The organism is Streptomyces sp. NPDC087420 (assembly GCF_044744165.1).
Lineage (GTDB): Bacteria > Actinomycetota > Actinomycetes > Streptomycetales > Streptomycetaceae > Streptomyces.
Genome location: NZ_JBIUXU010000005.1, coordinates 458,189 through 514,662, shown reverse-complemented (window position 1 = coordinate 514,662; position 56,474 = coordinate 458,189). Strand labels below are relative to the sequence as shown.

The following is a 56,474-nucleotide window of genomic DNA, read 5'->3' as shown; positions in this document are numbered from 1 at the left end:
GAGCCCGTACCGCGCGACGGCCGCCGCGCTCGCCACCACCAGCGCGGCGGCGCCGTCGGAGAGCGGCGAGGAGGAGCCCGCGGTGACGATGCCGTCCGCGCGGAAGATGGTGCGCAGGGCGCCGAGCTTCTCCAGCGTGGTGGTGGGGCGCGGCCCCTCGTCCTGGGTGACCTCGCCGTCCTTCACGGGGACCGGCACGATCTCACGGTCGAAGTGTCCCGCCGCCTGGGCCGCGAGGGCCCGCTGATGGCTGCGCAGGGCGAACGTGTCGGACTCGGCGCGGGTGATGCCGTCGAGGGCGGCGACCTCCTCGGCGGTCTCCCCCATCGACAGGGTCACCTTCGCCGTCCGCGGATCGGCGCCGGCGGGCACGGCCCGGTCGGCGGCGGCGAACCGCGGATTGGTGAAGCGCCAGCCGAGGGACGTGTCGTACACCTGGCCCGGCTTGGCCCACGGCGTGCCGGGCTTCTCCATCACCCAGGGGGCCCGGGTCATCGACTCCACCCCGCCGGCGACGACCAGGTCGGCCTCGCCGGCACGGATCGCCTGGGCGGCGGAGGCGACGGCCGTCAGGCCCGAGGCGCAGAGCCGGTTGACGGTGTAGCCGGGCACGGTGTGGGGCAGTCCGGCCAGCAGGACGGCCATGCGTGCCACGTCCCGGTTGTCCTCACCGGCCTGGTTCGCGGCGCCCAGGATCACCTCGTCCACGGCGTCGGCCGGGATCGCGGCGCGGCGTACGGCCTCGCCGACCACGAGGGCGGCCAGGTCGTCGGGGCGCACGGAGGCGAGGGCGCCGCCGTAGCGGCCCTGCGGGGTGCGGGCTCCGTCGATCAGGTAGACGTCGTCAGACATGGGCGGGCTCCTCGGCGGTGACGGGGCGGCGGGACCGGCGCGGTTCGTGGCTGGGTAACGTAACCCTTCCGCACGCTAACCGAATGGTCGGTCGGGACACAAGGCGGAGGGCACGGTGGCGCGAGCCACCCCGCCGGAGCCGGACCCCGTCGTGCCGATGGACTGACGACCGCCGCCAGGCCTTCCGTACCACCGGGCACCTTCCGTACCGCGGCCACCGCACGCAAGGCAGCAAACCGACACCGACAGAGCCCTCCGGTGGGCAGGTTGAGCCTCGCCCCGCCAACTCCCCCGCCCTAGAGTCGCGTTGTTCCCACAGGGGCGAACACGTCAGGAGGCGCCGGGACATGCCCGGCGATGTACTCCGCCTGAATCCGTTTCCCCTCACCGGGATCGCACGACATCAACAGGCCTTCCGGGGGAAGGCCGGATCACCCGCCGCGTAGCACGCCGTAAGGGGTCGCTCTGTGCTGCCTCGGCGTCATTCCGGTGTGCCGGAAACGTGTCCGCGGGTCCGCTCCCGCACTTCCTCCTGGGCCGCGTCGACGCCTTTCCACCGGCGTCCGGAAGACAGGGGGAACGAGTGCGAAGATCAACGGCATCGCGAAGAGGCAGCGGTAGGGGCGCCTCGAAGAGGGGCGTCGCGGGTACGGCCCTGGTCGCGGCAGCGGCCGTACTGGCCGGGTTGGTGTACGCGGTTCCGGCCCAGGCCGACGAACCGGGTGACAATCCCACGGATCCGTGGCTGCGGACCACCCGGATCAGCCTGGGGGCCGCGGCCCGGGGCGACCGCTGCGAGGTGGCCCGCTATGTCTCCTTCGGCGGCGCCGAGATGAAGGCGACGGCGGGGAAGGCGCTCGCCGGTACGGACGCCGACCTGGTGACCGCGCTGAGGACCAGCGTGGACGGATGGGCGCCCGTCATCCAGGCGACGGACCGTGACAAGGCCGCGGACGGCACCTACGCGCAGCAGTACGAGACCCGGCACACCAACCTGGACAAGGCCAACAAGCCCTACGCCCCGGAGAACAGCGAGGAGGGACGGGACTACTTCGCGCCGGACTTCGGCGCGGACATCCTGGACTTCACGTTCGGCAAACAGCGTGAGATCTACAACCGGGCGTCGGACAGCCCCACTCCGAAGGCCGGCAGCGCGGCGTTCGCCAAGGCCAAGCAGGTGTTCGCCACCGAGACGGGCGAACCCCTCCCCACCTTCGAGGAGAACTACAAGAGCTTCGCCGGGATCGAGTTGCTCGGGTATTCCGGGGACACCGTGGCGCCGGGGTCGGCGAACGACATCGCGTCCTTCCTCCGGTTCGGCGGCTTTCCGAGGACGGCGCCGGAACCGGACTCGCTGGAGTTCCGGTCCGAGGTCGAGTCGCTGAAGATCGCCTGGGCGAGCTGTGACAGCGACAACCCGATCGACTACAACCGTGTGCTGACCGGTGTGGTCACCCAGGCGTACACGGAGTGGGAGAGCGAGTACGCGGCGCAGTCCAAGCCGCGTGCCGACATCGTCGCCGCCGAGATCACGGCGTCGAAGGAAGTCCGTACGGCCACCGCCGCGATGATCGAGGCGGTCAGCCAGGCGTGGCTGGCGGACCAGATCCTCTTCTGGCAGAAGTACTGGGCCGCCAGGCCCGGTGACCTTCTCTATCCCAAGGCCGCCGAGTTCACCAAGGCCACCGCGGACCTCGCCGCCGCCCGCAAGGCGGCCGCGGCGCAGGTGACGATCGCCGACAAGGCCGCCGCCGCCGCGAAGGTCGCGTCGGACAAGGCGGCGGTGGCGCAGAGCGCCGGGTACGCCGTCGCCGACGCCGCCGGAACTCCGCGCGGGCGCGGGCTGTTGTACGCGCAGCAGGCGGTCCAGGTGGCCAAGGCCTCCACCGCCGCCGCCACGGCCGCGTCGAAGGCGACCCTCACCGCGTCGAACGCCGCGAAGGCGACCGCCGCCGGCAGTGGCGCCCTGTACGCGCTGAGCCAGACGCAGTCCCACGCCGTGAACACCGAGTTCCGCAAGGCAGCCGCGCTGGAGGCCGCGGCTCAGGCCAGGGCCGCCGCGACTGCGGCCGAGACCCAGGCCAAGGAAGCCGCGGCGAACGCCACCAGGGCGAAGAACGCCCAGGGCACCGCCGAGCGGGCGGAGCAGACCGCCAGAACCGCGGCGGCCACGGCGAAATCGGAGCGGGCCAAGGCCGAGGCGGAGAAGGCCAACGCGACCCGGGAACGCACGACCGCCGAGAGCGAGCGGAACAAGGCGGCGGCAGCCGAGCAACGGGCCGTGAACGAACGGGAGGCCGCGGGCCGGGCGTCGGGCTCGGCACAGACGGCCGGGAGCACCGCGGCCGCGGAACTGGAGAAGGCCGAGAACGCCGAGTTCAGGGCCGCCTCGCTCCGTGACGACGCGGTCGCCGCCGAAAGGGACAAGAACGCGACCGCGTCGCGCGCCGCCGCCCTCGAAGCGGCGGCGGCGGCTGCGGAGGGCACCGCTTCCGCCGGCGCGGCACGGCAGGCCGCGACCGAGGCCCGTACAGCGGCCAACGAAGCCTCGGGCGCAGCCACCCGAGCGCGTACGGCGGCCAATGACGCCACCTCGGCGGCCGTGAACGCGCGCGCGGCGGCGACCCGGGCCGGAGGGGCCGCCTCGCGCGCCCGTGCCTCGTCGGACCGGGCATGGTCGGCGTATCAGACCAGCTACGCCGCCGCGCAGACCTCGCACGCGGCCGCGGCGGAGGCCATCGACGCCTCCGACGCGGCGGCCAGGAACGCGAAGGCGGCCGAGGCCGAGAGCAAGAAGGCCCAGGCCGCCTCCGCCGAGGCCCATCGGCAAGCCCTCGCGGCGAAGGACGAGGCGGCCCAGACCTCCTCGTGGGCGGCGAAGACCGCCGGATTCGCCTATGCCGCCGGTCAGTCGGCCGCGGCCGCCGGCGCCGCCGCCACCGAAGTGGTCAAGCCCGCCAACGAGGCCATCTCCATCGGCAGCCCGTACAAGGAGACGGACGCCGCCGCGGCCTTCGCCGTCCTGGTCGGGCAGACGTCGCTGACCATGGCGCAGCAGCAGGCCGCCGCGGCCCAGGCCAAGTCCGAGGAGGCGGCCAGGGCCGCCGCCACGGCGAAGGCTCTCGCCGACAAGGCGAACGCGGACGCCAAGGCAGCGGCCAACGCGGCGGCAGCGGCGGCGGCCGACGCCGCCAAGGCTCTCGCGTCCGTCGCCGCCGCCAAGGCCTCCGCCGCGGAAGCGGCCAAGGCCGCCGCGGCGGCCAAGAAGGCGGACGTCAACACCACGGCGTACAACGCGCAGGCGGGAGAGGACGCCCTCTTCGCCGCCTCCGCGGCCAACGGCGCGGAGAGCGAGGCGTCGGCCGCCGGCGCGGCGGCCACCGAGGCCGAGAAGGACGCGGCCGGCGCCCGCGGCGCGGCGACGGCCGCGGAGGCCGACGCGTCCACGGCGCGCGCCACCGCCACCCGGGCCGAGACCGATGCCACGGCCGCCGAGACCGCCGCGACCAACGCCGACCAGTCGGCCAGGGAGGCCGACACCGCCGCGGACCGGGCGGAGGAAGAGGCGCGCAAGGCGCTCGAAGAGGACCGCAAGGCCGCCATGGCCCAGGGCGGCACCGGGGTCAGCGGGGGCAGTGGGCCCGGTCTGGGCGGAGACGACGAGGCCGTGCTGCGCGCCGGCTGCGGACAGGCGTGCGTCGATCAGTACCGTGCGGCGATGGGGGCGTCGAACGCCGATGTCGTCGACTGGCTGAAGGCCAACAGCGGTGAGGTTCTGCTGGAGTTGATCGGTATCGCCGACCTCAGGCGCTGCTTCGGGCAGGGTGACATCGAGAGCTGCCTGTGGACGCTCGTCAACGCCGTCAGCGTGGTTGTCCTGATCGGCAAGATCCCGGCCGTCACGAAGGCGGTGGTCACGGTCACTCGCGGGATCGGGGCATTCTTCGAGGCCGCCGAGACCGGCAAGAAGCTCGTGGCGCAGTACAAGTTCCTCGTCAAGTGGATCCGGAAGGCCCCGGACTGCGTCACGGACCAGGTCCGCTCCGCGTCCGGGCCCCGCGCCGTCGCACCGTCGGGAACGGCGGCCCGCCCGGCCGCCTCTGCGGCGCTCGGACCGCGCTGTGAGTTCATCTCCGGACCGATCCCCGAGTCCTTCGAGATCGACCGTGGCAGCCTGGTGAAGATCAGCGACAGTCAGCTCAAGAAGGCGTTGGCGACCATCGGCGAGGACGCACACTCGTTCAAGCAGGAAATCGGCGGCAGCGTCGCGCACTGGGACAACTTCCGCGAGAAGGCGACCGGGCGCATCATCTTCGTACGCAAGGGGGGCAAGGTCTTGATCCCGACCGCTGTCAGGTTCATCCCGTGAGCGTCGGTCCGTTCAGGATGTACGTCCGGGTCGTCAGCACCACGCTCCTGCCCGGCGACATCGACGAGCGGCTCGGCGTCCGGGCGGACGAGGCGTGGGCGATCGGCGGCCGCCGACGGCCCGGGTCCCGGCCCCGCGAACACACCGACTGGACGCGGCGTGCGGAGGCGCCGGAGCCCGGAGCCCGGCCGGAGGACCTGGAGAGGATCGTTCTCGGTTGGGGTCTCCCGTTCGCCCGCGCTCTCGGTGCCCTCGCGCGGAGCGGTGACGCGAGGATCTCGTTGGTGATCGTCCAGCAGATCGAGGACCTGGACGACGAGATGGCGAAGGGGATCGTCCTCGGTGCCGAGCTGGTCGCGTGGCTGGCGGTCGCACAGGCTTCCGTCGACATCGATCAGTTCTTCCTCCACGAGTGCGGAGAAGCAGGAAAAGTGACCGCCGGACGCTGACCCGGTGTCCGCGGACGGACGGATTGTCCCGATGGGCTCCGTCCGTCCGCGGACGCGTGTGGCGAAGACGTCCTGCCACAAGCATTGATCATGTCTATGTCATCCGGTTTCCTTGCCTTGTTCAGGCATCCGCCCCTCGGTGCCGGAACAGTCGCGAAGTGTGTGGTGCGTCGGCGTGGAGAACCGCGCGGATGTCGGATCGCTCCCCCCGTGCCGGCCTGATGTCGCGTCATGGGTCTTGAGTCCTGCGAGGAGAGTCAAGAATGAGAAGTTTTCTGCGCCAAGCGCCGGTGGCCGAGGCGGGGGTGAGGACGTCGGAGAGGTCGGCCGTACCGGTCGGCGCGCCTTCCCGGCCCTCCCTCCTCAAGCGCGGGGCAGCCCGGTTCGCGACCGTACTCGGTGCCACGGTCCTGGCGGTTGTCATCCCCGCCTCGATGGCGCACGCCGATCCGCCGCGCAACCTGCCGCAGAACGCCGGAGGTTACGAGTCGTCGTTCTCCCCGGCCTACGACTACGACACCGACGGCTGCTACGCCACCCCCGCGATCGGTCCTGACGGAACTCTCGCTCCCGGGCTGAACACGACCGGCGCGGTCAACGGCAGCTGCCGGGACCAGTCCGATCTCGACAACTCCCAGACGTACGCCCGCTCGAAGTGCAATAACGGCTGGTGCGCGATCGTGTACGCCAGCTACTTCGAGAAGGACCAGGCTGTCGCGGGCAGCGGCCTCGGAGGCCACCGCCACGACTGGGAGCACGTCATCTCCTGGGTCAACCAGTCCACCAACCAGGTGGAGTACGTGACGACCACACAGCACAGCAGCCAGGTGACCTACCCCCGCTCCCAGGTGCGCTTCGAGGGGTCGCACCCCAAGGTCGTCTTCCACAAGGACGGGCTGTCCACGCACTTCTTCCGGCTCGCCAACAGCGGTGACGAGCCGCCGGAGAACCACTACCACAACTGGCGCCAGCCTCCCCTCGTGGACTGGAACGGCTGGCCCAGCACGGGGCTGCGGGACAAGCTGATGAACGCCGACTTCGGTTCGGCGACCATCAAGATCAACGACGGCAGGTTCGTGGGCCTCCTCACCAACTCCAAGCCGTCCGGGATCGCCTTCGACCCCCAGGGCTGACAGCTGTTCCCCGGCACCGGCGGCAGCGCTGTGGCGTTGCCGCCGGTGCCGGCGCATGTGGTCACGCCTCGTCGTGTGCGGTCGTGTGCGGTCGTCCGGCCCGCTCAGTCGCGGGGCCAGGGACGGCCGTCGAGGCGTTCGATGTCCCGGTTCAGGCGCGCCAGGCTGTCGGCCAGTTGGGCCGCTTCCCCGGGAGTCCAGGCGTCGAGCAGTCTGGCCAGGCCGTTCACGTTCTCGGCCCGGTCGCTGTCCAGGCGGTGTTCGCCCTCGGGCGTGATGGCGAACCGGCGGGCGATACCCCCCTCGGGGTCGGGGATCCGCTCGACGACCCCGGCTCGCAGCATGGCGGCGGTCTGCCGGTTGAGGGTGGACGCGTCCAGGCCGAAGGCGTCGCTCAGCCCGCCGATGGACATCGGCCCCTCGGCCCGGATGCGGCTGAGCAGGGTGTAGGCACTGCGGTCGAGCCGCCCGCCGCCCCGGGAGGCGAGCAGGTGCAGGTACCGGCCGAGAAGCATGGTCTCGAACTCGATCCGCTCCAGGGGCTTGCCGGGGTTCTCGCGGATCTCCGGGCTCTCCGGCTTCTCGGGGCTCTCCGGCTTTTCGGGGCTTGCGGTGTTTTCGGGCTTGTCCAAGGGATGGTCCACGCGGGTTCTCTTCGGCTTCGGATCCTGCCCGTCCTCTCTATCACGGCTTAGATGCATCACGCACATCGCGTGCATCTAGCACGTCTCATGCATGGCACACGCCTCATGTATGGTGCACATCGAGCGCACCCATGGTGGCGCTCCGCCATGACCTGGAAGACCAACAGGGAGACACCCGTGGACAGTTCCCAGCCCGCAGCCCGCCCCGGCGGTGTTGTCGGCATCCTCGCCTTCGCCGGCATCGTGGCCGCGATCACCCAGACCCTGGTGGTGCCGCTGATCGCGGAACTGCCGAAGCTGCTCGACACCTCCGCGTCGAACGCCTCGTGGGTCATCACCGCCACCCTGCTCGCGGCGGCCGTCGCCACGCCCGTCGCCGGACGGCTCGGCGACATGTACGGCAAGCGCCGCATGCTGCTGGTCTCCCTGGTCCCGCTGGTCGCGGGCTCGGTGGTCTGCGCCGTGTCCTCCTCCGTCGTCCCGATGATCGTCGGCCGTGGTTTGCAGGGCATAGGCATGGGCGTGGTCCCCCTCGGCATCAGCCTTCTGCGCGACGTGGTGCCGGCCGAGAAGCTCGGCTCCTCGATCGCGATCATGAGCGCGTCCATGGGGGTGGGCGGCGCGCTCGGTCTCCCCTTCGCCGCCGCGATCGCCGAGAACACCAGCTGGCGGGTGCTGTTCTGGGTGGTCGCCGCCCTGGCCCTGGCCGTCGGAGCGCTCATCTGGATCTCCGTACCCGCGGGGGGCGGGACGACCGGCTCGAAGGGCTTCGACGTGCTCGGCGCCATCGGCCTCGGCACCGGCCTGGTCTGCCTGCTGCTCGCCGTCTCCAAGGGCGCCGACTGGGGCTGGGGCAGCGGCACCACCCTCGGTCTGTTCGCCGCCGCGGTGGTGGTGCTGCTGGTGTGGGGGCTGTGGGAGCTGCGCATCAGTGACCCGCTGGTCGACCTGCGGGTGACCGCCCGCCCCCAGGTCCTCATGACCAACGCGGCCTCGATCCTGGTCGGGTTCGCGATGTACGCCCAGTCCCTGGTCGTACCCCAGCTGCTCCAGCTGCCCGAGGCCACCGGTTACGGACTGGGCCAGTCGATGCTCGCCATGGGTCTGTGGATGGCACCCGCCGGCCTCATGATGATGATCATGTCGCCGCTCGGCGCGAAGCTGTCCGCCGTCAAGGGCCCCAAGGTCACCCTGGCCGTGGGCAGCCTGGTCATCGGCGTGGGCTACGGCATCTCGCTGCCGCTCATCGGCTCCGGTTCCCCTTGGAGCCTGCTGGTGGTCACGATCGTCTGCAACACGGGCGTCGGCTTCGCGTACGGTGCGATGCCGGCCCTCATCATGGGCGCCGTCCCGCTGTCCGAGACGGCCTCCGCCAACAGCTTCAACACACTGATGCGGTCGATCGGCAGCTCGGTCTCCGCCGCCGTGATCGGTGTGGTCCTGGCCCAGATGACCACCGACTTCGGTGGTTACGCGCTGCCGTCCGAGGACGGCTTCCGTATCGCCATGCTCATCGGCTGCGGTGTGGGACTCGCGGCCGCGGTGCTCGCTTCCCTCATCCCCGTACGGAAGACCGCGCAGCCCGGTTCCGCCCTCTCCCCGACCCCCGTGCCGGAGGCCGCTGCCAAGGCCTGACCGTACGCCCGTACGCGAGGCTGCCGGCGCTCATCGAGGGCGCCGGCAGCAAGTCCCCTGTTCCGCTAACGGGTTTCGGCGAGTTCGGTGCGGGAGCGCAGTCGCAGGGCCTGCTGGTGCATCGTGCGCTTGAAGCGGGGGCCGAACGGCTTTTCCACCAAGCGGTGGATGAGCCAGGCCAGTACGAGCATCAGGGCGACGGTGGCGAGAAGGGTCGGGCGCGGGTCGATCCCGAACTTCCGGTGCAGGACGGCGATCGCGAACCAACCGAGGTGTTCGTGGACCAGGTAGAAGGGATACGTGAGGGCGCCGGCGAAGCTGAGCCAGCGCCAGTTCGCCCACCGGAACCAGCCCAGGGCCACGGCCGCCACCGACGCGAACGCGAAGGTGACGATGAGCAGGATGACGTGCGGGGAACGCTGCTGGAAGACCTGGGTGGCGTCCGGGCTCCACAGGGCGACGGTCGCGTAGTGCTGGCCCAGCAGCCAACTCGTGGCCACGATGCCCCAGAGCAGCAGGTCGCCGCCGTACCGGTGGATCAGGTACAGCGCGAGGCCGCCGACGAAGAACGGCGCGTACTCCTGCATCACGATCTCGTTCAGGAGCGGGTCGCCGGCGACCTGGGCGAGGGCGGTGGCCACGATCCAGAGGCAGCAGAAGATCACAACACGCCGGTAGTTGACGCCCTTCCACACCACGAAGAGCGCGAACAGCAGGTAGAAGCGCGCCTCCACCCAGAGGGTCCAGCACACGCCCAGGACTCGGTCCACGCCCGTCGGCTGCTGGAGCATGGTGAAGTTCACCAACACCTCGTTGAGGCGCAGCGGTTCACTGACGGAAGGAAGCACGAAACACGCGGCGGTGACCAGGACTATGGCCGCCCAGTAGGCCGGGTAGAGGCGGGAGACCCGTGAGCGGAAGAAGTCACCGAGGGTACGGCCCCAGCTGCTCATGCAGATCACGAATCCGCTGATGGCGAAGAAGATCTGGACGCCGAGGCATCCGTAGACCGCGACCGCGGAGAGATCGGGGAACAGGTGCTTCGGGGACTGTCCCCAGACCCGGGTGATCTCGCCGCCGCGCCCCGCGTAGTGGTAGAGACAGACCATCAGCGCGGCCAGCAGACGCAGCCCGTCGAGGGCGCGCAACCTGCTCTGCTTCTTGGGCTGTTCCGCCGGGGGCGCCGCGGCGCCCTCCGGCCGGGGCGCCGGATCCGGCACCCGTACCAGGGTCGCGTGAGTCATTCCGTCTTTGTCCGTTCGTTCCGGGGCGGGAGAGGACCGGGAGGTTCCGCGGCAAGGTCCGACAGGGACGGCCCAGGGCGGCACAACGGTCCGTCGGAGAAATCTAGGCGGCGTTCGATGAACCGTGCGATATCGCACGGGTGAACAGGTCCCGACGCGCGGCGACCACCGCGTGAACTCCGGGCGCCGGTGTCCGGGTCCTTTCCGCCGACGCGTCAAGAAAGCCGCCGGCCGGCCGAGTCATCACGATCGCGCTGGGTATACGAGCTGTTACGGAGCGAGTTCGAGCCGTGTCACAGAAGTGGCACTCCGTCCGGCTTCGCCCCTGACACACCACCGGTGACCGCTCTCGCGGGACGTCCGGGCCCCGGCCCGGTCACCACCGGTCGCCGTTCCATGGAAGTGCTGATGCGCCCCACTCGCAAGCTCCTGACCCTCACCGGATCCGCCCTGCTGTTGACCGGCAGCGTGTTCCTCCTCCCCACCACCGCCCTGGCCGGCGTGACCGCGGCCGTCCCGTGCACGGAAGCGGCACTCGTCTCCGCGGTGAACGCGGCCAACGCGGCCGGCGGCGGTACGATCACGCTGACGGCCCGCTGCACGTACACGCTCACCTCCGCCCACGGCGACGACGGCGTCAACGGCCCCGCCGGATTACCGGTCATCACCACCCCGATCAGCTTCTCCGGCAACGCCAACGTCGTCGCGAGGTCCGCTTCGGCGGCCCCGTTCCGCATCGCCCAGGTCAGCTCGGCCGGCGGCCTGACGCTCAACGCCGTCACCCTCACGGGCGGCAAGGCCACTACGGTCGGCCACAACAACGGGGGCGGTGTCCTGAACTTCGGGGCGGTGACACTCACCGGCAGCGCGCTCAGCGGCAACAACGCGGTCGGACTCGGCGGCGGCATCCACAGCAGCGGCACGGCCGCGGCGGCCACGTTCACCAGCAGTACGGTCCGGAGCAACACGGCCGGCCAGGGAGCCGGGATCGCGAGCGCCGGCGCGACCCTGACGCTGACCAGCTCGACGGTCACGCTCAACGCGGCGACGACCCAGCCCGGCGGGATCTATTCCTCGGGCACGTCCACCCTCAACACCACAACCGTGACGGCCAACACGCCGACCAACTGCGTCGGCAGCCCCAACCCGGTCGGCGGCTGCGTCGGCTGACCCGGCCCGACCTGATCTGACCTGACCTGACCCGACCTGACCGTATCCGAACCGATCGGGCCGTCCGCAGCCGTGGACGGCCCGATCGGTGGGACGGCCCGATCAGCGAGCGCGGCGCCCTTCGCTCTCTTCAGCAGACAGTCACGCCACGTTTCGCCGCCGTTCGCCGGAGCGTTCGCCCTGACCAGGTTTGATGACGCGCCGGCGGCCCCACCCGGCCGTCATCCGAACTCGCCCGCGCCCCACCGCGCCTGGGAGCGTCCGTGCCCGTGCCCTCTCCGCTCACGCGCGGAACCGTACTCCTGGGGCTGGCGGCCCTCCTGTGCGGTTGCCTCAACCCCACCCGCGCGGCTCAGCGTTCGGAGGACGGGGCCGCCCGCTGCGAGTCGTCCGTGGTCTTCCGGTCCGGGACCGGCGGCTACCACACGTTCCGCATACCGGCCGTGGTCGCCACACCCCGCACCCCTGACGCCCCCGGCACGCTCGTCGCCTTCGCCGAAGCCCGCCGGGACTCCAAGGCCGACGCCGGCGACGTGGACGTCGTCTCCCGTCGTTCGACCGACGGCGGTTGTACGTGGTCTCCCGTACGGGTCGTGGCGGACGCGGGCACGGACACGGTGGGCAACCCCGTCCCCGTCGTCGTACCCCGAACCGGCCGTCTGGTGCTCGTGACGTGCCGCAACGCGGCGACCGCCACCGAGAGGTCCATCCTGGAGGGGAAGCAGCCCACCGCCCCGGCGGGGCGGCGGGTCTACGTCCAGCACAGTGACACCGCCGGACGCACCTGGTCCCCGCCCACCGAGATCACCGACCGGGCCACGAGGCCGGACTGGCGCTGGTACGCCACAGGCCCCGGCCACGGGCTCGCACTGACCCACGGCCCGCACACCGGACGGCTCGTCGTCCCGGCCGACCACTCCACCGCACCACCCGCCGACAGCCCCGACACCGGCGCGGAGCCGCGGTACTACGGCGGACACGCCCTGCTCAGCGACGACGGCGGCGCGACCTGGCGCATCGGCTTCGTCGACCACACACCCGACGGCCACATCAACACCAACGAAACCACCGCCGCCCAACTCCCCGACGGCCGGGTCTACTTCAACACCCGCGACCAGCGCGGCACCGCCCCGGCCTCCCGCGCCGACGCCTACAGCGGCGACGGCGGAGAAACCCTGGACGCGCCCTTCGCCCCCACCGAGGACGTGACCGCGCCCCTCTCCGAAGGAAGCGTGCTCCAGACACAACGCGGCGGACACAGCGGCCCGCTCCTGCTGTCCGCACCCGGCGACCCCAAAGCCCGTACCCACATGACCGTGCGCTCCAGCGACGACGGAGGCGTCACCTGGAGCACCGGGCTGCGGCTGACCACGGATCCCGCCGCCTACTCGGACCTGGTCCAGGTCGACCCCGGCACCGTGGGCGTCCTGTACGAGACCGGCCGCCGCACCCCGTACGACACCATCACCTTCACCCGGCTCCCCCTCGACCGGCTCCGCGCCGCGAATTGATTGGTTCATCAGTTCTGGAATGCCCTAGGCTGGGGTGCATGCAGCAGCCGACTCCCCCACCCGCCAACCGCTTCGAACGCCGCAGGGCGCACTCCCGGCAGGCCCTGATCTCGGCGGCGCGCCGGATCCTGGCCGAGACCGGGGACACGGCGGTGAGCATCCAGCAGATCTCCGAGCGGGCGGACGTCGGCTTCGGCACCTTCTACAACCACTTCGACACCAAGACCGCCCTGTTCGACGCGGCGGTCGCCGACGCGCTGGAGGAGTACGGGCAGCTCCTCGACAAGGTGACAGAGGGCATCGACGATCCGGCGGAGGTGTTCGCCACCAGCGTGCGCCTCACCCTCCAACTGTCCGCCACACACCCGGAGATCACCCAGATCATCCGCTTCCGCGGGCTGTCGCACGTGCACACCGACACCGGCCTCGGCCCCCGCGCGCTGCGCGACCTGGAGATCGGCAAAGCCTCCGGCCGGTTCACCATCGACGACCCCAAGGTCGCGCTCAGCGCGATCGGGGGCGCCCTCATCGGCCTGCTCCAGCTCAACACCGTCAGCGAGATCGGGCCGGGGGCCGGCGAGCAGATGGCCGAACTGCTCCTGCGCATGCTCGGCCTGCCGGCCGACGAGGCGTCGGACCTGGCCACCCGCCCGCTGCCCCTGTTGAGCTGAGGGCCCTCCCCCGCTCACGCCTGGGCGAAGCCGCCCGGATGGTGGGTCGCCGCGGCGGCGGTACGGCGGCGGGCGAGAACCCCGGAGATCCAGTAGCCGCCGAGCATCACGGCGATGACAGCGAGAGTCTCCGCCGTGCCCCATTCCCAGGTGGACAGGCCGACTTCCTTGTCGGGGAGCTTCGGCAGGTCGTCCAGCCCGACCGCGGCGTGTTTGGCCGCGTCGGCCTGGAACGCCTGGTTGCGGGCCGAGCCGTGCAGGAACGGGGCGACGAACAGCAGCGCCGCCCCGAGCAGCGCCTCGGCGGTGACCACAAGGGGGAACTCCCGTACGAGGAGCGTACGCAGCGGGCGTTCGTCACCGGCGGCGCGCAGCGCGTCGACCCGCGGGTGCAGCCAGAACTGATTGAAGACGCCGAACAGCAGCAGCGTGCCGAAGATGAGGATCTTCACGCCCAGCACACGGCCGTACATGGTGGAGAGCAGTTGGGACGGGCCGTCGACGTGCTCCCAGTAGAGGAACAGGCCCGACAGCGCGACAGCGGCGACGCAGCTCATCGCGGCGGCGGAGAAGCGGCGGATCACCGGGGACCAGAACGCGCCTCGATCGGCCGGCGCGACCACTCGGGAGAAAGCGAGCAGCGCCAGCCCCGCCAGACCGCCGAGCCAGACCGCGCCGCCGAGCAGATGCAGCATCCACATGACGGTTTCGAAGCTGGTACGGCCCCGGTCGGCGGGCACCTCGTCGGGGAACTTGGTGGTGCCGAGGGCGATCGCCCCCGCGCCCAGTCCGAGCGACAGCAGCCACGGCCGGGCCGGACTCGTGGCCACGCGGCGCACGGCCAGGGGGGCGACCAGCTCGGCGCCGGCCAGGACCAGAGTCACTTCCAGCCCGTACAGGCGGCCGGCGTTGGTGCCGTCGAAGAGCGAGTTCCACGCGGCGCCGTAGTCGTAACCGGCCTGTCCTGACGCCCCTGCCCGGTCCGCCGCCGCCTCATGGGCGAGGCTGGTGAGCACCGCCGGGACGGCGAGGACGCCCAGCACAACCGCCGCGCGGGAGAGCCGTACCGTCACCGCGGCGAGCGTGTCCGACCCGATCCGCCGGGCGACCGGTCCGGCCGCCACCAGCGCCATGGCGACGACGCCGACAAATCCCATGAGGGTCACCCAGGTTGCCCAGGTCACCGCGGTGTCCTCGAACGGGCCGAGGGGGGTGGACGGGGCGGCCGCGGCGAGCGGCGACGCGAGGTGCGATGGGCTGGGCAGGGGCATGGGTGGCCGTCCTCGTGCGCGAACTCCGAACATCGGGCGCATTAGGTCAGGCATGCCTAAGTTATCTGGTCAATGCGCGAAATGACGCGCCGGCCGGCGGCTGCCCCTCTCGATCGCTGGACGTGTGGCCGCTCGGTCACTTGACGTGTGCCGCGATGACCCGCGCACAGTCCAGGGACTCCGCGTGGGTGGTGTCGACCTCCAGGTCGTAGACCACACCCCGGTGGACCACCTCCGCCTGCGACGCGGCCATGCCCGGTGCCCGGTCCCCACGCGCGACCCCGCGGGCCTCGGCGACCGCGGTCTCGCACCTGACGCCGACCCACAGCACGTCCAGTCCGCCCAGCGCCTTGCGCCACCGCTCCTGGGACTCCGGTCCGCCGAGAAACACGTCGTCGACGACGACCCCGGCACCCGCGCGCGCCATCGCGGCGACCCCCTCCATCCAGGCTGCTTCCAGCCTCAGGAACTCCGCTCCGACGTGCACACCGCCGTCCGCGGCGAACTCGATGCCTCCGTCGGCGGACCGGAGGGAGGCGGGCATGGCGTCGACCAGCGAGTCGATCGCGGCGGCGAGCCACGAGTCCGGCAATACCGCCTGAAGACACCGTACGATCCCGGACTTGCCGGAGCTGGACCCACCGTTCAACACGATCACCTGAGTTGTCACCAGGTCACGGTAGAGGCAACCACCACGGCACCCGAAGCGATTTTCATCGAGACCGCGCCGGTCCCGCGTACCCGCGAGGCTGTCGCGTCGATGCGAAGCCGTGGTGTGATGGCTCCGTGAGCCGGGCCGCAGAAGAGACCAACCGACGCATGCTCCGGGCACGGGACGCGATGGACCACGCGTACGCGCGACCGCTGGACGTGCCGACCCTCGCCCGGATCGCTCTGGTGTCGGAGGCGCACTTCACCCGTACCTTCCGGGCCACCTTCGGCGAGACGCCGCACCGCTACCTCCAGCGGCGCCGGGTCGAGCGGGCGATGTTCCTGCTGCGGGACACCGACCGCAGTGTGACGGACATCTGCTTCCAAGTCGGCTTCGGCAGCCCGGGAACCTTCAGCCGGACGTTCCGCGACATCGTGGGCCGGCCACCGAGGACGTACCGCAAGGAAGCCAGGGGCGCGACGGCGGGCCCGGGCGTACCCACGTGTTTCACGATGGCGTGGACCCGGCCGAGTGCCTGACCGTCCCCACCGCCTGTGGCATCCGCACCGCCCGTGGCATCTGTCGAACGAGCAGTTTTGGATAAGTTTCCGTCCGTTCCGGCCGGTAGCGTGACGCACATGTTCAACGCCATCACACACTCACAGATTTACGTCCTCGACCAGGACGAAGCCCTCGGCTTCTACGTCGGCAAGCTCGGCCTGGAGGTCAACGCCGACATCGACATGGGCTTCATGCGCTGGCTGACCGTCAACGTCCCCGGTCACCCCGACCGCCAGATCCTGCTGGAGAAGCCGGGTCCCCCGGCGATGTCCGAGGAGACGGCGGGGCAGGTCCGCGAGCTGCTGACCAAGGGCGCGGTCGGCGGGCACCTCATCTTCAGTACGGGCGACTGCCGCAAGACGTACGAGACGCTGGTCGGCCGGGGCGTCGAGTTCACCGAGGAGCCGACCGACCGTCCGTACGGAATCGACTGCGGCCTCCGCGACCCCTTCGGCAACCACATCCGCTTCACCGAGCCGAAGGCCTGAGGTCCGGAGAGCCCGGAGGGTCCGAACGGACGGGCCGGACGGGCCGGGGAGCCCGGAGAGTCCGGACCTGGCCTGTGCCTAGGATGGGCCGATGCCGAGCGATTCAGGCCCGTCCCTGCCGGACGTCGAGGCACAGGGCCACGACACGTCGGACAGTACGACACTGCGCCGGCTGCGCGAGACGCTGGGCCCGCTCGTCCTCCAGGTCGCGTGTGCGCCGTACGGCGAGGACGTCCTCGCCGGACAGCAGGTGATCCACGACCCCGACGAGCCGGTGCCCGACCAGCCGGGCGGTCTCCTGCTGCTCGTCGGGGGCGCGCCGGGGCGGGACGAGTCGCTCCGGGCGATCAGGGAGGCGGGAGACGCGCGGTACAGCGCGGTTGTCGTCAAGGCGCGCGGAGCCGACCTCGCCCGCGCGATCAGCGTCGCCGAAACCGCCGGCGTGGCGCTGCTCGTCGCCCCGGACGACATGCCCTGGCGCCACTTCGACAGCCTGGTCACGGCCGCCGCCGGCGTTGTGGGACCGGCCGGTGCCGCCTATCCCTCGATCGGCATCGGCGACCTGTTCCCGCTCGCCAACGCCATCGCCTACCAGGTCGGTGGGGCGATCACGATCGAGGATCCGCGCGGCCATGTGCTGGCCTACTCCAACCTGCCGCACCAGGAGATCGACGACATCCGGCGGCAGGGCATCCTCGGCCGGCAGACACCGGACCGGCCGACCAACATCGATGAGTACCGGCGGGTGTGGCGTGCCGAAGGGCCCGTGCGGTTCGTCACGCCCACCGCCGACCATGTGAACCGGCTGGCGATCGCGGTACGGGCGGGGCCGCAACTGCTCGGGCTGCTGTGGGCGCTGGACGGAACGCCTCCGCTCGGCGAGGGGGCCGAGGCCGCCCTGGAGGAGGCCGCGAAGATCACGGCGCTGCATCTGCTCAGGGCCCGCAGCCGGCGCGACCCCGACCGGTGGAACCGCGCCGAGGCGCTGATGTCGCTCCTGGACGGCGCGGTGTCCGGGAACACCGCGGCGGCGCGGCTGGGGATGGCCGTCGACACGCCCGTCTCCGTCCTGGCCATCGCCCAGGCGGCTCCGGAGGACATGCCGGGCCTGGGCGGCGCCCGCATCGTCGACCTGGTCAACCTGTACTGCGAGGCGTGGCACCCCCAGGCGTTGTGCACGGCGGCCCGCGGGCTGGTGTACGCGCTGCTGCCGACCCGTACCGACGCCGGTGCCGCGCAACGGGTGGTCCAGTTCGCGGAGAGTGTCGCGGCCACGGTGGAGCGCAGTACCGGCCTCACCCTGCACGTGGGGATCGGGACGCCCGCGCGGGGGCTGGACGACGTACCGGCGGGCCGCCGCACCGCCGACCGGGTGCTGCGCGCGATGGAGCGGGACACCGGCACGATCAAGGTCGCCACCGTCGCCGACGTCCGCAGCCGGGTGCTGCTGCTGGAACTGACCGAGCACGGCGCCGCGTCGGACGAGCTGACACCCGGTCCGGTGCAGGCGCTCATCGAGCACGACCGGTCCCACGCGACCACGTACGCGCCGTCGCTGCTGGCCTACCTCGATGCCTTCGGCGAGGCGGTCCCGGCGGCCGGACGGCTGGCCGTCCATGAGAACACCCTGCGCTACCGGATCCGCCGCGTCCAGGAGCTGTTCGACCTGGACCTGGACGATCCGGACACCCGGCTGGTCACCTGGCTCCAGCTGCGCCTGCACCAGATCACGGCCTAGCCGGGCGCCGACAGGGCAGTATGTCCCTGCTTTTCCATGCTCTTCCACGCCTTGTCGGCGCCGACAAAGCATGCCCTCGTCTTTGCGCGCGCTCCACGATTCGCCTGCCGCAGCGCCCGCCTAACGTTGTCCAGGACGACAAACCCGAGCCTCTGGGGGACAGCGATGCTGGATCAACAGATCTACGCCCTGACCGAACCGACCGAGTTGCGGACCCTGATCGAGGCGCACGGCTGGGTGACCCTGGTCAGCGCCCTCGGGCACGGCGACCCGCAGATCTCGCACCTGCCGCTGATCACCGAACCGGACGCGGACGGCCTGACCGTGGTCGGACACCTGGCGCGCACCGACGCGCTGAGGCACGAACTCGGCGCACACGACGTGGCCGTCGTGGTCGAGGGCCCCAACGGCTACATCTCCCCGACCATGTATCAGGTGGGCCCGCACGTGCCGACCTGGAACTTCGTCGTCGCGCACCTGTACGGGCGCCCGACGCTGCTCGGTGAGGAGGAGACGTACGACGTCCTCCGGCGCACGGTCGACCACTTCGAGGCGGTACGGCCCCGGCCCTGGCGGCTGGACAGCGTCACCGAGTACGCCCGCGCGCTCGCGGGGCACACCACCGCGTTCCGGCTGCGGCCGTCCCGGGTGGTGGGCAAGCGCAAGCTCAGCCAGGAGGAGCCGCGCGAGGTCGCGCTCCGCGTGATGGACGCCCTGGACGGCGAGACCCCGCACGGCAACCCCGCCCTCGCCGAAGCCATGCGACAGGTGCTGGTGCCCGGTGAGTGACACACAGACTGTCTCCGAAGGGGCCGCCGCCCCGCTGGTGCTGCGCGGGGTACGCCTCGGCTCCGGCGGACCGGTCCGCGACCTCGTGGTGGCCGACGGCCGGATCGCCGCCATCGGTACGGACACCGCTCCGCCTCCCGGCGGCGAGATCGTGGACGCCCGGGGCCTCACCGTGCTCCCCGGCTTCTGGGACGCGCACGTGCACAGCGTCCAGTGGGCCAGCGCGCGCCGCCGCGTCGACCTGTCCGGGGCACGCTCCGCACGCGCGGCGGCGGACCTCATGGCCGCGGCGGCGCTCGACGGGCACCACGGACCGGACGAGCCGCTCATCGGGTTCGGCTTCCGCGACGGGTTGTGGTCCGACGCGCCGGATCCCTCGCTGCTCGCGTGGTCCGAGGACACCGGGCATGCCGTGGCGCTGGTCAGCAACGATCTGCACACGGCGTGGTTCGGCCGGGCCGCGCTGCTCCGGATCGGCCGGGCCGGCCACCCGACCGGCGTGTTGCGCGAACAGGCGTGCCTCGACGGGGTGGCCCGCCTCGCCCAGGCGGGGCCCCGGGTGGTCGACCGCTGGGTCCAGGACGCCGTACGCGCCGCCGCGGCCCGGGGCGTCGTCGGGCTCCTGGACTTCGAGTACGCCGACAACATCGCCGACTGGACCCGCCGCGCGTCCGCCGGGGCCCTGGGCGTCCGTGTCAGCTGCTCCGTCTATCCGGGCCATCTGGAGAGGGCGATCGAGGAGGGCCGGCGTACCGGCGACGTGCTGCCGGGCACCGGCGGGCTGGCGCGGGTCGGTCCGCTCAAGCTCTTCGTGGACGGCTCGCTCAACACGCGGACCGCGCTGTGCGCCGATCCGTATCCCGGCCCCGCCCGGCCCGGGGAACGGCACGGCATTCTCCAGACCCCTCCGGAGGAGCTGGCGCGGCTCATGGCCCGCGCGGCCGAGCACGGCATCCACTCGGCGGTGCACGCGATCGGCGACCGGGCCAACACCCTGGCCCTGGACGCGTTCGAGGAGGTCGGCTGCCCCGGCCGGATCGAACACGCCCAGCTGATCGACCGTTCCGACCTCCCCCGCTTCGCCGCGCCCGGACTGGTGCTGGGCATCCAGCCGGCCCACGCCCCGGACGACCGTGACATCGCCGACCACCACTGGGCCGGGCGGACCGACCGGTCGTACGCGTACGCCGAGTTGCTCCGTGCCGGGGCGACCCTGGAGCTCGGCTCGGACGCACCGGTCTCCCCTCTGGATCCGTGGCACGGCATCGCGGCCGCCGTGCACCGCTCGGGTCCTGACGGACGGGACCCGTGGCACCCCGAGCAGGCGATCGGCCTGGACGACGCCCTCGCGGCGGCCTCCGGCGGGCGGCGCGGGCTGCGGGTCGGGGACCCCGCCGACCTGGTGCTCACCGCGGACGACCCGGCGCGCCTGTCCGCGAGCGAGCTGCGGGACATGCCGGTGTCCGGCACCCTCCTGGCCGGCCGATGGACGTACCGCACGGGCTGACCAGACCCCCGGCCGACAGGCCCCAGGTCACGGGCCGGCGAGGTCGGGAATCCCCCGGCCGACGGGAATCCCCGCGCCGACGGCGGGGTTGTCGCCGACCGGACGGACTCGGCAGCGGTCTCCGGGGCCCTGCGGGACGATCCATCGTTGAAGAGGGAGAGCGGGATGACCAACTCGACCCACGTCGTCGTTCTGAGCGGTGAGGGGCAGCACGCCGATCCATGGCACCCGCTCCAGGAGACGAGCGCCGCGCTGGCCAGGGTACTGGGCGAGGAGAACGAGGTCACCGTCGTGACCTCCCTCGACGACCTCGGTGCCCGGATCGGGACCGCCGACGTGCTGGCGGTGAACGCCAGCGCCGACCGCTCGGAGCCGGTCCCCGACGACGCGGTCTTCGGAGAGCTTCTCGACGGTTTCCTCGGGCGCGGCGGCGGGCTGCTGGCCATGCACAGTTCCGCCGTCGCCTTTCCCGGCCTGCCGACGTGGCGGTCCGCCCTCGGCGGGACCTGGAAGCCCGGGACAAGCTTCCATCCCCCGATCGGGCGGACCCTGATCCGGAAGAGCACCCTCCCACACCCCCTCACCGAAGGCCTCGACGAATTCTGGATCTTCGACGAGCGCTACACCGACCTGGACTTCGTGCCGGACGCCGAGCTCTCCCCTCTGTACGTCCATACGGAGAACAGCACGACGCACCCCCTCGTATGGACCCGGAGAGTCGGGGAGAGCCGCGTGCTGTACGACGCCCTGGGCCACGACGTCAGGTCGTTCGAGGCCCCGGAACACGTCGAACTGCTCCGCCGCGCCGTGCGGTGGCTCGGCCCGCGCCGACCGTAGGAAGCGCGCGGGCGGTCACGGGCGGCCTTCGCCGGCGCACCTGACTCACGGGGTGCCGGCGAAGTCCACGTCCTTGGTCACCACCGTCCCGGCCGTCCGCCCCGGCGCCGTCTGGAAGCTCCAGTACAGGTTCGTGTGCGCGATGACCTGGTCCGGCGGCGGCGCGCCCCACCGCGACTTGTCCCCCGTGGTGTGGGCGTCGCTGACCAGGGTCGCGTCGTACCCCCTGGTCAACGCGCCGTGAAGGGTCGAGCGGACACACGCGTCCGTCTCCGCGCCGACCACCACCAGGCGCCCCACGGCAAGGTCCGACAGCACGGTCTCCAGGGTGGTGTCCTCGAAGGAGTCGCCGTACCGCTTCTCGACACGTGGCTCGGCGTCACCCGGCGTCAGCTCGGCCACGATCCGCCAGTCGTCGCTCCCGTGCACGAGATCCTCGTCGGAATGCTGGACCCAGACCACGGGCACCCGTTCCCGCCGGGCTCTCTCGACCAGGCCGCCGATGTGGCCCACGACCGCGTCGCGCTCGTGCGCCCCCTCGACCACGCCGTTCTGCACGTCGACAACAAGCAGTGCGGTGTTCGGCCGGTTCTCAAGCGTCGTCATGACTCTCCCTCGCTCGCGCTGGACTGATCCAGAAATCCACCGTAGACCCGACCACTGACAACGGACCTCGTCCCCCACAACGGTCCCCTCGTCCGTCCCTCCTCCCTTCCCCTCCCCCCCGGGTGTTCAGGTGTTCAGATACGCGTGACGGTGAAGCGGGCATGCAGTTCGCGTGTGTGGTCCACGTGTCTCGGCCCGCCCGTGAGAGTCACCACGGCCGTGAACCTGATGTCGGTGCTGGACGCCGCCAGCCGCAGTTCCAGCCGCCCCGGCTCCACCACCCGTCGTCCGTCCCTGCCGGTGAAGGACGCCAGGTCCGCGGGCACCGTGACGCCGATCCTCGCCGACTCGCCCGGGCCGAGCGCGACCCGTACGTATCCGATCAGCCGCTGGACCGGCTGGACGACCGAGGCCACCGGGTCCCGCAGGTACAGCTGGACCACTTCGTCGCCCGCCCGCCCGCCGGTGTTGCGGACGGTGAAGGCCAGGGTGACGGCGCCGTCGGTGGGCACGGCGGGCGTACGGTCACCGTCCCCACCGGTGCCGAGGTCCGACCAGGCGAACGTGGTGTAGGTCAGACCGTGGCCGAATCCGAAGGCCGGGGTGGGGTCGATGCTGGAGACCTCACTCGCCATGGCCAGCGGGGCGGCCAGATAGGTGGACGGCTGGGCGCCCGCCAGCCGGGGAACGCTCACGGGCAGCCGCCCGGAGGGATTGATCCGGCCGCTGAGCACACCGGCCACCGCCGCCGTGCCCTCCTGGCCGGGGAAGAACGCCTGCACGACCGCCGCCGCCTCGTGGGCCGCCCGGCCCAGGGCGTAGGGCCGGCCGGCCAGCAGTGTCAGCACCACCGGGGTCCCGGTGTCGAGGAGGGCGTCGAGGAGCTGTTGTTGTACGCCGGGCAGGGCGAGGCTCTCCGCGTCGCAGCCCTCCCCGCTGGTGCCGCGGCCGAACAGTCCGGCCCGGTCCCCGAGCGCGGCGACGACCACGTCCGCCGCACGGGCCGCCTCGACGGCCTTCTCGAATCCGCTGGCGTCCATGGTGTCGACGTCCGCCCCGGCGACGGCGGTGATCTCACTGCCGGGGAATTCGGCGGCCAACGCCCGCCGGAGGGTGGGCAGTTCGATCCCGGTGGACGTGCCGGGGTGCTGGGCCCCGACGTGGACGGGGAAGGAGTAGCAGCCCAGGACGGCCGTCGGGGTGTCGGCCTGCGGTCCGACCAGGGCGATCCTGGCGGGGCGGCCGAGCGGAAGGATGCCCTGGTTGCCGAGCAGGATGACGGCACGCTCCGCCAGCCGGCGGGAGATGTCCCGGTGTTCGGGACGGTCCAGGCTGACGGTCCCGCGCAGGTGCTCCTTGTCGCCGAGGGCCCGCGGATCGACGGTGGCGAGGGCCGGGGGCACCGGGCTCCAGGCCGGGTCGAGGAGGCCCAGCGCCTCCTTCTGGGTCAGTACACGGCGTACCGCGCGGTCGACCACGGCTTCCGGCACCCGCCCCGCCACCACCAGGTCGCGCAGCGGTGTCCCGAACGTCTTGACGGTGGGGAGTTCGATGTCGACCCCGGCCGTCAGCGCGGCGGCGGCGGCCTCGCCCCAGTCGGCCGCGACTCCGTGCAGGGACGAGAGGAAGGCGATGCCGAAGTAGTCGGCCACGACCGTTCCGGTGAAGCCCCAGGTGTCGCGGAGCAGTCCGGTCAGGAGGTCCTCGTCGGCCGCGCAGGGCACGCCGTCGGTGTCGGTGTACGCGTGCATGACGGACCGTACGCCGCTCTCGCGCACCGCCATCTCGAAGGGCGCGAGCATGATGTCGGCGCGCTCCCTGGGCCCCATGCCCACGGGTGCCAGGTTGCGCCCGCCGCGCGAGGCGGAGTACCCCACGAAATGTTTGAGGGTGGCCACGACCCCCGCGGCCTCCAGCCCCTTGATGTAGGCGACGGCCGTGGTGCCGACGAGGTAGGGGTCCTCGCCGATGGTCTCCTCGACCCGGCCCCAGCGGGCGTCCCGTACGACGTCGAGTACGGGGGCGAGCCCTTGGTGCACGCCCACCGACCGCATGTCGTCTCCGATGGCGCGGGCCATCTCCCCGACCAGGGCGGGGTCGAAAGCGGCTCCCCAGGAGAGCGGTACCGGGTAGGTGGTGGCGCCCCAGGCGGAGAACCCGGCGAGGCATTCGTCGTGGGCCATGGCGGGGATGCCGAAGCGGTTCGCGGCGACGATGCGTTCCTGGGTACGCATGAGCGACAGGGCTCCCAGGGCGGGATCGACCGGAACGGTGCCGAAGGGCCGGGTCACCTGGCCCAGTCCGTACGGCAGCAGCGCGTCGAGCGTCGGGGGCTCGTCCATGTCGTGCTGGTGGGGCGCCACTTCGGCGCCGTCGTTGGAGGCCCCGGCCCACAGGCCGTACAGCTGGGCGAGCTTCTCCTCCAGGGTCATGGCGGCGATCAGTTCCTCGACGCGTGACGCGCCCGGAGACGCGTCGGATGCGCCAAGTCCTAGGAGGGGGACGGGATCCGTGCTGTCGGGGCGGGTGTCGGCGGTCACGTTGGGGATCACTTTCCTCCGACGCCCATGAGCCCCTGGACCAGGGCGCGGCGGGCGAACAGGTAGACGAGCAGGACCGGCACCGTGGAGAGGACCACGGCCGCCAGCAGGCCGGGGATGTTGATGCCGTACTGGGTCTGGAAGTTGTACAGCCCGAGGGTGAGCACCTTGGTGTTCTCGGACTGGGTGAGGACGAGGGGGAAGAGGAAGCCGTTCCAGGCCTGGAGTGCGGAGAAGACCACGATGGTCGACAGCCCGCCCTTGGACAGGGGAACGACCAGCTGGAAGAAGACCCGGCGGGTGTCGGCGCCGTCGATGGCCATGGCCTCGAACAGTTCGTCGGTGATGTCACGCATGGTGCCGGTGAGGATGAGCGCGCAGACGGGCAGACAGAACGCGGCGGTCGGCAGGATGACACCGATGAGGTTGTCGTAGAGGCCGGCTTTGCTGATGACGTAGAACATCGGGACGATCACCGCCTGCGCGGGGATGGCGAGCCCGAGCAGGAAGAGGCGGAAGACGCGCGGTCCCGACCGGCCGCGGTGGCGGACGATCGAGAAGGCCAGCGGGGGGACGAGGAGAAGCACGATGACCACCACACTGGTGGTCACGATGACGGTGTTGAGGAAGTAGCGGCCGAAGCCGTTGGAGAAGTCCTCCGTGTAGTTGGACAGACTGAAACCGCGCGGGAACGACAGGGGGCCGCCCGCGGTGTACTCCGTGCGGGACTGGACGGTGGCGCCGAGGAGCACGTACAGCGGCAGTCCGACCAGGCAGAGCCACAGCAACGCACCCGCGCCCGCGAGGTAGTTGGGGGTGCGCCTCATGAGAGTCCGTCCTTTGTGCCGGCCATCTTGTCGTAGCCGGAGACACGCACCACGACCAGGGAGATGAGGGTCGCCACGAGGACGAGCAGCAGTGCGATCGCGGCGCCCGCCCCGAAGTCGAAGCCCTTGAAGGCCTTTTGGTACATGTAGAAGGCCGTGATGGTGGTGTCGGTGCCCGGTCCGCCCTGGGTGAGGATCAGGACGGTGTCGAAGGTGGTGAGCCCGCCGACGACCATGAGGATCACCGACGTGATGACGGCGTTGCGCAGTTGCGGCAGGGTGATGTGGAAGAACTGGCGTACGGTCCCCGCCCCGTCGATGGCGGCGGCCTGGTAGAGGACCACCGGCACCGCCCGCGCGGCCCCCTGGTAGATCAGCGCGTGGAGCGGGGTGAACTGCCAGGTGCTGACGAGGACGAGTACGCCGATCGCCCCGGTCCGTGATCCCAGGAGGTTGCCGTCGCCGAACAGCCAGCGGGCCTGGGCGGGGACGCCGAAGTTGGGGTCGAGCAGGGCACGCCACAGGACGGACACGGCGGTGGCGGACAGCAGGAGCGGGACGAAGAAGACGGCGGACAGGACGGCGCGGTTGCGCTGGGGCCCGGCCGCCCAGACACCGAGCAGGATGCTCAGGGGTGTCTGGACCGCCACACCCAGCGCGGTGAGCAGGACGCTGAGCCAGAGACTCTTGATCATGACCGGGTCGTGGAACAGCGTGGTCCAGTTGTCGAGGCCCGCGAACTCCGGTGAGCCCAGACCGCTCCAGGTGGTGAAGGAGAGCACCGCGACGAGGACGAGGGGCACGAGGGCGAACAGGACGAAGAACAGGGTGGCGGGCAGGGCCCAGCCGATGCCGGGGCGGGCGACTCCGGGCGGGGGCGCTCCCCGGCCGGGCACGGCCCGGGCGCGCGGCACCCGGGAGGCGGTTGCGGTCATGATCAGGTCAGCCCTCTACGCGGTGGTCAGGGCCTGCATGGCCTTGATGAAGCCGTCGGCGTCGAGGCTGCCGTTGAAGAACTGCTGGACGGCCTGGTGGATGGGGGTGATGTTCTCGGGCGCGTACGCCTGGTCCCAGGAGAGCTGGAACGACGGGGCCTTGCTGACCAGGTCGAGCTGGTACTTGAGGTAGTCGGGGTTGGCGGCGCCGGCGAGGTGCTTCTCCGTGTTGGTCGTGGTGGGCAGGTTCCCGATGGAGAGCTGCGACGTGACAAACGCCTCGGAGTACATCAGCTTGAGGAACTTCGCGATGGCGTCGGCGTGCTTGGTCTTCTTGGTGACGGAGTAGAAGTTGTTGGTGTTGCCGACGATGCCGGCCGCGTCGCCCTTGCCGCCTTCGACGGTGGGGAAGGCTCCGTACCCGAGGTCCTTCTTGGCGAAGTCGGGGCTGGCGTCCTGCTGGGTCGAGTACTCCCACGAGCCCATCAGCTCGAACCCGGCCTTGCCGGCGGCGAGCAGGGCGGCGGAACCGCCGTCCGTGAACTTCACCGAGTCGTAGTTGGTCCCGAAGGCCTTGGCGTCGATCAGCTCCTTGAGCATGCTGAGCGCCTTCCTGCTGTCGGGGCTGTCCCAGGCGTCCTTGTCGCCGGCGAGGGCCTTCTCGAAGAGTCCGGGCCCCGCGACCCGGTCGTACAGGTACTCGAACCACATCAGCGTGGGCCACTGGTCCCCACCGCCGAGGGCGATCGGGGTGACGCCCTTCTCCTTGAGCCTGCCCACCGCCGTGAGCAGTTCGGCCCAGGTCGCGGGTGGCTGTACGCCCGCGTCCGCGAGCACCGCGCGGTTGCTGAAGAGCAGGACGGGCTGGGTGCCGCGCATCGGCACGCCGTACGCCTTGCCGTCGACGACCGCCGTGTTGAAGACCGAGGGCAGGAAGTTCGACTTGAGGCCGGGGTCCTTCTTGATCATGTCGTCGAGCGGCAGCAGCAGACCGGCCTTGACGAAGGGCTGGATGCTTCCCCCGCCCCAGTTGAAGAAGACGTCCGGGGCCTGCGGGGTGTTGATGACCGTCTGGAGCTTCTGCTGGTAGTCGGCGCCGGGAACGGTGTTGAGGACGGCCTTGACGTCGGAGGTCTTGTTGAAGGTCGCGACGATCTCCTTCTCCACCTTGTTCGCCGCGTCGCCGTAGACGAGTACGTGGAACTCCTGGGATCCGCCGGCGCTGCCGCCGTCACCGCAGGCCGTCAGGGACAGACCCATCGCGAGGGCCGCGCCGCCCGCCACACACCGGGCGAGTCGTATGCGTATCTTCATCGAATGACCTCTCGAAAGTATCGGCCACATTGCCGAAAGTCTCTTGGCGGGCGACCGTAGAACGCCCGCAAGGAGCGGTCAACAGCGCGGTCGGGGCGCTACCAAACCGTTACCAAGCAGCGGTGCCCTATCATTCGGCCATGCGTGAAGACAGGAGTGCAGGCCGAGTGACCCTCGCCCAGGTGGCTTCGCAAGCCGGAGTTTCCCTCTCGACAGTTTCGAAGGTTCTCAACGGACGCGCGGACGTCGCGGCTCCGACGCGGGTCAGGATCGAGGGACTGCTCGACGAACACGGGTACCGGCGCTCCGCCCCCACGCCGCCGGAGGCACCCCTGCTCGAAATCGTCTTCCACGAGCTGGACAGCGCCTGGTCCATGGAGCTGATCAGGGGCGTGCAGAACGTGGCCAAGGCCACGGGGATGAGCGTGGTGCTGACGGAGACCGGCACCCGGCACTCCCCCGGGGCCGACTGGGTCGAAGGGGTGCTGCGCCGCCGGCCCCTCGGGGTGGTGCTGGTCTTCTCCACGCTGCCCGACGAGCTCAAGAAGAAGCTGTGGTCCCGCGCGATCCCGTTTGTCATCATCGATCCGGCCGGCGACCCCGAGCCGGACGTGCCGTCGGTGGGCTCGGCGAACTGGGCGGGCGGGCTGGCCGCGACCCGGCATCTCATCGAGCTCGGTCATCGCCGGATCGCCGTCATCACCGGGCCCGAGGACATGATCTGCTCGCTCGCGCGCCTCGACGGCTTCCGTTCCGCCCTGGGCATGGCGGGGCTGGAGGCGGATCCCGCGCTCATCCGGTTCGGCGACTTCCACGTGGGGTCGGGGCACGCCCACGCCATGGATCTGCTGAGCCGCCCCGACCGCCCGACCGCGATTTTCGCCGGCAGTGATCTCCAGGCCCTGGGCGTGCTGGAGGCGGCCCGGGTCCTCGGTCTCCAGGTGCCGGAGGACCTCTCCGTCGTGGGGTACGACGACATCCCGCCCGCCCAGTGGTCGAGCCCCGCGCTGACGACCGTCCACCAGCCCCTGGTGGAGATGGCCGAGGAGGCGGCGCGCATGCTGCTGCGGCTGCGGGACACGGACCAGACCGACGCGCGCATCGAACTGGGGACCAAACTGGTCGTCAGGAACAGCACGGCGGGGGTCCGCGCGGAATCTTCCTAGATCCGCGCACAACGGTCCGGCGCGGCCGCGAGGGGATCATCGGGACGGCCGGACGTCCCCCTGACCGGCGAGCACTTCACGGATCACGCGGCGCCCGATGGCGTGCATCACCGGGTCCGTGTGCCGGTAGTACGAGACCTCCATCAGCGCGATCGACAGCGCCCAGCCGCGACCGCGCGACCAGGCCGCGTCGTCCGCTTCCACGGTGGTACGGAAGACGTCTCTCGCCGCGCCGCCCAGCAGGTACCAGGCCGGGATCAGGTCGACGGCGGGATCGCCGAGGCCCATGCAGCCGAAGTCGATGACGGCGCTGAGGCGTCCGCGCGCCGTCAGCACGTTTCCGGGCTGGAGGTCCGCGTGGATCCAGACGGGCGGGTCACGCCACTCGGGTGCGCGCAGGGCCGCCTCCCAGACGGCGGTCGCCGCCCGCGCGTCGACGATCCCGCGCAGTTCGTCGATCGCGGCACGGGTCGCGGTGTCCCTCGCGGCCAGGTGTTCGCCTCGGTAGGAGGGAGGGCCGTCGGTCGGATCGATCCGCCGCAGGGCGCGGACGAACTCCGCCACGTCCCGCGCGAACGGCCCGGTGCGGCCGATGCCGCCGGCCGGGGTCTCCCCCTCCAGCCACCGGTAGACGGACCAGGCCCACGGGTAGTCCGCCGCCGGCCTCCCCTTCCCGAGCGGTACGGGAACGGCGAACGGGAGCGAGGGGGCGATCCGCGGCAGCCACCGGTGCTCCCTGTCCACGTCGGCGGCGGCCGCCCCACGGCGGGGAAGGCGCACCACCATGGTGTCGCCCAGCCGGTACATGGCATTGGACGTCCCGTTGTCCACCCGTACGACCGGCAGGTCCGCCCACCGCGGGAACTGCGCGGCGAGCAGCCGTCGTACGAGAGACGCGTCGATGTCCGCCTCGTCGGCGTGCAACTTCTCGGTGTGCCCATGGTCGGCGTGCGACGTGTCGGCGCACATGGAACCTCCTTGGCCGGGGTGCGGGGGTGCGATCACGCGACGTCGGTCAGGGACACGCTGTCCTTCTGGGCTTCGACTTCCCGCAGCCGGGCCGTGAGGGACGCGTGTACGGCGTCGTAGGCGTCGGTGCCCAGCAGCAGCCTGCGGGGAGGGCGGGGCGCGTCGGCGGCGGCGATGACCGCCGTGGCGAGCCGGGCCGGGTCGCCGAGGGGCTCGGCGAAGGTGGCGAGCATCCGTTCGCGCAGTGCGGCGTAGGCCGGCAGGGCGGGCGCGGCGTCCGCGCTGCGGGTGTTCGCGTCGGTACGGAACCCGCCCGGCTCGATCAGGGTGGTGGCGATGCCGAGCCCGGCGACTTCCTGGGCGAGGGCCTCGTAAAACCCTTCCATGGCCCACTTCGTGGCGTTGTAGACGCTGACGAACGGGAACGCGGCCTGTCCGCCGATGCTGGAGAACTGCATCAGGTGGCCGCCGCCCTGGGCGCGGAGGTGCGGAAGCGCCGCGCGGGCCAGGGTCATCGAGCCGAGCACATTGGTGTCGAGCTGGCGCTCGACCCGTTCGTCGGTGGGTTCCTCGGCGGCGCCGACCAGCGAGTACCCCGCGTTGGAGACGACCACGTCGATCCGGCCGAGCGCGGCGAAGGCGTGGTTGACGACGTCGCGAACCCGCGCGGGGTCGCTGACGTCGAGGACGGCGCGCCACAACTGGTCGTCGCCGTACGCGGCCGCCAGGTCGTCCAGGGCGGCGGGGCGCCGCAGAGTGGCGGCGACGCGGTCGCCACGCGCGAGCAGCGCTTCTGTGAGCGCACGGCCGAAGCCGGTCGAGGTTCCCGTGATGAACCAGGTCTTGGACGTCATCGGACGGCTCCTCTAGGCCATTTAACGCACATACTGTGCGTTAATCAGCCTACGGCAGTCCCGCCCGACGGTCAACGCGCAGCCCGTGCGTTATCGAGGGGTCGTTCCTGCCACCGTCGCCTGGACCACGATTCCGACCACGGTGGCGGTGAGCAGGCGGGTGAGCGTGGGGGCGAAGTCGAGGGCCCAGGAGGGCGCGACGGTCCGGTCCCCGGCGTAGACCCGCGCCAGGGCCTCGGGCGGGTGCGCGACCTGCCAGAGCGTGGCGGCGAGGGCGTTCGCGGCGGTCACGACGTCGAGCGCGCCACGGCTGTCGAGTCCCGGCAGGGCGTCCTCGATCGCGCCGGCCATGGAGTCGACGGCGGCGCGGCTGACGTGCTTGAAGGCGGTGACGCGCTCGATGTCGACGTCGTGTTCGAGATGCACCGGAACGTTGGCGAGCAGGTCGCAGAAGAGCGGATCGGCCTCCAGTGCGCGCGCCAGCACCTCGGCCACCGCCGCGGGCGTCACCGGCGTCACGGCGCCGAGCCCGTCACGTACGGCCTCCGACCAGCTCGCCCACCCCTCCGCGGCCAGTTGGAGAAGCACGTCCTTGTGCGAGCTGAAGTAGCGGCGTACGGCGGAGTGGTGCACGCCGGCGCGGTCGGCGACCGCGGTCAGCGTCACGGACGCGACGCCATGCTCCAGCGCCAGCGAGCGCGCGGCCTCCATCAGCGCGCCCGCCCTCCGGCGTTTGTTCTCGGCGGAGCGCGCACGCTGGAAGGAAGGGGTGGCCATCCGTCCACGATAGCGCACAGGGTGTGCGTTGTGCCGTGCCGCCGAGCGACGTCACGGGCCCAGGGCCTTGGCGGCGAAGGCCGCCAGATGCTCCCTCATCCGATCAGGAGTCATGCGCTCCTCGGCCGCGAGGTGTTCGACGAGGTCGGCACGGGTGGCGGCCAGCAGCGCATGGGCGGTGAAGCCGCTGTCGGCGACCCCCGGCAACCGGCTCAGCGCGTCGCGAAGGGTTTCGTGCCACCAGGTGTAGTGCTCCGCCCGGTAGGGGCTGGCGCCGCCCGCGTCTTCCAGGGCCAGGGCGAGATACCGGTTGTCGAGCTTGAACCGCAGGATCGCGTCGAGCAGCGCCAGGACACGCTCGCGCGGCGGAGTGGCGGGGCCGAGAGGCGCGGGCCCTGCCTCGACGGCCTGGCGGAGCGGTTCGATCCGCCGCTCGACCAGGACGCGGATCAGGCCCGTACGGTCGCCGAAACGGCGGAACAGCGTGCCTTTGCCGACGCCGGCCGCCGTCGCGACGTCGTCCATGGACACGCCGCGGGGGCTCGCGCTGCGGGCGAAGAGGTCGTCGGCCGCGGCCAGGACGGCCTCCCGGTTGCGCGCCGCGTCCGCGCGCTCTTTGTGCTGGGTCACGACCACTCCAGTTGCAAAACGGACCAGCGGTCCGTATCTTCAAACGGACCCGCAGTCCGTATTGTAGAGGTCGGAGCACACCGATGACAGATCCCATGAAACCGGCGGACAGCGTCATCCTGGTCACCGGAGCCACCGGCACCACCGGCAGCCGCGTCGCGTCCCGGCTCGCCGGACTCGGCCACACCGTCAAGGCGGCCGGCCGCCGGCCCGTCGCCCCGGGTGACACCAGGGGCGTCCGCTTCGACTGGTACGACCCCGCCACCCACGCCGACGCCCTGCGCGGCGCGGACCGGATGTACCTGATCCCTCCCATCGGCGAACCGGACCCGGCCGCCGTCATGCTGCCCTTCCTCCACCAGGCCCGTACGGCGGGTGTGCGGCGCGTGGTCCTGCTCAGCTCCTCGGCGATACCGGCCGGGGGCCCGGCGGTGGGCCAGGTGCACAGCCAGGTCGCCGAGTTGTTCGACGAGTGGGCGGTGCTCCGGCCGTCCTGGTTCATGCAGAACTTCACGGGACAGCAGTTGCACGCCGACAGCATCCGTACGGACGCCGCCATCATGTCCGCGACCGGCCAGGGCCGGATCGGCTTCATCGACGCCGACGACATCGCGGCGGTCGCCGTACGCGCGCTCACCGACCCGTCGGCCCCCAACACCGACCTCGTCATGACCGGGCCCGAGGCGCTGAACTACGACGCCGTCGCGGCCGTCATCACCGAGGTCACCGGACGGCCCGTCTCCCACCGGCCGCTGACCTACGAGCAGATGCGCTACCGCCTGGCGGCCGGCATGCCCGAGGAGTTCGCCGCGCTGCTGGCGGGCCTGGACCGCGCCATCTCCGAAGGGTCCGAGGACCGCGTCACCGACACCGTCGAACGCCTCACGGGCCGCCCGGCCAGGAGTTTCCGCGCGTACGCCGAATCGGCCATGCGGTAAGGCGGTTGACGGTCGGCATCACAGAAAACGACGACGCGCGGCGGTTCTCCCCTCAGTGGCGAGAGGTCGCCACACACGATTCCGGAAAATGCCCGCCGGGTAGCCAATCTCCGCCGAAAGCACCTCGAAAAGGGAGAATCGTGAAAGCTCTACGTGTCGTATCCGTGCTCGCCGCCGCCGCGGCCTCGCTGGCGGCCCTCACCGTCCCGGCCTCGGCGGCCGACGCGGAGCCGGCCTCCGCGACCCACTGTCTGCTGGTGCTGGACGAACTCCAGCCGGGGGAAGAGACGTCCACGCCCCGTTCCCACACCTGCTTCTCCGGCCCGCAGGCCGAGCGGAGAGCTGTTGACGCGGCGCCCGCGGCCTCCGTGAAGCTGATGACATGGGCGACGGACGTCAACTACGGCGGCGAGTACACCCACATCTACGGCGGCTCGGCGTGTGACGGCGCGGGATACTCGTTCGCCCCCAATTCATGGTGGTCCACGCGGCTGTCGTCGTACCTGGTGTACAGCGGCTGCAACAAGTCCTTCGCCCGGGGCGACCGGGGCAACGCCAGCTTCACCGGTGACGTGCCCTGGGTGGGTTCCACGCTCAACGACGACATCGACTACATCAAGATCTGGCGCGGCTGACCCCGCAGGCACCCGCCCGAGGTCCACCGATGACGCCGGCGCCGTCGTCGTCGGTGGGCCTCAGGGCCGCAGTGGCCGGGCTTCCACCGTGGCCGCGTCCACGCCCCAACTGGCCAGCAGCCGCAGGTTCTCCGCCGTGGTGGACCCGGCCTGGGAGTGGTACACGGTCAGACACTGCTCGGAGTCGTCGGGCAGCCGGAACGACTCGAAGGAGAGCGCGAGGTCACCCACCAGCGGATGGCGCAGGTAGTTGGTTCCATGGCTCTTCTCCTCGACGTCGTGCCTGGCCCACAGCCTGCGGAACTCCCCGCTCCGCACCGAAAGCTCACCCACGAGCGCCGACAGCCGCGGATCGTCCGGATGGCACCCCACATCCAGGCGGAGCGCACCGACGATGTCGGCCGCCTTCGACTCCCAGTCCACGAACAGCCGTCGGTAGTGGGGCTGGAGGAACACCAGCCGCGCCCAGTTACGCTCCTGGGACGGCAACCGGTCCCAGTCGCCGAAGAGGGCCACCGCCATCGGGTTCCAGGCGAGGATGTCCGAGCGCCGCCCCACCACGTAGGCGGGCACGCCCTCGAAGGAGGCCAGTAACTCCCGCAGTGTGGAGCGGACCTGCTGCCGAGGGGGCGGCGCGTGGCTCTTCCCGTGGCGGCACTTGGCCAGATGCGTGAGGTGGACGCGCTCGGCGTCCGACAGCCGCAGGGCACGTGCGATCGCGTCGAGCACCTCCACCGACACGTTGTTGCCCCTCCCCTGCTCCAGCCGGGTCAGATAGGCCACCGACACGGCGGAGAGCTGGGCCAGTTCCTCACGGCGCAGCCCCGGCACGCGCCGGTGCCGCCCGTAGACCGGCAGCCCGACGTCCTCGGGCCTCAGCCGCGCCCGGCGGCTGCGCAGGAACTCACCGATCTCGGCGCGCGGATCGAACGACAGCCCGCCGCCGTCCTCCGGTGTCTCCTCCGTCGTACCGGGCAGACCGTCCATGCCATCCATACCGTTCATTGTCTCCGGTCGTACGCCCATGGGGGCAGCAAGGAGCCTGTCCCTGGCAGTAGTAGGAACAGTGGTCGTAAGCGGAACAGAGGGCTGGGAGGCCTCAGTTCGCCGCGGAAGGCTCTTTCCCGGCGCCCCGGCCGACAGGTCCGCGGGGTGCACACCACGATCCGGGGAGAGCACTTCCGATGAGTACCGTTGCCGCTTATGCCGCGCCGTCCGCCAAGGCACCACTGGAACGCACCGCCATCGAGCGGCGCCCCGTCGGCGCGTCCGACGTCCTGATCGACATCAAGTACGCGGGGATCTGCCACTCCGACATCCACCAGGTGCGCGCGGGCTGGGGGGAGGCGATCTTCCCCATGGTGCCGGGTCATGAGATCGCCGGCGTGGTCGGCGAAGTCGGCCCCGGAGTCACCGGGTTCGCCGTGGGCGACCGCGTCGGAGTCGGATGCCTCGTCGACTCGTGCGGCGAGTGCGACCACTGTGTCCAGGGGCTTGAGCAGTACTGCGCCCAGGGCTGGACCGGCACGTACAACGACCGGGATCGGAACGGCGATCCCACCTACGGTGGTTACTCGACCCGCATCGTCGTCAACGAGGACTTCGTCGTCCGCATCCCCGACGCGCTCCCCCTCGACGTGGCCGCGCCGCTGCTGTGCGCGGGCATCACCGTGTACTCCCCGCTCAAGCAGTGGAACGGGGGTCCGGGCAAGAAGGTCGCCGTCGTGGGCCTGGGCGGGCTGGGCCACCTCGCGGTGAGATTCGCACACGTCCTGGGCGCCGAGGTGACCGTACTCAGCCAGTCGCTCCGCAAGCGGGCCGACGGCCTGCGGCTGGGCGCCGACCACTACTACGCGACGAACGATCCGGCGACCTTCGAGGAGCTGGCCGGCACTTTCGACCTGGTCCTCTCCACGGTCTCCGCGCCGCTCGACCTCGACGCCTACCTCGGGTTGGTGAAGACCGACGGGGCGCTGGTGAACGTGGGCGCCCCCGAGGAGCCCGTCTCGCTCAACCTCTTCTCGCTGCTGTTCGGGCGCAAGACCCTGGCGGGCTCGATCATCGGCGGCCTGGGCGAGACCCAGGAGATGCTCGATCTCTGCGGCGAGCACGGCATCGGCGCCGAGATCGAACTGATCCGCGCCGACGAGATCAACGAGGCGTACGAGAGGATTCTCTCCGGGGACGTCCGCTACCGGTTCGTGATCGACACCGCCACGATCTAGGGCCCTGTCCCCGCAGAAGCGCGTCTCCGGCCGGGCAGACGGGGCTGCCCGGCCGGATGACCATCGCGAGGTATGATGCAAGGCGTACCTATGGATGAGGTGGTCATGGCTGACGAGTTCGGGCACCCCGCGCCCGGCGAGATGGACCTCGGGAAGGTCCTGGCGGCGCTGGCGGACCCCCTGCGCCGGGGAGTGGTGACGGCGCTCCTCCAGGAGCCGGACGGTACGGAGCGGACCTGCGCCTCGTTCCAGCTCCCCGTGTCGAAGTCGAGCTGTACGTACCACTTCCGGGTGCTGCGCGAATCGGGCCTCATCCTGCACCCCGACTACGGAAACCGCCGTGGCGTCACCCTGCGGCGCGCCGAGATGGAGCAGCGCTTCCCCGGACTCCTCGGCGTCCTCGCGCACGACGCGGTGACGGCGGGCGCGACCGGCTGAGCTGCTGAGCTGCTGAGAGAGCGGTCGGCTACGGGATGATCCGGCGCTCGCGAAACCGGGTGAAGATGTCGAAGAACATCCGCTCGGTCTCGGCGTACTCATGGAAACCGGCCCGCCGGGCCTTGGAGGAATCGGCGAACATGTCGTAGTCCAGGCCGAAGACGAAGTCCCCGAAGGGCCAGCACGACACCTCGTCGTACGCGTGCGCGAGGCCGTACTTCTCCGTCATCCCACGCCACAGCGGCTCCTTGTCCGCCATCACGGTACCGAGCGACATCGGCAGCGGCGGCGCGACCTCCAGGTCGAAGAAGCCCGCGATCCCGGGCCACATCTCGCTCCACCGGAACAGGTCACCGTTGGCGATGTTGAACGCCTGCCCGGCACCCCGTTCGTCCGTGGCGGCCCACACGGTGGCCTTCGCCAGCAGCTGGGCGTCGGTCATCTCCAGCAGGCTGTGGTACGCGCCCGGCTTGCCCGGGAAGCGCAGCGGAAGGCCCAGCTCCTTCGAGATCGAGGCGTACACGGCGATCACCAGCGCCAGATTCATCGGATTGCCGAGCGCGGCTCCGCCCACCATCGACGGCCTGATGGCGGACCACGTCCACGACGCGCCCCGTTGGCGGCGTTCGAGGAACGCCTGCTGGTCCACGTTGAACTCCGGCGGCATGTGGCCGGCGTCCGTCTCGCGCGCCGGGGTCTTGAACGGGCCGAGGTGCGCGCCGTACACCTTGTACCCCTGCATCAGGCTGATGTGGCGAAGCCCCGGCGCGACCGGCTCGATCGCGTCGACCGTGTGAACGAGCATGGCGAGGTTCGGCGGGACGAGTTCCGCCCAGCCCGGCCGGTCCTGGTAGGCCGCGTAGAAGACATGCGTGATGTCGGTGAGCCCGCTCAGCCTCCTACGGGTGTCCTGCGCGTCGAGCAGGTCGACGGCGACGTACCGGAGGCGGTCACCGTCCTCGCCGCCCCGCCGGGAGAGCCCGACGACGTCCCAGTCGCCGAGCGCCCGAAGATGCTCGACGAGGTCGCGGCCGACCACTCCGTTGGCCCCCACGACAAGGGCGACCTTCTGCTCCGTACTCATGAATCCACTCCTGGACGCGATGCGGTTCCGCGGCGATGCGCATGGGTGGCCGATTGGTACGACGAACGACCTACGTACGACGCTACACATACCCAAAGGTACGAGGCAAGTTGTACCTAGGCCGGGTGGTGGCCCACCTCCGCGACGCCCTGGCGCACCATGAAGACGTCGACCGGGTCCTCCGCCTCCACGACGAAGCCGTGGCGTTCGTACAACCGTTGGGCGGTACTGCCCCGCAGGACGTTCAGGCGGACGGTGGCACCCCGCGCGTCCGTGCGGGCGAGCAGCGTGCGCAGGACGGCCGACCCGAGGCCCCGGCCCTGGTGGCGGGGTGCGAGGTAGAAGTGCTCCAGCCACTGTCCGTCCTGGGCGGGCCGCACGGTGACACACCCCGCGAGTGCGCGATCGACCTCGATGATCGAGGTGTACCGCGTGGAGAGGGAGTCCCGCAGCCGCTGCCGTACCCGGTGCTCGTCGAAACGGCCGAGGCGCTCCAGGTCCGCCCGCATGACCGTCGCCCGTAGTTCGGCGATCACCTCCACGTCCGCGGGCGTGGCGGAACGCAGCGCCCAGCGCACGCCGGGCGCCGGCCGCGTCCCACCCCGGTTCTCCCCCTCACTCCGCATCGGGCGCCCCCGTCTCCAGCAACCGGCCCCCGGTGAGCCGCAGCCAGCGATTCACCCCGATCTCCGCCAGGAATCGCTCGTCGTGGCTGACCACGACAAACGCACCTTCGTACGCGTTGAGCGCCCCCTCCAACTGGCCGACGCTGACGAGGTCGAGGTTGTTGGTCGGCTCGTCCAACAGCAGCAGTTGCGGGGACGGTTCGGCGTACAGGACACACGCCAGGGTGGCGCGCAGCCGCTCGCCGCCGGAGAGCGCCACAACCGGGAGGTGGATGCGGGAGCCCCGGAACAGGAAGCGGGCCAGGAGGTTCATGCGCTCCGCCTCGGGCATCGCGGGGGCGAACGCGGCCAGGTTCTCGGCCACGGTGCGGTCGAGGTCCAGCAGGTCCAGGCGCTGGGACAGGTACGCGATCCGGCCGTCCGCCCGCCGGATACCGCCGCCCGCCACCGCCGGCTCGTCCTCCAGTTCACCGTTGATCACACGCAACAGGGTTGATTTTCCCGCGCCGTTGGGGCCGGTGAGAGCGATCCGTTCGGGGCCCCGGATCGCCAGGTCGATGCCCGGCGCGGAGAACAGGTCCCGCTCTCCGTGCCGTACGCGCAGCTGTTCGCCGAGGAAGACCGTGCGCCCGGCGGGGACGTGGGTGCCGGGCAGTTCCAGCGCGATGGCCTGGTCGTCGCGCAACGCGCGGCCCGCCGCGTCGAGGCGGGCCTTGGCGTCGCCGACCCGAGCGGCGTGTGTTTCGTTCGATTTGCCGGCCGACTCCTGGGCGTTGCGTTTCATCGTCCCGGCGAAAATCTTCGGCAGGCCGGCGCTCTTGAGGTTGCGGGCGGCGTTGCCCGCCCGGCGCTCGGCCCGTTCGCGGGCCTGCCGCATCTCCCGCTTCTCCCGCTTGACGTCCTGTTCGGCACTGCGGATGTTCTTCTCGGCGACCTCCCGCGCGGTGCGGACGGCGTGCTCGTACGCGGTGAAGTTCCCTCCGTGGAACTGGACTTCACCCCGGTCGAGTTCGGCGATACGGTCCACGCGGTCCAGCAGGGCCCGGTCGTGGCTGACCACCAGCAGACACCCGGTCCAGTCGTCCAGCACGCCGTAGAGCCTGCGGCGGGCGTCGAGGTCGAGGTTGTTGGTCGGTTCGTCGAGCAGCAGGACGTCGGGCTGCCTGAGCAGTTGAGCTGCCAGTCCGAGAGAGACGACCTGGCCGCCGCTGAGCGTGTGCAGGTACCGGGTGAGGGCGATGCCGCCGAGACCGAGCCGGTCGAGCTGGGCGCGGGTGCGCTCCTCGATGTCCCAGTTGGTGCCGATGGTGATGAAGTGCTCCTCGCTCGCGTCCCCCGACTCGATGGCGTCGAGTGCGCGGATCACCGGGGCGATGCCCAGGACGTCGGCCACGGTCAGGCCGCCGGCGAGCGGCAGGCTCTGCGGGAGGTGGCCGAGCACGCCCTCGATGGAAACGGAACCGCCGCTGGGCCGGTACTCGCCGGCGATCAGCTTGAGCAGGGTGCTCTTCCCGGCGCCGTTCGGCGCGACGAGGCCGGTGCGGCCGCCTCCCACGCTGAAGGAGAGGTCCTGGAAGACGGGGGTGTCGTCGGGCCAGGAGAAGGAGAGGTTCGAGCAGATGATGAACGCGTCGGACATGCGTGAGCCCTCATGGGTGATGCGGGCGGGCCAGGACCGCCCGGCAGGGAAACAGGGAAGTGGGAACGACGAAGCGGCCACGGTGGCGGCGCTCGGTGCGCGGCTGCCGGTGGCCTCTCACTTCCGGGATTCACCCGGAGATGTCGTCGTCACCCGCCATGTCTGCTCTCCCTGGCCCGATCACTCGGATCACTCGGATCACTCGGATCACTCAGATTTCCCCAGATTAACAAGGGCGGTCTTCTGTTCACAACGAATTGAAGGCCGTCCGCGCGGGCCGCGCCTCCTCCCTCCCGGACCTCGGCCCACCGCTTCAACCGGTGTCGACCCGCGATCAGAAGGTAGCCTCGCACCATGGCGGGAGAACAGGCGGGCGACAGGGTGGGGACCGCGGCTGGCGGCACGGGCGGTACGGCGGGTGGCACAGCGGTCGGCGATGCGCTCGCCGCGTTTGTGTTTGTCGGCGGGCGGCCGTGCCTGGACTTCGTGGCGACCCTCGGTCGGCGCGGCAGCCTGGACCTGGAGCGGCTGCCCGACCCGGAGTCCCTGGCCCGGTGGTTCTCGGAGTCCGGGCTCACTCCGCCGCACACGCCCACCGCGTCGGGAACGACGGCGCGGACGGCGATGCGGGTGACGGACGCGGACCTGGAACGGGCCCGGGGCCTGCGCGAGTCGGCGTACCGGCTCATCCGCGCCGCACCGGAGGACCGCACTCCGGCGCCGGCGGACGTGACGCGCGTGAACGGTTTCGCCGCCGCGCCCGACCTCGTACCGCAGCTGACCTGGACTCCGTCCGGCGGGCCCGCGGCGGCCACGGGGTGGACCGGCGAGGATGCCGTGGGAGCCGCGCTGTCCACCGTCGCGCGCGACACGGTCACCCTGCTGGGCAGCCCGCTCCTGGCACGTGTCAAGCAGTGTGAGAATCCCGTCTGCGCCCTGCTCTTCCTGGACGATTCCCAGGCGCGGCGGCGCCGTTGGTGTTCCATGGAGCGCTGCGGGAACCTCGCCAAGGTGGCGGGCTACCGCTCCCGTTCCGCGCGGCGCGCCTGACCTTCCGTCCGTGTGCCGTGATCACTGCTCCCGGACGGTCAGCAGCACCTTGCCACGGATGGAGCGGTCCTCCAGGCGGGTGTGCGCGTCCCCGGCCTCGGTAAGGTCGTACGTCGCGTCGACAGGGACGCTGAACCGCCCCTGGGCAAGGGCCGCGAGCAGGTCACGCAGGTCAGGGCGGGGGTCGTAGCCGCCCTCCCGGAGGGCGGTGATCTGGAAGCCGAAGATGCGGGCGTTCTTCGGGTAGAAGTCGCGGGTGTCGATGGTGCTCGGTTCGAGTGCCACGTTGGCCATGGCGATCACCCGCCCGGCGTTGCCCACGGTCAGCAGGCTCTCGCTGAAGGTGGCCCCGCCGACGGTGTCCAGGACGACGTCGGCACCCTTGCCGCCGGTGAGGTCGAGCACGTGCTGGACCCGCTCGGCGGAGGACGGGCCCCGCGAGTCCAGGACGTGGTGTGCGCCCAGGGCCTCGACCCACTCCCGCTTCTCGGGGGATCCGGCCGTGGCGATCACCGTCGCTCCCGCGTCCACGGCGATCTGTACGGCCGCGCTGCCGACGCCGCTCGCGGCCGCGTGGACGAGGACGGTCTCGCCGGCGTCCAGGCGGGCGAGGGTCCGCAGGGTGTACCAGGCGGACAGCCACGCGGTGGGCAGGGCGGCGGCGCTGAGGCTGTCGACCTCGTCCGGTACGAGCACCGTCTGAGCGGCCGGGACGGCCACCCGCTCGGCGTAGAAACCCGGTTCGTTGGTCGCCCCGAAGGCCAGGACGCGCTGGCCGACGGCCACCTCGGTGACGTCGTCGGCGACCGCCACAACCGTTCCCGCGCCTTCGAGCCCCAGGAGCAGCGGCGGCCGGCCGGCGCGGTGGTACTTCCCGGCTCGCGCGAGTACGTCGGCGCGGTTGACTCCGGCGGCTTCGACCGCGAGGACGATCTCCCCCTGGCCCGGGGCCGGTTCGGGAAGTTCGGCGAGCTCCAGCCGCTCCGGGCCACCGAACTCTCGTACTACGACTCCGCGCATCGGCTGCTCGCTCTCTCGTTCCTGGTGCCTGACACGATCATGGACAGCAGCGACACTACCTGAACAGGTGTCGCCCTGTCTTGAACGCTTCGACCGGCTCGACCTCAGGCATCAGGCATCAGGAAGCAGGAAGCGAGCAGCAGGCAGCAGGCAGCAGGCAGCAGGCAAGGGAGTCAGCTCGTGCCCGCCGGTGGGTCGGCCAGGTCTCCCTTGAGAAGTCCCGTGGCCTGGCCGACCTCAATGAGATAACCGTCCGGATCGCGGAGGTAGCAGCGCAGTTCCGCTTTCCTGTCGATGGGTGGGGTGAGGAAGTCCGCCCCTTTGGCGCCCCACTCGCGGTAGCAGCGGTCGATGTCCGCCACACGGAGGTTGAGGAAGCTGGAGACGGTGTTCGGGTCCTCGGGCACGCGGAGCGTGACCTCGGGCTTGTCAGCCGTGGGCCCGCCGCCGGGATTCATGATGATCCACCCGTTGGCGAGGCGCACGATGCACGGGTTCTCCTCCAGCACCACGGTGCCGCCCAGGACGTCCGTGTAGAACGCCCGCGAGCGCGCCACGTCCCCCACGGTGAGGAAATGGGTCATGTAGAGCCCCGTGTCCGGGGCGGGAAGATCGGCCGGCTGCGGCTGCATGATGGCACCCCCTGCCTTCGGGTGGCGAACGTCCACGACACGCGGCCCGGTGTCTCACCAGGCCAAAAGGTCACACACTCAGTGTCGCACCGTGGCGCAGGGGCACAAACGGAACGCTCCCCCGCCCGGACCGCTCACCTGAAGGCCGCGACGTTCCGTACCGCCCACTCGGCGAAGCCGCGCGGCGCGCGGCCCAGGACCCGCTCGACGTCGGGGCTTATCCGTCGCTCGGCGGGGTGGGGTTCGCCGAGGATGTCGAGCGTCGTCTCGACCACGGGCTCGGGCATGAACCCGAGCATCTGCGCGCGGGCCTCCTCGCGGGTCTGTTCGATGAACCGGACCGGCTCGCCCAGCGCCTCCCCGATCGCCTGGGCCCGCTCGCGGGGCGAGTTGAGCGCGGGCCCGGTCAACTCATAGATCTGCCCACTGTGTTCGTCGTCGCGCAGAGCCGCCGCGGCCACCTCCGCGATGTCGGCCGGGTCGACGGTCGGCAGACCGACATCACCGAACGGCGCGGCGACGGTCCTTCGGGTACGGATGCCCTCGGCCCAGCCGTACGCGTTGGAGTCGAAGCCGGTCGGCCGCAGGATCGTCCAGTTCACGCCCGATTGCCGGACCGCCTCCTCGAAGGACCGTCCCGTACGGCCATGGGACTCGGACCCGGCCCGGGTCGCGACCGCCTGGGAGGACAGCAGCACGATCCGTCCCACTCCCCCGGCCTTCGCGGCGTCGACGATGTCCCGTGGGCTCAGCAGATACGCTCCGGGGCCGCCGTCGTGCAGGAACAACGCGTCGGCACCGTCGAAAGCGGGCCGAAGACTCTCCGGGCCGGCCAGGTCCGCCTTCCGGTGTCGTACCCCCTCCGGCAGGGACTCGCCCGGGATGTTCCGGGACACGGCCGTCACCTGCTCCCCGGCTGCCGCGAGTGCCTGTACGAGGGGGCGTCCGACGTTGCCGGTGGCTCCGGTTACCACGATCATGTTCAGCTCCACATGTCTCTGCGTGAGGTGTGCGGGGGTCGTTCTCCGTCCGGCGCGGGTCGTTCTCTGTCCGACGCGTCCGGTCATGCCCCTCATCCTGGAAGGTGAACAGGCCACCTCCTGGCCACTTTCCGGAAGAGAATGGCCCGTATGAGAGCGGACAGGCTGGTGGCGACTCTGCTGTTCCTTCAGGCGTCTGGACGGGCGACCGTCGCGGAGGTGGCCGCGGAACTGGAGGTGTCGGAACGTACGGCGCGGCGCGACCTGGAGGCGTTGGCGACCGCCGGCGTTCCCGTCTACTCGCGGCGCGGCCGGGGCGGCGGCTGGTCGTTGGTCGGCGGGGCGCGGACGAACCTCACCGGGCTGACCGCCGATGAGATCCGGGCGCTGTTCCTCCTCGCGGGACCTTCGTCGGCCACGCCTGAACTGCGGACGGCCCTGCGCAAGTTGGTCCAGGCCCTGCCGGCGACTTTCCGGCGCGACGCCGAGGCCGCGTCGCGCGCGAGTCTCACCGACGGCACGGACTGGTCGCGTACCACCGTCACGGCGGGAGGACCGCATCTCGACGTGCTCAGGAAGGCGGTGGTGGAGGGGACGCGGGTACGGCTCGGGTACGCCGGACCCGGCAGGCCCGCCGGCGAACGGACGGTCCACCCGCTGGGCCTCGCGTCCAAGGCCGGGGTCGAATACCTCGTCGCGGCCACCGACCGGGGCCTGCGGACCTTCCGGCTCAGCCGCGTCATGTCCGTCGCCGCGACCGGCGATCCCGTCGTCCGGCCGGCCGGCTTCGATCTCGCCACGGCGTGGCGCTCCCTCGCCGCGCGGATGGAGGACCGGATGCACGCGGTGACCGTACGGGCCCGGGCGGAGGCGGGTGCCGGACCCCTCCTTGAACGGCTGTTCGGCGATCGGCTGCGGGTCGGCGCGCCGCTTCCCGAGGGGTGGGTGGAGGTGGAGGTCGACGGACCGTCGGCGGAGGTGGTCGCGGCGCAACTCGCTGGGCTCGGCGCGCGCGTCGAGGTCCTGGGTCCGCCGGAGGCGAGAGAGCGGCTGGCGAGCCTGGCGGCGGAACTCACGGCCCTCTACGGGCCACCGGCGGTGACGGACGACGAGGTCCGGGCCGCTGAGCGGCGTCGATCTGCCGCTGCCGCGTCACCTGCGACCGCCGTGTCGGCCGAGTGAGCGGTAGCGGCCGGGAGCCGTGCCGTACGGTCCGGGGCGTCCGGGGTGTCCGGAGTGTCCGCGACCCCGACACCGGCGTCGCGACGAGCGTCCCGCAGGTACAAAGCCATGGTGCCTCCCCCGTGCCCAGCGGGCCGCGAACAACCCCCGTGGATACCGGGCTCCGTCGTCTCTTTCAGGCCGGGCACATCGTCCGGGTGCGCGATCACCGTGCTCCTCGGTCCGGCGAGCCTGCCGGGGACGGCGGGCAGTACCTCCTCCAGTTCCGTGGCGGGCTCTGCTCCACACTTCGCGCAGTCGAGCACCGGGGCCGCGCCGAATCGCCCTTCCGGCCGGGGTCCGTGGCTGGGGCATCTATTTTGGCCTCCGCGCCAGGTGTGAAACGCTGAATGAAATGCCGCAAAAGCGACACGTGCGCGTCGATGGGATGCAAGTGATGGCGGGTTTCGGCGGGGTGGCGCCCGGGAGTGGGCGAGGAGCGGACCGGTCGGGGGTCGGGCCGTTCGTGGTGTTCTGCGTGATCCGGGCGGACGGAACCGTCGTCGGGTGGACGAAGGCCGCCGAAGACATGGTGGGCCGCCCGGCCGGCGACGTCGTGGGACGGCCGGCCGGGCGCCTGCTGATGTCCGCCGGTGATTCGCCCGTTCCGGAGACCTGGTCGGCGCGCGCCGGGGAGGGGGAGCCGTGGACCGGGATGATCGAGGTCCGTCACGGCGCGGGCCACGGAGTCAGGATGATCTTCCACGCGTCCCCCATGTCCGCCGAGAACGGCAGGACCGACTGGTTCCTGTCGGCCGCCGAGCTGTCCGACACCCCTTCCTCCCCCGGCGCCGAGGCCGCGACGCAGGCCGCCCTCCTCGCCCGCTCGCCGATCGGCCTGTCCCTCTGGGGCCGCGATCTGCGGTGTGTCTGGCTGAACCGCGCGGCGGAGCGGCAGGACGGGACCCCGCGCCGGGAGCGGCTGGGACGACGCGTGACCGACACACACCCCGGCGGCGAGGCGGAGGCGGTCGAGGCGGTGATGGTCCGTGTCCTCGACACCGGCGTACCGGTGGTCGACCACGCGTACCAGTGGATCGCACCGGGCCGGCCGGAGCAGCCGGCGTTCTCGTGCTCCTACTTCCGCCTCGACGGAGAAGACGGCCGGCCCCTGGGCCTGTGCGCCATGTCGGTGGACATCAGGGGCAGTTGGGCGAGAGAGCGCCTCGCCGTCCTCAGCGAGGCCGGCACCCGCATCGGCACGACGCTCGACGTGATCAACACCGCCCAGGAGCTGGCCGACGTGTCGGTGCCGCTCCTCGCCGACTACGTCACCGTAGACCTCGCCGATTCCGTGCCGCTCGGCAACGAGCCCCTGGGCCGGCTCCCATCCACCGCGCAGAGCATTCCGGTCTTCCGGCGGGCGGGCGTGGCCTCCATCCACCCGGCGCTGCCCGAGTCCCTGTGGCCGGTGGGGGAAGCGGTGTTCGTTCCCCCGTCCTCACCGTTCACCAGCGTGCTGGCGTCGAGGACGTCCCACTTCGAACCGGTACTGGACACCTCTCCGGGCACCTGGCTCGACCACGACCCGGACCGGGCGCGGGCCATCGCGGCGACGGGCATGCATTCCCTGATCATCGTCCCGCTCCAGGCGCGCGGGACGGTGCTGGGCGTGGCGGTCTTCGTCCGTACGGAGAACCTCGCCGCGTTCACCAGGGACGATCTGCTCCTGGCCGAGGATCTGGGCGCCCGTGCCTCGCTCAGCCTGGACAACGCGCGCCGGTACACCCAGGAACGGACGGCCGCGCTCGCGCTCCAACGCAGCCTGCTCCCCCACTACCTCTCCGGCGGCAGCGCCGTCGAGGTCGCGTCCCGGTACCTGCCCACCGACATGCGCGAGGGAGTGGGAGGGGACTGGTTCGACGTGATCCCCCTGCCGGGCGCCCGGGTCGCCCTGGTGGTCGGTGACGTCGTCGGGCACGGCATCGCCGCCGCCGCGACGATGGGCCAACTCCGCACGGCTGTAAGGACGCTGGCGGACATGGACCTGCCGCCCGACGAACTCCTCGCGCACCTGGACGAGTTGGTCGTCCATCTGACCGAAGGGGACGCCAGGAACGAGAATTTCACCACCCCGGTCATGGGCGGCACGTGCGTGTACGCCGTCTACGACCCCGCCGACCGGTGCTGCACCGTGGCGCGGGCCGGGCACCCACCGCCCGCGATCGTGAGCCCGGACGGCCGGGTCACGTTCCCCGACCTGCCGGCGGGAACACCGATCGGCCTCGGTCTGGCGCCCTTCGAGTCCGTCGAGCTGGAGCTGGAGCCGGGAAGTGTGATCGCTCTCTACTCCGACGGGCTCGTCGAGAGCCGGGAGACCGACATCGACGCCGGGCTGGAGCGGTTGAGAACGGCCCTGTCCCGGACCGGGACGTCGCTGGAGGACCTCTGCTCCGGGGTGGTCGCCGCCATGACGGCGCGCGCTCCGCAAGTCGGTGGCGCGGATTCCGGCGGAGCGGATTCCGGCGGAGCGGATTCCGGCGGAGCGGCTTCCGGCCGTGCGCTGACGACGGCGCCCTCGGAGGACGACGTGGCCCTCCTGCTGGCCCGTACCCGCGCGCTCGGCCCCGACCAGGTCGCCTCGTGGGACCTGCGCCGCGACCCCACCACCGTCGCCGACGCGCGTTCCCACGCCGCCGGCCAACTCGCGTCGTGGGGCCTGGAGCACCTCGCCGGTACGGCGGAACTCGTCGTGAGCGAGCTGGTGACCAATGCCCTGCGCCACGGCGCGGGGCCCGTACGGCTCCGTCTGATCCGGCACAGCTCGCTGGTGTGCGAAGTCTCCGACTCCGACAACAGCACCCCCCGCCTGCGCCGCCCGCGCACGCTCAGCGAGGGCGGCTGGGGCCTGCTGGTCGTCTCCTCGCTGGCCGACCGCTGGGGCAGCCGCCTCACGTCCGACGGAAAGATCGTCTGGGCGGAGCTGGAGCTGCGGCCCGGTTCCTGAGAGCCGACACGGGCTTTGCGGACGCCCGGAAGTCAGCCCGACCGGCCCGCCAGGCCCTCAAGAAGCGCAACGGCCTCCGCTGCCCGCTCGTACGGGACGAACAGGTGGTCGTGATGGAAACCGGCGACCACATTGCAGCTGACGCCCGCCGAGGCCAGCTCCTGGGCGACCGCGGCGGTCAGGCCGACCGCCTCCAGCGCGGAGTGCACACGCAAGGTGATCCACCCGGCGACGTAGTCGTACGGAAGCCCCGCCGCCTCCGCCTCCTCCAGGCGCGCCACCAGTGTCAGCCCCTCACCTTCGGCGACCGTCACCAAGGGCGTCACACCGGAGGGGATCCCGGCGGGGCCCCCGACGGTCGTGAAGACGTAGCGTCCGGGGTTCAGTTCAGGGCGCATACCGCTCAGCAGGGCGCGCAGATCCTTCTCACCGCTCATGATCACCACCCTAGGCGCGCCGCACGGCCGAGGGTGGGCCGGGGGCAGGCCCGGGGGCTCGCCGGAAGCTTCGTCGACTGTATACACTCGCCATCAGGATCCGCGTCCACAACACGACCCAACGGAATGTTCTTTCTCGGAGGCGACATGGAAGACCTGGACCCCGACGTCGTACTGGGAATGGCGGCTCAGGCCCCCGACGGCATCGTGATCATCGACCGTGAGGGTCTGATCCGGTACTGGAACCGGGGCGCGGAACGGATCTTCGGCTACTCGGCGGCCGAGGTCGACGGCCGCAGCCTGGACGTGATCATCCCCGAGAAGCACCGGCAACGCCATTGGGACGGCTTTGTGGCCGCCATGGCCTCCGGGACCAGCAAGTACGGGGACGACGACCTCCTCGCCGTACCCGCCCTGACGGCGGACGGCAGCACGGTGTCGATCGAGTTCAGCGTGGTGCTGCTGACCGCCGCCGACGGGACCGCCGGCCATGTCGGAGCCGTCATCCGCGATGTCACGGCCCGTCGGGCGCAGGAGAAGGAGACGCGTCGGCGGCTCCTCGCGGCCACGCCGAAGACGGAGACCGCGACGCCCACGCCCTGACCGGGCCGGACCGGACCGGACCGACAGCCGAGCGGCTGAGCGGCTGAGCGGCCGTCACTTACCGCCGACCCACTCCGCCGTGGCGCGCGGCAGTGAGAACGCCGCCAGGAACGCGAGCGCCAGCAACAGCCCGCCGATCAGCAGCGGCACCGCGTCGTCGGTGTGCAACACGGTGGCCGCGCCGATCAGAGCGCCCAGGAACAAGGACACCGCCGACAGGGAACGCCTGCCGATCTTGCCGCCGGGACCGCCCGCCAGCCGGCTGTCCGCGGCCATCCCGGTGAGCGTCATGGTGAGGACCGTGGTGGTCAGGTCGGGGACCGTCAGCGCCCGCGCGACCGCGTTCTGCACCCCCATCGCCACGCCGAGGAGCACGATGAGGACGTAGCGGGCGCCGCCCGAGGACGGGGAGTCGACCAACTCGGCGGTGAGGTACGAGGCCAGGACGAGTACCGCCTCCAGGCCCAGTGCCCCGTACAGCATCTTCCCGCGGTGCCGGCGGACCTGGTGGACGAGCCGTCCCCCGGCCAGCGCGCCGACCAGGAACGCGCCCAGGGCGGTGGCGGAAGCCGCGACGGAGAATCCGGACGCCCCGAGGATGGCGAAGGCCAGGAAGACGACGTTGCCCGTCATGTTCGCCACGAAGACATGGCCGAGCACGAGGTAACTGAACGCGTCGACCAGGCCGGTGACCACCGTGAGCCCGACCAGCAGCGGGGGCAGCGGGCCGTGCTTGACGTCACGCCCCGGCACCAGGGTCGACCACGCGTCCCGAAGGATGACCGGCACCAGCACGCTCCCTTGATCGCGGTGGCGGCCGGGAAGCCGCCAGGGGAAGTCTGGGAAGTTCGTGATGGTCTGTCCAGCACGTAAGCCCCGTTTGTAGGACTTCTTTGAGTAAATCAGGCGGTCTGCCGAACACAGAGAGGTGATCCCTTCCTCCTTGGACCCATTCCGCGAATTCGGCCGGATCCGCGAGGCCCTCGCGTCCGTCCTCGTACGACATCGGCGCGGCCCCGCCCCCCGCCTCCGGATCTGGGCCGCGGCCGCGACGGCGGCCGTGGTCGTCCTGGTGCCCGGCTCCGCGGGACCCGTGGTGGCCCGCCCGGTGCAGGCCGCCGTCGCCCCGGCGGCGCGGGCCGCCGCGACCATCACCCTGGACGGGAACCACCTGACGGTCCCCCAGATGAGAGCGGTGCTGCGCGGGACGGCCGGAGCGGTACGGCTGTCGGACGCGGCGGCCGACCGGATGCGCGACGCCCGGGCGGGCGCCCTCGACGCCCTCAAGGGCGGACAGCGCGTCTACGGCTGGAACCAGGCCCTCGGGCCGCTCAAGGACCATCCGCTGTCGGACGAGGAACAGCGCGATTTCCAGCGCCGTATCCTCAACTCCCACGCGGCGGGCACGGGCAGCGAGCTGTCCGCGGGCGTGGCCCGCCTCGCGCTGGTGCTCCGGGCGAACGCCATGGCCCGCGCGCACATGGGCGTACGCCCCGACATGGTGCGGCGCATGCTGGCCCTGGTGAACGCCGGCGTGACCCCGGTCATGCCGTCCGTCGGGTCGCTCGGCACCGGCGACCTCCAGCCGATGGCGGCGGCCGGGCTGGTACTGACCGGCGAGGGGGCGACGGCCCGTCTGCGCGGGGGGCGGGAACGGCCGGCCGGCGACGTCCTCGCCGAGGCGGGGCTGCCGCGCACGTTCGAGCTGGAGGCGGGCGAGGCGCTGCCGCTGATCAGCGGCAGCGGGGTGCTGACGGCCCGGTACGTGGCGGCCACGTACCGCGCGGAGTCCTTCGCCGACCAGTTCACGGGGGCGTTCGCCCTCTTCCTGGAGGCGACCCGGGCCGAAGCGGGTTCCCTGGACGCGCGGACCCACGCGGAGCGGCGGATCCCCGCCGAGGAGCGGGAGGCCGCCCGGCTGCGGGCCCTGACCTCGGACAGCGAGTGGATGACGGAGAAGGGCAGGAAGCAGTTCGGGGAGACGTCGGCCCGCGTGCAGGACGCGGTGTCGGTACGGGCCGCCCCGCACATCGCCGCGACGCTCCGCCAGACGCTCGACGAGGCGGACACGATCATCACGCGCGAGGCCAACGCGTCGACGTCCAACCCGCTCCTGTTCCCCCGGGACGGCGGCGGGTACGAGTTCGTGATGGGCGGCAACTGGGACGGCGCGCAGATCGGGCACGCGATCGACACCCTCAACGCGCAGGTCACGGATGTGGCGGTGCTCAGCCATGAACTGTCGGGACGGCTGATCGCCTCCAAGTGGAGTTACGGCCTGCCGGACAACCTGGCGGCGGCGCCGGTCGGCCTCAACTCCGGGATGGTGCAGGTCCAGACGGTGGGCGCGGCGCTGATCCCCGAGATGCAGACGCGGGCGATGCCGGCCGGGGTGCTGTCACGGCCGGAGAAGTTCGGGCAGGAGGACCACAACACGATGGCGATGGCATCGGTGCGCAACCTGGACGACAACCTCGGCCGGGCGGAGACGGTCCTGGCCGTCCAGTTCCTGCTGGCCGCCCAGGGCATCGACCTGGCCCGTCCCGCGATGGGGCCGCTGCACACGGCCAAGGCGACCGACGCGCTCCATCAGCGGTTCCGGGAGGCGGTGGAGGTGCTGGGCGAGGACCGGTGGATGACACCGGACGTCCGGAAGGCCAACGCCCTGGTCAGCGCGGGTGCGCTGCGTCCCGACGTGTTCTGACGTGTTCTGACGTGTCCTGACGGGTCCTGACGGCGAAGTCGTGGGGCCCCGGCCGTTGTCACCGTCGCTTCACCCGGACGGACGACGGCCGGGGTCCTTTCGGGGGCGATCATTCGAACGCCCGCCGGTGTCGCACGCCGTGGCAGGCGCTCCGGCCCCAGCGTGGCGCCATGCAGCAAGCGTCTCTCGCCACGGACCTGCCGGAGAAGGATCCTCGTGCCGACGCGGACCGGGGCGGCGGGCGCGCCCCGCGTCCGCCGCTCCCGTTTGTCGTCGTCGCGGTGGCCTTCGTGGCCGCCCAGGCGGTCCTGATGTTGCCCGGCGTGGGGCTGGGGTGGGACGAGACGGTGTACGTCAGCCAGGTGAGCCCGCAGGCGCCGGCGGCGTTCTTCAGCGCGCCGCGCGCCCGGGGCATCAGTTTCCTGGTGGCGCCGGTGGCCGCGTTCACCACGTCGGTGGACGTGCTGCGCTACTATCTCGCCCTGCTGTCCGGCGGCGCTCTCCTCCTGGGACTCCAGGTGTGGCGGCGGCTGCTGCCGGTCCCGGCGCTCACGCTCGCCGGGACGCTGTTCGCGACGCTGTGGATCACGCTCTTCTACGGGCCGCAGGTCATGCCCAACCTGTGGGTCGCCTTCGCGGCGCTCGTGGCGACGGGCTGTTTCCTCCGTGCCGTGCTGGACCCGGGGGACCGCGCGGCGCGGGCCGGCCTGGGCTGCGCGGTGGCGGTGGCGGCGCTGATGCGTCCCACCGACGCGTGCTGGCTGGTCGCGCCGCTCGCGGTGGCCGCGTTGGGGGTACGGTCGTGGCGCCGCCCGGCCGTGCTGGTGATCCTGGCCGTGGGTGCGGCCGTCGGCGCCTCCGCGTGGATCGTCGAGGCGTACGTCTCGTACGGCGGGCTCGCCACCCGGTTGCACCGTGCCGGTGAGATCCAGGGCGGGCTGGGCTGGCATCCCGCCTTCGGTCACCAACTGCGGGCCCTGGAGGGGCGGTCGCTGTGCCGGCCGTGTGACATGCGATGGCGTGACCCGGCGACGGCCCTCTGGTGGTTCGCCCTGCCGGTCCTCGCCTCGGGCGGGGTGTGGGCCGCCGCGCGCACCCCGCTGCGGGCGGTCGTACTCCTGCCGACGCTGACCGGGCTGGTCCTCGCGGTGCCGTACCTGCTGACGATCGACTACGCGGCGGCGCGGTTCCTGCTGCCGGCGTACGCGCTGCTCGCGCTGCCCGTCGCGTTCTGTCTGTGCCGGCTCGTGACGGCGGTGCGGCCGGTGCTGCGGCCGATGGCCGTCGCGGTGATCTCCGTGGTGCTGCTGGCACATGTCGGGTCGCAGTACGTGACGGCGGACCGGCTCGTGTCGCGCAGCCGTGCCACGCGGGACGCCCTGGCCCGTATCTCCACGGAGCTGCACCACCAGGGGGTACGGCCGCCGTGCACGGTGAGCGGGAACGAATCCGTACGGATCGCCTTCCAGACGGGCTGTTCGTCACGCCAGCTCGCCGGTCATGACGCCAGCATCTCGCGTACGGGCCTGCTGGAGCTGGCCGCGCGGCAGCCGGTGGGGGTGCTGGTGGCTCCGGGCAGGCCCGCGCCCGGGTACGCGCGGGGGTGGCGGTCCGTCCCACTGACGCCGCTGCCGGGGCAGGCGGCGTCCCGGGTCTACCTGTCGCCGCCGGCGCGGCCCTGACGCCTCGCACTCCACACCGGGTCGTCCGTGCCCCACGGCCCCGGCGGCCTCGCCCAGTCCTCGGGGCCGCCGTCGAAGGCGACGGCCGGCCGGGCGTACCGCAGCCTGCCGAGCGCGCTGTCGGTCTCGGTGAGCCAGGGGGAGAGGTGGTCCGGGTCGTAGGAGGCGGGGGGCCGCCCGGCGTCCGGAGCCAGGTCGTGCAGCAGCCATTGAGCCGTGCGGGCGAGGACCGGCCGTACGCACAAGGCCCCCGCGCCGCCGAGCTGTTCGGTGAGGGCCCTGAGCACGGCGGCGGCCAGCAGGTAACCCGTGCCGTGGTCCAGCGCCTGTGCCGGCAGGGCGCCCGGCTGTCCGGTGGATCCCTCGGCCACCGCGATCCCGGTGGCGACCTGGACGAGGCTGTCGAAACCGCGCCGGCCGGCCCAGGGGCCGTCGTCCCCCCAGGCGGACAGCTGGGCCACGACAAGTCCCGGCCGGCGTTCGGCGAGGGCCTCCGGGGCGAGGCCGAACCGGTCCAGGGCGCCGGGCCGGTAGCCGCTGACCACGACGTCGGCCATGGTCAGCAGCTCCTCGAAGGCCGCGCGGTCGCGGGGGTCGCCGAGGTCGAGTCGTGTGGAGCGTTTCCCGAAGCCCGTGTCGGCGTGCTGGTCGGGCAGTTCGGTCAGGGCCGGTGGGTCCACCCGCAGGACGTCGGCGCCGAGCAGGGCGAGCGTCCTGGTGGCGACGGGGCCGGCGATCACGCGGGTCAGGTCGAGGACCCGTACGCCGGCCGCGGGCAGCAGCGGACCGCTCCCGAGCGGCGGCAGGCTGCGGACGGCGGACGTACGCGTGCCCGTGGGTGAGCCGTCGATCGGCCGCAGGTCCAGCAGTGGCCGGGCGGCCACCGAGGCGGCCTGCGGATGCGTGGCCCATTCCCGCGCGGTGCGCAGCGCGACGGCCAGTCCTCCGGCCGCGAACACCTCGTCCTCGACGTCCTGTGCCGTGCGGCCGGCGAGGATCGCCGCCACCCGTTCGACCGAGGCGGCCTCCTCCGTGAGGCCGAGGGCGGAGAGCAGGCGGGCTCGGTGGTGCGGGTAGTTGGCGTGGGTACGGACCCAGCCGTCCGCGGTCCGCCAGAAGCGGGACAACTCGGCGAAGGCGACCGGCGCCCTGCCGTCCACGAGCAGATGCCGCTCGCTGACGAAGGCCGTGGCGACGGCGCCGTCGTCGACGCGTACGGCGGGCACCTCCCGTCCGGTGCGCGCCGAGGCCAGCTCGGCGGCGGCGAGGGCGCAGGCCGCCACGCAGGCGCGGGCCAGTTCCCGTACCGGAAGCCTGGCCGGCAGGGCGTGCTCCCGTGCCGCGACCGAGATCCGGGAGAGGAGGCCGGGATCGCCTCCGAGGGCGCGCCAGGCCGTTTCCGTACCACTCAGGAATGCGTCCGTCATGTGATCATCATGCGGCTCGTCGGGCCACGACATGCTGGCTTCTCGCCGTCCGAAGGACTACGTTCGGACGGGTAAGCGTACTGACGATCAGAGTGCAGAACGTCAGACTGTGCAATCGAGCTGCGAGAGATGTGACATGGCGAAGATCCTTTTTGTGGTGACCGGCGCGGACCACTGGACGCTGGCGGACGGCACCCGGCACCCGAGCGGCTACTGGGCCGAGGAGGCCGTGGCTCCGTACGAGGCGATCAAGGAAGCCGGGCACGAGATCGTCGTCGCCACCCCGGGCGGTGTGGTGCCGACGGTCGACAGGGCGAGCCTCTCCCCCGACGTCAACGGTGGCCAGGACGGCGCCGACAAGGTCACCCGCGCCCTGGCCTCGATGACCGAGCTCCAGCAGCCCGTGAAGCTGGAGGAGGTGGACCTCGCCGACTTCGACGCGGTCTTCTACCCGGGCGGCCACGGCCCCATGGAGGACCTGGCCGTCAACGCCGACTCCGGGAAGCTGCTCACCGCGGCCCTGGCCTCGGGCAAGCCCCTCGGCATCGTGTGCCACGCCCCGGCGGCGCTGCTGGCGGCGGAGGCCGTGGACGGCGCCTCGCCGTTCGCCGGTTACCGGCTGACCGGTTTCACCAACGACGAGGAGCGGCAGGGCGGCCTCGCCGACCGGGCGAAGTGGCTGCTCCAGGACCGGCTGGTGGAGATCGGCACCGACTTCCAGGAGGGCGAGCCGTGGGCCCCGCACGTGGTGGTCGACCGCAATCTGATCACCGGTCAGAACCCGTCCTCCTCGGCGCCGCTCGCGGCCGAACTGCTCAAGCTGCTGGGCTGAGTGTGGCCACCGACCGGCTCACCGAAGTCCTCGACGCCACGTACGACTGTCTCGCCCGGTACGGCGTGCGGCGCACCACGATGGACGACATCGCCTCCACCATGGGCGTGTCGCGGTCGGCGGTCTACCAGTACGTGAACAGCAAGGACGACGCGTTCCGCCGGCTCGCCGAACGCCTGCACACCGAGGCGATCGTACGGGCCAGACAGGCCGCGGCCGCCGACGCCCCGTACGACGAGCGCGTCCGGGGTGTGCTGGACGCGAAGCTCCGCCTGGTACTGCGGCTGACGGGCGATTCGCCGCACACGGCGGAGCTGATGGACGCGAAGGCCCGGCTGTTCGGCGACATATGCCACGGATTCACGGCAGAACTGCGGGGCCTACTCACGCGGTTGTTCACGGAGGCGGACAGCCGCCCGGGGGCCTCCGGCCGCACGGCTCTCCCCCCGGCGGACGCGGCCGACGTCTGCCTCGCCCTCGTGACCGGCCTGGAGTCGGTCACGGACGGGGCACGCCTGCTGGGCCCGGGCGCGGACGCGCTGCTGGCCGGGCTCCTCGGGGAGACGACGTCTCCCACGCGCCCGGTCGGGAGCGCCGGGGGCCGGCAATCAGGGCCGGTCCCCGGGCGCTCCGGTGTCAACTAGGCACTACTTGCCGCTGAGGAAGAGATAGTCGGCCTTGTACGGGACGGATGCCTCCGGCTGGGTGGCGGGGTCGCAGGTACCGGCCGGGGCCACGCCTCCTTCGGTGTTCAGGCGCAACACCAGCTTCGTGGCGGAGAATTCGCCGCCGGACGTGCCGGACTGGCTTGCCGCCAGCACCAGTTCGGGGATGTTCCCCTCGCCGTTCGGGATCTTGTGGAGCACCTTGCCCGTGACGGCGGAGTGGTCGGGCGCGATCCACTGGGGCGGGCCCGTCGGGCCGGACTTCTGGAAGGTGTGGGCGATGTTGCCGTCCAGTGTGGCCTTCACGTTGTCCTGGGTGAACTTCCAGTCGCCGCCCGGCTGCTTGGTGCAGGCGTAGATCTGGGCGCCGGTGACGACGGAGTGGAGGCTGTTGCCCCGGAAGGCGTCGGGGAGGCTCATCGGGACCGGCAGTCGGTGGACCTGACCGCGGACGGCGCCGCCCGGGAACTCCGCGGTGTGGAGGTTGAAGTAGAACTGTCCGGGGTCCGCCTTGAGGCTCTTGAGCAGCGCCGCGTCCGTGACCTTGACG

The 56,474-nt window shown here is 71.5% G+C and carries 51 protein-coding genes (2 of these 51 running past the window's edge); 26 read left to right on the top strand and 25 right to left on the bottom strand.

Annotated elements, in window-relative coordinates; all coding sequences use genetic code 11:
- Positions 1-852: the 5' portion of a thiolase family protein gene (locus tag ACIO1C_RS13135; RefSeq protein WP_401862052.1), read on the bottom strand. It extends 372 nt beyond the left edge of the window; 852 of the gene's 1,224 nt are visible here — the first part of the coding sequence; its start codon is at positions 850-852; its stop codon lies off the left edge, out of view.
- A gap of 688 nt (positions 853-1,540) precedes the next feature.
- Between ACIO1C_RS13135 and ACIO1C_RS13130 the strand changes: the two genes are divergently transcribed.
- The 3 genes from ACIO1C_RS13130 to ACIO1C_RS13120 all read left to right on the top strand — a co-directional run bounded on the left by ACIO1C_RS13130 (position 1,541) and on the right by ACIO1C_RS13120 (position 6,803).
- Entirely contained in the window at positions 1,541-5,221 is a 3,681-nt protein-coding gene (locus ACIO1C_RS13130) for a hypothetical protein (protein WP_401862198.1), read from the top strand.
- On the top strand, positions 5,218-5,670 hold the full coding sequence (locus ACIO1C_RS13125; RefSeq protein ID WP_401862049.1) for a DUF4279 domain-containing protein: 453 nt from the start codon (positions 5,218-5,220) through the stop codon (positions 5,668-5,670). Before ACIO1C_RS13130 ends, ACIO1C_RS13125 begins: the two co-directional genes overlap by 4 nt.
- Before the next feature lie 263 nt (positions 5,671-5,933).
- Positions 5,934-6,803: an NPP1 family protein gene (locus ACIO1C_RS13120; protein ID WP_401862046.1), complete on the top strand. Its 870-nt coding sequence runs from the start codon at positions 5,934-5,936 to the stop codon at positions 6,801-6,803.
- A 104-nt stretch (positions 6,804-6,907) separates the two neighbouring features.
- On the opposite strand, the gene ACIO1C_RS13115 is transcribed toward ACIO1C_RS13120, so the two are convergent.
- On the bottom strand, positions 6,908-7,318 hold the full coding sequence (locus ACIO1C_RS13115) for a MarR family winged helix-turn-helix transcriptional regulator (protein ID WP_401862196.1): 411 nt from the start codon (positions 7,316-7,318) through the stop codon (positions 6,908-6,910).
- Between the two features lie 306 nt (positions 7,319-7,624).
- On the opposite strand from ACIO1C_RS13115, the gene ACIO1C_RS13110 reads away from it, so the two are divergent.
- A complete protein-coding gene (locus ACIO1C_RS13110) occupies positions 7,625-9,082 on the top strand; it encodes an MFS transporter (RefSeq protein WP_401862043.1) in 1,458 nt (485 codons plus the stop codon).
- Between the two features lie 65 nt (positions 9,083-9,147).
- Here the strand turns inward: ACIO1C_RS13110 and ACIO1C_RS13105 are convergent, their stop codons facing one another.
- The gene (locus ACIO1C_RS13105; protein ID WP_401862040.1) at positions 9,148-10,326 is read right to left on the bottom strand and encodes an acyltransferase family protein; all 1,179 of its coding nucleotides are present in this window, start codon (positions 10,324-10,326) and stop codon (positions 9,148-9,150) included.
- 408 nt (positions 10,327-10,734) lie between these two features.
- Between ACIO1C_RS13105 and ACIO1C_RS13100 the strand changes: the two genes are divergently transcribed.
- The 3 genes from ACIO1C_RS13100 to ACIO1C_RS13090 all read left to right on the top strand — a co-directional run bounded on the left by ACIO1C_RS13100 (position 10,735) and on the right by ACIO1C_RS13090 (position 13,678).
- Entirely contained in the window at positions 10,735-11,496 is a 762-nt protein-coding gene (locus ACIO1C_RS13100; RefSeq protein ID WP_401862038.1) for a hypothetical protein, read from the top strand.
- 263 nt (positions 11,497-11,759) lie between these two features.
- Complete coding sequence (locus ACIO1C_RS13095; RefSeq protein WP_401862035.1) at positions 11,760-13,007, top strand: exo-alpha-sialidase; 1,248 nt, start codon at positions 11,760-11,762, stop codon at positions 13,005-13,007.
- A 38-nt stretch (positions 13,008-13,045) separates the two neighbouring features.
- Positions 13,046-13,678: a TetR/AcrR family transcriptional regulator gene (locus tag ACIO1C_RS13090; protein ID WP_401862032.1), complete on the top strand. Its 633-nt coding sequence runs from the start codon at positions 13,046-13,048 to the stop codon at positions 13,676-13,678.
- 14 nt (positions 13,679-13,692) lie between these two features.
- Here ACIO1C_RS13090 and ACIO1C_RS13085 read toward each other — a convergent pair whose 3' ends face one another.
- Together ACIO1C_RS13085 and cpt are read right to left on the bottom strand one after the other, a co-directional pair.
- Positions 13,693-14,949 (bottom strand): CopD family protein, encoded by a 1,257-nt coding sequence (locus ACIO1C_RS13085; RefSeq protein ID WP_401862030.1) that lies wholly within the window; start codon positions 14,947-14,949, stop codon positions 13,693-13,695.
- 136 nt (positions 14,950-15,085) lie between these two features.
- The gene (gene cpt, locus ACIO1C_RS13080) at positions 15,086-15,619 is read right to left on the bottom strand and encodes a chloramphenicol phosphotransferase CPT (RefSeq protein WP_401862028.1); all 534 of its coding nucleotides are present in this window, start codon (positions 15,617-15,619) and stop codon (positions 15,086-15,088) included.
- Between the two features lie 116 nt (positions 15,620-15,735).
- On the opposite strand from cpt, the gene ACIO1C_RS13075 reads away from it, so the two are divergent.
- The 6 genes from ACIO1C_RS13075 (at position 15,736) to ACIO1C_RS13050 (ending at position 21,521) form a co-directional block, all read left to right on the top strand.
- Positions 15,736-16,140 carry a helix-turn-helix domain-containing protein gene (locus tag ACIO1C_RS13075; RefSeq protein WP_401862025.1) on the top strand — a complete coding sequence of 135 codons (405 nt, stop codon included), beginning with the start codon at positions 15,736-15,738 and terminating at the stop codon, positions 16,138-16,140.
- A gap of 99 nt (positions 16,141-16,239) precedes the next feature.
- Positions 16,240-16,650, top strand: a complete 411-nt coding sequence (locus ACIO1C_RS13070) for a VOC family protein (RefSeq protein WP_401862023.1) — start codon at positions 16,240-16,242, stop codon at positions 16,648-16,650.
- A gap of 91 nt (positions 16,651-16,741) precedes the next feature.
- The gene (locus tag ACIO1C_RS13065; protein ID WP_401862020.1) at positions 16,742-18,388 is read left to right on the top strand and encodes a PucR family transcriptional regulator; all 1,647 of its coding nucleotides are present in this window, start codon (positions 16,742-16,744) and stop codon (positions 18,386-18,388) included.
- A 165-nt stretch (positions 18,389-18,553) separates the two neighbouring features.
- Positions 18,554-19,177, top strand: coding sequence for an FMN-binding negative transcriptional regulator (locus tag ACIO1C_RS13060; RefSeq protein WP_401862017.1), 624 nt, complete (start codon positions 18,554-18,556; stop codon positions 19,175-19,177).
- Positions 19,170-20,684: an amidohydrolase gene (locus ACIO1C_RS13055; protein WP_401862015.1), complete on the top strand. Its 1,515-nt coding sequence runs from the start codon at positions 19,170-19,172 to the stop codon at positions 20,682-20,684. Before ACIO1C_RS13060 ends, ACIO1C_RS13055 begins: the two co-directional genes overlap by 8 nt.
- 165 nt (positions 20,685-20,849) lie before the next feature.
- Positions 20,850-21,521, top strand: a complete 672-nt coding sequence (locus ACIO1C_RS13050) for a ThuA domain-containing protein (RefSeq protein ID WP_401862012.1) — start codon at positions 20,850-20,852, stop codon at positions 21,519-21,521.
- 45 nt (positions 21,522-21,566) lie between these two features.
- On the opposite strand, the gene ACIO1C_RS13045 is transcribed toward ACIO1C_RS13050, so the two are convergent.
- From ACIO1C_RS13045 to ACIO1C_RS13025, 5 genes are all read right to left on the bottom strand, one after another.
- Positions 21,567-22,127, bottom strand: coding sequence for an isochorismatase family protein (locus tag ACIO1C_RS13045; protein ID WP_401862010.1), 561 nt, complete (start codon positions 22,125-22,127; stop codon positions 21,567-21,569).
- A 134-nt stretch (positions 22,128-22,261) separates the two neighbouring features.
- Positions 22,262-24,559, bottom strand: coding sequence for a beta-glucosidase (locus tag ACIO1C_RS13040; RefSeq protein ID WP_401862193.1), 2,298 nt, complete (start codon positions 24,557-24,559; stop codon positions 22,262-22,264).
- A gap of 116 nt (positions 24,560-24,675) precedes the next feature.
- Complete coding sequence (locus ACIO1C_RS13035) at positions 24,676-25,494, bottom strand: carbohydrate ABC transporter permease (protein ID WP_401862007.1); 819 nt, start codon at positions 25,492-25,494, stop codon at positions 24,676-24,678.
- Positions 25,491-26,429: a carbohydrate ABC transporter permease gene (locus ACIO1C_RS13030; protein WP_401862004.1), complete on the bottom strand. Its 939-nt coding sequence runs from the start codon at positions 26,427-26,429 to the stop codon at positions 25,491-25,493. Before ACIO1C_RS13030 ends, ACIO1C_RS13035 begins: the two co-directional genes overlap by 4 nt.
- A gap of 15 nt (positions 26,430-26,444) precedes the next feature.
- Complete coding sequence (locus ACIO1C_RS13025) at positions 26,445-27,743, bottom strand: ABC transporter substrate-binding protein (protein ID WP_401862002.1); 1,299 nt, start codon at positions 27,741-27,743, stop codon at positions 26,445-26,447.
- Positions 27,744-27,883: 140 nt separating this feature from the next.
- Between ACIO1C_RS13025 and ACIO1C_RS13020 the strand changes: the two genes are divergently transcribed.
- Positions 27,884-28,909, top strand: coding sequence for a LacI family DNA-binding transcriptional regulator (locus ACIO1C_RS13020; protein WP_401862000.1), 1,026 nt, complete (start codon positions 27,884-27,886; stop codon positions 28,907-28,909).
- Positions 28,910-28,945: 36 nt separating this feature from the next.
- Here the strand turns inward: ACIO1C_RS13020 and ACIO1C_RS13015 are convergent, their stop codons facing one another.
- From ACIO1C_RS13015 to ACIO1C_RS13000, 4 genes are all read right to left on the bottom strand, one after another.
- A complete protein-coding gene (locus tag ACIO1C_RS13015; protein WP_401861999.1) occupies positions 28,946-29,878 on the bottom strand; it encodes an aminoglycoside phosphotransferase family protein in 933 nt (310 codons plus the stop codon).
- A gap of 32 nt (positions 29,879-29,910) precedes the next feature.
- A complete protein-coding gene (locus ACIO1C_RS13010; RefSeq protein WP_401861997.1) occupies positions 29,911-30,732 on the bottom strand; it encodes an SDR family oxidoreductase in 822 nt (273 codons plus the stop codon).
- A gap of 90 nt (positions 30,733-30,822) precedes the next feature.
- Entirely contained in the window at positions 30,823-31,509 is a 687-nt protein-coding gene (locus tag ACIO1C_RS13005; RefSeq protein WP_401861994.1) for a TetR family transcriptional regulator, read from the bottom strand.
- Positions 31,510-31,560: 51 nt separating this feature from the next.
- Positions 31,561-32,139, bottom strand: coding sequence for a TetR/AcrR family transcriptional regulator (locus ACIO1C_RS13000; protein WP_401861992.1), 579 nt, complete (start codon positions 32,137-32,139; stop codon positions 31,561-31,563).
- An 83-nt stretch (positions 32,140-32,222) separates the two neighbouring features.
- Between ACIO1C_RS13000 and ACIO1C_RS12995 the strand changes: the two genes are divergently transcribed.
- Positions 32,223-33,077: an NmrA family NAD(P)-binding protein gene (locus ACIO1C_RS12995; RefSeq protein ID WP_401861989.1), complete on the top strand. Its 855-nt coding sequence runs from the start codon at positions 32,223-32,225 to the stop codon at positions 33,075-33,077.
- A 140-nt stretch (positions 33,078-33,217) separates the two neighbouring features.
- The gene (locus ACIO1C_RS12990; protein WP_401861987.1) at positions 33,218-33,712 is read left to right on the top strand and encodes a hypothetical protein; all 495 of its coding nucleotides are present in this window, start codon (positions 33,218-33,220) and stop codon (positions 33,710-33,712) included.
- 60 nt (positions 33,713-33,772) lie between these two features.
- On the opposite strand, the gene ACIO1C_RS12985 is transcribed toward ACIO1C_RS12990, so the two are convergent.
- A complete protein-coding gene (locus ACIO1C_RS12985; protein ID WP_401862192.1) occupies positions 33,773-34,699 on the bottom strand; it encodes a helix-turn-helix transcriptional regulator in 927 nt (308 codons plus the stop codon).
- Between the two features lie 197 nt (positions 34,700-34,896).
- Here ACIO1C_RS12985 and ACIO1C_RS12980 point away from each other — a divergent pair, with 197 nt between their 5' ends.
- Entirely contained in the window at positions 34,897-35,937 is a 1,041-nt protein-coding gene (locus tag ACIO1C_RS12980; RefSeq protein ID WP_401861984.1) for an NAD(P)-dependent alcohol dehydrogenase, read from the top strand.
- A gap of 105 nt (positions 35,938-36,042) precedes the next feature.
- Positions 36,043-36,375, top strand: coding sequence for an ArsR/SmtB family transcription factor (locus ACIO1C_RS12975; protein ID WP_401861982.1), 333 nt, complete (start codon positions 36,043-36,045; stop codon positions 36,373-36,375).
- 28 nt (positions 36,376-36,403) lie between these two features.
- Here ACIO1C_RS12975 and ACIO1C_RS12970 read toward each other — a convergent pair whose 3' ends face one another.
- The 3 genes from ACIO1C_RS12970 to ACIO1C_RS12960 all read right to left on the bottom strand — a co-directional run bounded on the left by ACIO1C_RS12970 (position 36,404) and on the right by ACIO1C_RS12960 (position 39,724).
- On the bottom strand, positions 36,404-37,459 hold the full coding sequence (locus ACIO1C_RS12970) for an SDR family oxidoreductase (RefSeq protein ID WP_401861980.1): 1,056 nt from the start codon (positions 37,457-37,459) through the stop codon (positions 36,404-36,406).
- A gap of 116 nt (positions 37,460-37,575) precedes the next feature.
- A complete protein-coding gene (locus tag ACIO1C_RS12965; RefSeq protein WP_401861978.1) occupies positions 37,576-38,085 on the bottom strand; it encodes a GNAT family N-acetyltransferase in 510 nt (169 codons plus the stop codon).
- Positions 38,075-39,724 carry an ABC-F family ATP-binding cassette domain-containing protein gene (locus ACIO1C_RS12960; protein WP_401861975.1) on the bottom strand — a complete coding sequence of 550 codons (1,650 nt, stop codon included), beginning with the start codon at positions 39,722-39,724 and terminating at the stop codon, positions 38,075-38,077. The genes ACIO1C_RS12965 and ACIO1C_RS12960 overlap by 11 nt, the downstream gene beginning before the upstream one ends.
- A gap of 354 nt (positions 39,725-40,078) precedes the next feature.
- Here ACIO1C_RS12960 and ACIO1C_RS12955 point away from each other — a divergent pair, with 354 nt between their 5' ends.
- Positions 40,079-40,774, top strand: coding sequence for a CGNR zinc finger domain-containing protein (locus ACIO1C_RS12955; RefSeq protein ID WP_401861972.1), 696 nt, complete (start codon positions 40,079-40,081; stop codon positions 40,772-40,774).
- Between the two features lie 21 nt (positions 40,775-40,795).
- Here the strand turns inward: ACIO1C_RS12955 and ACIO1C_RS12950 are convergent, their stop codons facing one another.
- The 3 genes from ACIO1C_RS12950 to ACIO1C_RS12940 form a co-directional block, all read right to left on the bottom strand.
- Positions 40,796-41,794 carry a zinc-binding alcohol dehydrogenase family protein gene (locus ACIO1C_RS12950; protein ID WP_401861970.1) on the bottom strand — a complete coding sequence of 333 codons (999 nt, stop codon included), beginning with the start codon at positions 41,792-41,794 and terminating at the stop codon, positions 40,796-40,798.
- Positions 41,795-41,967: 173 nt separating this feature from the next.
- Positions 41,968-42,426, bottom strand: coding sequence for a VOC family protein (locus tag ACIO1C_RS12945; protein WP_401861967.1), 459 nt, complete (start codon positions 42,424-42,426; stop codon positions 41,968-41,970).
- A 134-nt stretch (positions 42,427-42,560) separates the two neighbouring features.
- Positions 42,561-43,406 (bottom strand): NAD(P)H-binding protein, encoded by an 846-nt coding sequence (locus ACIO1C_RS12940; RefSeq protein ID WP_401861965.1) that lies wholly within the window; start codon positions 43,404-43,406, stop codon positions 42,561-42,563.
- A gap of 150 nt (positions 43,407-43,556) precedes the next feature.
- On the opposite strand from ACIO1C_RS12940, the gene ACIO1C_RS12935 reads away from it, so the two are divergent.
- Complete coding sequence (locus ACIO1C_RS12935; RefSeq protein ID WP_401861963.1) at positions 43,557-44,588, top strand: helix-turn-helix transcriptional regulator; 1,032 nt, start codon at positions 43,557-43,559, stop codon at positions 44,586-44,588.
- Positions 44,589-45,105: 517 nt separating this feature from the next.
- Positions 45,106-47,574: a SpoIIE family protein phosphatase gene (locus ACIO1C_RS12930; RefSeq protein ID WP_401861961.1), complete on the top strand. Its 2,469-nt coding sequence runs from the start codon at positions 45,106-45,108 to the stop codon at positions 47,572-47,574.
- A gap of 32 nt (positions 47,575-47,606) precedes the next feature.
- Here the strand turns inward: ACIO1C_RS12930 and ACIO1C_RS12925 are convergent, their stop codons facing one another.
- Complete coding sequence (locus ACIO1C_RS12925; RefSeq protein WP_401861958.1) at positions 47,607-48,011, bottom strand: ACT domain-containing protein; 405 nt, start codon at positions 48,009-48,011, stop codon at positions 47,607-47,609.
- Positions 48,012-48,158: 147 nt separating this feature from the next.
- On the opposite strand from ACIO1C_RS12925, the gene ACIO1C_RS12920 reads away from it, so the two are divergent.
- Positions 48,159-48,614: a PAS domain-containing protein gene (locus tag ACIO1C_RS12920; protein WP_401861955.1), complete on the top strand. Its 456-nt coding sequence runs from the start codon at positions 48,159-48,161 to the stop codon at positions 48,612-48,614.
- A gap of 54 nt (positions 48,615-48,668) precedes the next feature.
- On the opposite strand, the gene ACIO1C_RS12915 is transcribed toward ACIO1C_RS12920, so the two are convergent.
- Positions 48,669-49,403, bottom strand: a complete 735-nt coding sequence (locus ACIO1C_RS12915; RefSeq protein WP_401861952.1) for a YoaK family protein — start codon at positions 49,401-49,403, stop codon at positions 48,669-48,671.
- Positions 49,404-49,557: 154 nt separating this feature from the next.
- Between ACIO1C_RS12915 and hutH the strand changes: the two genes are divergently transcribed.
- Together hutH and ACIO1C_RS12905 are read left to right on the top strand one after the other, a co-directional pair.
- Complete coding sequence (gene hutH / locus ACIO1C_RS12910) at positions 49,558-51,318, top strand: histidine ammonia-lyase (protein ID WP_401861950.1); 1,761 nt, start codon at positions 49,558-49,560, stop codon at positions 51,316-51,318.
- Positions 51,319-51,488: 170 nt separating this feature from the next.
- Positions 51,489-53,000, top strand: a complete 1,512-nt coding sequence (locus tag ACIO1C_RS12905; RefSeq protein ID WP_401861948.1) for a hypothetical protein — start codon at positions 51,489-51,491, stop codon at positions 52,998-53,000.
- On the opposite strand, the gene ACIO1C_RS12900 is transcribed toward ACIO1C_RS12905, so the two are convergent.
- Entirely contained in the window at positions 52,973-54,427 is a 1,455-nt protein-coding gene (locus ACIO1C_RS12900; RefSeq protein WP_401861945.1) for a CoA transferase, read from the bottom strand. The two genes, ACIO1C_RS12905 and ACIO1C_RS12900, sit on opposite strands and share 28 nt — an antisense overlap.
- Positions 54,428-54,563: 136 nt before the next feature.
- On the opposite strand from ACIO1C_RS12900, the gene ACIO1C_RS12895 reads away from it, so the two are divergent.
- Both ACIO1C_RS12895 and ACIO1C_RS12890 read left to right on the top strand, forming a co-directional pair.
- Positions 54,564-55,259, top strand: a complete 696-nt coding sequence (locus ACIO1C_RS12895) for a type 1 glutamine amidotransferase domain-containing protein (RefSeq protein WP_401861942.1) — start codon at positions 54,564-54,566, stop codon at positions 55,257-55,259.
- A 2-nt stretch (positions 55,260-55,261) separates the two neighbouring features.
- Positions 55,262-55,903 (top strand): TetR/AcrR family transcriptional regulator, encoded by a 642-nt coding sequence (locus ACIO1C_RS12890; RefSeq protein WP_401861939.1) that lies wholly within the window; start codon positions 55,262-55,264, stop codon positions 55,901-55,903.
- Between the two features lie 3 nt (positions 55,904-55,906).
- On the opposite strand, the gene ACIO1C_RS12885 is transcribed toward ACIO1C_RS12890, so the two are convergent.
- Positions 55,907-56,474 carry the 3' portion of a CHRD domain-containing protein gene (locus tag ACIO1C_RS12885; protein ID WP_401861936.1) on the bottom strand. It continues 458 nt past the right edge of the window, so only the last 568 of its 1,026 coding nucleotides appear in the window; the start codon falls outside the window, past its right edge; the stop codon is at positions 55,907-55,909.

Coding starts and splice junctions, on each gene's coding strand:
- ACIO1C_RS13120 (WP_401862046.1), top strand. CDS start 5,934: ATGAGAAGTTTTCTGCGCCAAGCGCCGGTGGCCGAGGCGGGGGTGAGG.
- ACIO1C_RS13115 (WP_401862196.1), bottom strand. CDS start 7,318: ATGCTTCTCGGCCGGTACCTGCACCTGCTCGCCTCCCGGGGCGGCGGG.
- ACIO1C_RS13105 (WP_401862040.1), bottom strand. CDS start 10,326: ATGACTCACGCGACCCTGGTACGGGTGCCGGATCCGGCGCCCCGGCCG.
- ACIO1C_RS13100 (WP_401862038.1), top strand. CDS start 10,735: ATGCGCCCCACTCGCAAGCTCCTGACCCTCACCGGATCCGCCCTGCTG.
- ACIO1C_RS13090 (WP_401862032.1), top strand. CDS start 13,046: ATGCAGCAGCCGACTCCCCCACCCGCCAACCGCTTCGAACGCCGCAGG.
- ACIO1C_RS13085 (WP_401862030.1), bottom strand. CDS start 14,949: ATGCCCCTGCCCAGCCCATCGCACCTCGCGTCGCCGCTCGCCGCGGCC.
- ACIO1C_RS13070 (WP_401862023.1), top strand. CDS start 16,240: ATGTTCAACGCCATCACACACTCACAGATTTACGTCCTCGACCAGGAC.
- ACIO1C_RS13065 (WP_401862020.1), top strand. CDS start 16,742: ATGCCGAGCGATTCAGGCCCGTCCCTGCCGGACGTCGAGGCACAGGGC.
- ACIO1C_RS13060 (WP_401862017.1), top strand. CDS start 18,554: ATGCTGGATCAACAGATCTACGCCCTGACCGAACCGACCGAGTTGCGG.
- ACIO1C_RS13050 (WP_401862012.1), top strand. CDS start 20,850: ATGACCAACTCGACCCACGTCGTCGTTCTGAGCGGTGAGGGGCAGCAC.
- ACIO1C_RS13045 (WP_401862010.1), bottom strand. CDS start 22,127: ATGACGACGCTTGAGAACCGGCCGAACACCGCACTGCTTGTTGTCGAC.
- ACIO1C_RS13040 (WP_401862193.1), bottom strand. CDS start 24,559: ATGACCCTGGAGGAGAAGCTCGCCCAGCTGTACGGCCTGTGGGCCGGG.
- ACIO1C_RS13035 (WP_401862007.1), bottom strand. CDS start 25,494: ATGAGGCGCACCCCCAACTACCTCGCGGGCGCGGGTGCGTTGCTGTGG.
- ACIO1C_RS13030 (WP_401862004.1), bottom strand. CDS start 26,429: ATGACCGCAACCGCCTCCCGGGTGCCGCGCGCCCGGGCCGTGCCCGGC.
- ACIO1C_RS13025 (WP_401862002.1), bottom strand. CDS start 27,743: ATGAAGATACGCATACGACTCGCCCGGTGTGTGGCGGGCGGCGCGGCC.
- ACIO1C_RS13020 (WP_401862000.1), top strand. CDS start 27,884: ATGCGTGAAGACAGGAGTGCAGGCCGAGTGACCCTCGCCCAGGTGGCT.
- ACIO1C_RS13015 (WP_401861999.1), bottom strand. CDS start 29,878: ATGTGCGCCGACACGTCGCACGCCGACCATGGGCACACCGAGAAGTTG.
- ACIO1C_RS13010 (WP_401861997.1), bottom strand. CDS start 30,732: ATGACGTCCAAGACCTGGTTCATCACGGGAACCTCGACCGGCTTCGGC.
- ACIO1C_RS13005 (WP_401861994.1), bottom strand. CDS start 31,509: ATGGCCACCCCTTCCTTCCAGCGTGCGCGCTCCGCCGAGAACAAACGC.
- ACIO1C_RS12995 (WP_401861989.1), top strand. CDS start 32,223: ATGACAGATCCCATGAAACCGGCGGACAGCGTCATCCTGGTCACCGGA.
- ACIO1C_RS12985 (WP_401862192.1), bottom strand. CDS start 34,699: ATGGACGGTCTGCCCGGTACGACGGAGGAGACACCGGAGGACGGCGGC.
- ACIO1C_RS12980 (WP_401861984.1), top strand. CDS start 34,897: ATGAGTACCGTTGCCGCTTATGCCGCGCCGTCCGCCAAGGCACCACTG.
- ACIO1C_RS12975 (WP_401861982.1), top strand. CDS start 36,043: ATGGCTGACGAGTTCGGGCACCCCGCGCCCGGCGAGATGGACCTCGGG.
- ACIO1C_RS12970 (WP_401861980.1), bottom strand. CDS start 37,459: ATGAGTACGGAGCAGAAGGTCGCCCTTGTCGTGGGGGCCAACGGAGTG.
- ACIO1C_RS12965 (WP_401861978.1), bottom strand. CDS start 38,085: ATGCGGAGTGAGGGGGAGAACCGGGGTGGGACGCGGCCGGCGCCCGGC.
- ACIO1C_RS12960 (WP_401861975.1), bottom strand. CDS start 39,724: ATGTCCGACGCGTTCATCATCTGCTCGAACCTCTCCTTCTCCTGGCCC.
- ACIO1C_RS12955 (WP_401861972.1), top strand. CDS start 40,079: ATGGCGGGAGAACAGGCGGGCGACAGGGTGGGGACCGCGGCTGGCGGC.
- ACIO1C_RS12950 (WP_401861970.1), bottom strand. CDS start 41,794: ATGCGCGGAGTCGTAGTACGAGAGTTCGGTGGCCCGGAGCGGCTGGAG.
- ACIO1C_RS12945 (WP_401861967.1), bottom strand. CDS start 42,426: ATGCAGCCGCAGCCGGCCGATCTTCCCGCCCCGGACACGGGGCTCTAC.
- ACIO1C_RS12940 (WP_401861965.1), bottom strand. CDS start 43,406: ATGATCGTGGTAACCGGAGCCACCGGCAACGTCGGACGCCCCCTCGTA.
- ACIO1C_RS12935 (WP_401861963.1), top strand. CDS start 43,557: ATGAGAGCGGACAGGCTGGTGGCGACTCTGCTGTTCCTTCAGGCGTCT.
- ACIO1C_RS12925 (WP_401861958.1), bottom strand. CDS start 48,011: ATGAGCGGTGAGAAGGATCTGCGCGCCCTGCTGAGCGGTATGCGCCCT.
- ACIO1C_RS12920 (WP_401861955.1), top strand. CDS start 48,159: ATGGAAGACCTGGACCCCGACGTCGTACTGGGAATGGCGGCTCAGGCC.
- ACIO1C_RS12905 (WP_401861948.1), top strand. CDS start 51,489: ATGCAGCAAGCGTCTCTCGCCACGGACCTGCCGGAGAAGGATCCTCGT.
- ACIO1C_RS12900 (WP_401861945.1), bottom strand. CDS start 54,427: ATGACGGACGCATTCCTGAGTGGTACGGAAACGGCCTGGCGCGCCCTC.
- ACIO1C_RS12895 (WP_401861942.1), top strand. CDS start 54,564: ATGGCGAAGATCCTTTTTGTGGTGACCGGCGCGGACCACTGGACGCTG.